This window comes from Parasphingomonas halimpatiens (genome assembly GCF_036663795.1).
Lineage (GTDB): Bacteria > Pseudomonadota > Alphaproteobacteria > Sphingomonadales > Sphingomonadaceae > Sphingomonas.
Window position 1 is genome coordinate 1 of the sequence record NZ_JAXOJP010000031.1, and the last position, 50520, is coordinate 50520.

A 50520-nucleotide genomic window follows, 5' to 3' on the forward strand; every position below is an offset into this window, starting at 1 on the left:
CCAAATCGGCCCAGCGTCTGCTCCATCATGTCCTCCCGCTCTCAAGGACATCGAATCAGACCAAAAACCACATGGCAACCACGATGTGTGAATGCTGTAGCCTTCAGGGGAGGGGTTTGAGAGAATATGCGCGCAATCTTCGCGCTCATCGGACGGAATCAGGTTGTCGGAGTGACGAACGGTGTTGTGACCGATCGAACTATCGGACGTTGGCCTCGTCGCGATCGAAACGGAAAGCGGCCGGCATCAGCCCACGGAACGCGCGCAACCGTGCCAACGCCTGTTCACGGGCGACGGCGCGCGCTGCGCCATCGGCTGTCGGTACCACAATGGCGTCACCCCTTCTGAGACCGAGGCGATCGACCATCGCCCTGGAAAGGCGAAGGGTCAGGCTCTTGCCCCATCCGACAACCCGCATGGTGCGGCTCCCCAAGATATGAGCCGCTGAGCCTATTACCTACGCCCGTCGCCGGCAATCAGGTCAGCCTTCCAGCTCGCGCAGCAACGTCCTGACCGCGCCGTCGATCTCACGATCGGTGTCGCGCAGTTCCTCGATGCGGCGCACGGCGTGGATCACGGTAGAATGGTCGCGGCCGCCGAACTTGCGGCCGATCTCGGGCAGCGAGCGCGTCGTCAGGCGCTTGGCGAGGTACATGGCGATCTGGCGCGGGCGCGCGACGACGACGGCGCGGCGTGCCGATACGAGATCGACCGGCTTGAGCGCGAAATGCGTCGAGACCGCCTTCTGGATCTCGTCGATCGTCACGCGGCGCTCGGCACCGCGCAGTGTGTCGCCCAGCGTCGCGATGGCGAAGTCGAGCGTGATCGTCTCGCCGGTGAGTTGCGCATAGGCGATGACGCGGTTGAGCGCGCCCTCGAGGTCGCGGATGCTGGCGGTGATGCGTGTGGCGAGAATGTCGAGCACTTCCTCGGGCACGCTGACATCGGGCAGGTCGGCGAGCTTGCGGTTCAGCACGGCGCGGCGCAGCGCCAGATCGGGCGCCTTGATGTCGGCGACGAGGCCGACCGACAGCCGTGAGAGAATGCGCGCCTCGACGCCGTCGAGCCCCTGCGGGCAGCGGTCGGCGCTGATCACCAGTCGCTTGCCCGAGGCCATCACTTCGCTGACGGTGTGGAAGAATTCTTCCTGGGTCGAATCCTTGCCGGCGATGAACTGCAGATCGTCGATCATCAGCAAATCGGCACTACGCAAACGGGTCTTGAAGGCGTGGGTGTCCTGATCGGCCTGACGCTGTGCACGGGCGCGCACCGCCTGGACGAACTCGAACATGAAGCGCTCGGCCGACATCATGATGACATTGGCATCCGGGCAGGCGTCGAGGAACGCCGCGCCGATGGCGTGCATCAGGTGGGTCTTGCCCTGCCCCGTGCCGCTGTGGAGAAACAGGGGGCTGAAGCGCGGCACGCCGGGCTCGGCCAGCGCGCGGGCGGCATTGAACGCGACACGGTTGGACTGGTCGACGACGAAGCGATCGAAGGTGAAGCGCGGATCGAGCGTCGGTCGGATCGCCGGCGTGGTTGCGACGGGCGCGGCAGCGACGGCGGTCGCAGGCACCACGGTCAGAACCTTGGGCGCGGCCGTCGCGCTGCGCGTCTCGATCGACACGTTACGCACCTCGGGCAGGATCGCGCGGAACTCCTGCAGCAGCCGCTCGGCATAATGATTGCGGACCCAGTTGGTCATGAAGGCGGAAGGCAGTGCGAGGCGCACCGACTCACCATCACTACCGGCGACGAGCTCCATCGGCTTCAACCACTGGTCGAACAGGCGCACGCCCGCCGACTCGCGCAGATGCGCGCGCACGGTCATCCACGCCCTGGCCACGGCGCCCTGCGACATCATCTCTTCGGCCACCAAACCCGCCACGCCTCATCCCTCTTCCGCGCGGGGCGCCTACACGCACACCCGCCGCCACATTTCATCAGACAAAAAACCCCCACGGGCGGAATCACCACCCGTCTACGTCGACGATCAATTGCTAGTCGCGAGACCGAAACGTCTGCGCGGCGAAGGTCGTTTATGGAGAGGTCGGAGCGAGTCGAGCAAGTCCACAATCGGTCATAAAACCGAAATAAACCGGTTGACTCGGATTCCGCCTCGGTTTTCCGTTGAAAAAATGACAACCCGCTGAAATTGCTTGGTGAAAATGGACGCCAATGAAATCATCCGGCGCACAGGCCCTGCGAATCGCCGAAAACCCTGCCTTTTCGGGAGTCGCCATTTGGCGTTTCAAAAACCCGGTATGCGAACGATTTAAGAACATTCGACGATCGCGGAAAACGCACAGCAAAAGCCCGCCGGAACAAGGTCCCGGCGGGCAATCGTTTCTGGTCCGGAACGGACGAATCAGGCCAGGGCGGTGAGCCGCTTGGTCAGGCGCGAGAACTTCCGCGATGCGGTGTTCTTGTGCAGCACGCCCTTGGCGACGCCGCGCATCAGCTCAGGCTGAACCTGCGCCATCGCCTCGGAAGCGGCGCTCTTGTCGCCGGCGGCGAGCGCAGCCTCAGCCTTCTTCACGAAGGTCCGAATCCGACCGACGCGGTTGCCGTTGATTTCGGCCCGGCGCGTGTTGCGGCGGATGCGCTTCTTCGCTTGCGGCGTGTTCGCCATCGAAAAACCTCGAATATATCGTCAATGAAAAAGGGCTGCGGAATCGAATCCGCTGCCCCGGAAGGCGACGCCCTTAGCGAGTCCCCCCCCGGCGGTCAACTCAACGCTGGCATTTCGGACACCAAAAGGTCGATCTGCCGCCTTCGGCATAGCGCTGGACGGTGCCACCACAGGCGCAGGGCTCACCCTCGCGGCCATAGACGGCGAACTGTTTGGAGAAATAACCCAACTCGCCGTCGGGGCGGGCGTAATCGCGCAGCGACGAGCCGCCGGCCTCGATCGCGGCGAGCAGGACCTCGCGAATCGCCGCGACGAGTCGTTCGAGCCGCGGCAGCGAAATCCGCCCCGCAGCCCGCTTCGGCGAGATGCGCGCCAGGAACAGCGCCTCGCAGACATAGATGTTGCCGAGCCCCGCGACGATGCGCTGGTCGAGCAGCATCAGCTTGATCGACGCCTTGCGGCCGGCAAGCGCGGCGAGAAGATATTCCGCGGACAGCGCGTCGCCCAGCGGCTCAGGCCCCAGCGCGCGGAACGCCGGCCAGTCCGCCAACCCGGCGGTGGGCAGCAGATCGACCGAGCCGAAGCGACGCGGATCATTGAGCGCGAGTCGGCGGCCGCTCGCGGTCTCGATCAGCAAATGGTCGTGCGGCAGCAGTTCGGCCGGGTCGACGCGCCAGCGCCCCGACATGCCGAGATGGAAGATCATCGTATCGCCGCGATCGGTATCGATCAGGCCATATTTGGCGCGGCGATGCAGGATGGTGACGGTCGCGCCGGTCAGCCGCTGGCGCAGATCCTCGGGGAAGGGCCGGCGCAGATCGGCGCGTCGCGGCTCGACCAGCGTCAGGCGTTGACCGGCAAGGACGGGCTCGAGCCCGCGGACGGTGGTTTCGACTTCGGGAAGCTCCGGCATGCACCCGGAGCTAGGTTGCGTTTGCCGATGCCACAAGCCTTGGCTAGAGCCGCTCACATGACCGACACCGTTTCCTTCGGCTACGAAGACATCGCCCGCGACGAAAAGACGCGTCGCGTCGGCGGCGTGTTCACCAGTGTGGCCTCGAGCTACGACCTGATGAACGACGCCATGTCCGGCGGGATGCACCGACTGTGGAAGGATCGCTTCGTCCGGCGCGTCCAGCCGCGCGCGGGCGAGACGATTCTCGACATGGCCGGCGGCACCGGTGACATCGCCTTTCGCCTCGCCAAATCGGGCGCGAGCGTCACCGTCGCCGACATCAACCCGGCGATGCTCGACGTCGGCATCGAGCGCGCCGCCAAGCGCGGCATCGACGGGCTGGTCTGGTCGGAGGCCAATGCCGAGACGCTGCAATTCCCCGATCGCTTCTTCGATGCCTATACCATCGCCTTCGGCATCAGGAACGTGACCGACATCCCCAAGGCGCTGCGCGAGGCGCACCGCGTTCTGAGACGCGGCGGGCGGTTCTTCTGCCTCGAATTTTCGACCACCTTGTGGCCGGGCTTCGCCGAAATCTACGACAGCTATTCGCACAAGATCGTGCCCAAGGTCGGCAAGCTGCTCGCGCATGACGAGGACAGCTATCGCTACCTGATCGAATCGATTCGCCGTTTCCCCGACATGCCGACCTTCGAGCGCATGATCGGCGAGGCCGGTTTCATCCGCACGCGGGTCGAGCCGATGCTCGGCGGGCTGGTCGCGATCCATAGCGGCTGGAAGATTTGAAGATGCGGCAGCATGTTCAAACCCCGGCGCAGGCCGGGGTCCAGAAAGAGCGCTCGTGACCGCCCCCATCGTCCATCTCGCCCGGCTCCTCAAATGGGGCCGGATCCTCGCGCGGCACGGCGCGCTGCGCGGGATCGAGCGCGACCCCAACACGCCGACACCGATTCGCCGGCTGGCGCGCATCGCCCGGTTCGGTGCGCGCGTCCCCGCGGTGCCGCGCTATGCCGATGCCTTCCAGGCGATCGGCCCGGCGGCGATCAAGCTTGGCCAGACGCTCGCGACGCGCCCCGATCTGGTCGGCGACGAGGCGGCACACGACCTGCTGCGTTTGCAGGACACCCTGCCCCCGGTACCCTGGGAACAGATCCACGCCGCAATGACCCGTGCCTTCGGGCGCCCGACCGAGGACCTCTTCACCTCGATCGATCCGGTGCCGATCGGCGCCGCCTCGATCGCGCAGGTCCACCGTGCCGTCACCACCGATGGGCGCATCGTCGCGGTCAAGGTGCTGCGCCCCGGCGTCGAGGAAGAGTTCGCGCGCGCGATCGACACCTATCAATGGGCGGCGGCGCAGGTCGAGGCGATGGGCGGCGAGCTGTCGCGGTTGCGCCCGCGGCTCGTCATCGAAACCTTCAAGCGCTGGACCGCGCGCGAGCTCGACCTGCGGCGCGAGGCGGCCTCGGCGTCCGAACTCGCCGATTCGATGACCGCCGAGCCCGATTATGTCGTGCCGGCAATCGACTGGCAGCGCACCACCGGCCGGGTGCTGACCATCGCCTGGGTCGACGGCATCAAGCTTTCCGACCGACCCGCATTGGTCGCCGCCGGCTATGACCTCAAAAAACTGTCCGACACTTTGGTCCACGCCTTTCTGCGCCAGGCGATCTCGGACGGCTTCTTCCATGCCGACATGCACCAGGGCAATCTGTTCGCGTTGCCGGGCAACCGCATCGCCGCGATCGATTTCGGCATCATGGGGCGGATCGACCGGCGCGCGCGGGTGTGGCTGGCGGAGATTCTCTACGGATTGATCACCGGCAACTACAAGCGCGTCGCCGAAATCCATTTCGAGGCCGGCTATGTCCCGCCGCATCATAGTGTCGCGGAGTTCGCCACCGCGCTGCGCGCGGTGGGCGAGCCGATGCGCGGCATGCCGGTCAAGGATATGTCGATCGGCATGATGCTCGACGGGCTGTTCTCGATCACGCGCGATTTCGACATGCAGACCCAGCCGCATCTGCTGCTGCTGCAAAAGACGATGGTGATGGTCGAGGGCGTGGCGACGAGCCTCGACCCCGACATCAATTTGTGGGAATCGGCCGCGCCGTTCGTGCGCGAGTGGATCCGTACCGAGCTCGGGCCGGAAGCGGCGCTCGCCGACCGGCTGATCACCGACTTCAGGACGCTGGCGCGGCTGCCTGAACTGATCCGCAATATCGAGGCGCGCTTTCCCGCGCCGGGCGGCGCGCCGCCGGCACCGCCGCTCAAGGAGATCGAGGTGGTGCGGATCGGTGGCGGCTGGCGTTATGTCGTGATCGCGATCCTGTCGGCTGCGGCGAGCGTCGCCGCGACGCTGGCGGTTCTGCGCTAGCCGCGCATGGCGAGCCGCGCGCCTGTTCCCTTGTGGCTGACCGCGCCGTCGCGTTTTTCGGGCATGAAGCGTTTGCCGGCGCGGATCGTGCTGGCCTGTTGCGCCTTGCTGCTCGCCGCGACCCTGCTCGCGCTCACCGCGCCGAGCCCGCCGCCGGTGAGCCACGATCCGGCGGCACGCGCCAACGACCAGGCCGACGTCGTCCTATACGAATCGATCGTTGCCGGGGTGCGCGGCGGGGGCAATTATTATGACGTGGCGGCACAGGCGCTGCGCGTCGGCAACTATCCGATGCGGCCCTTCGTCACCTTCCGGCTGCCGACGCTGGCGCTGTTCGAGGCGCGCCTGCCGATTTGGGCGCCGGTCATCCTGCTCTATCTGCTCGCCGCGAGCGTGATGCTCTCCTGGTTCGTGCGGCTGCGACCGGCCTTTGTGCGCGCACCGCCGCTGGCGATCGCGCTGGTATTGCTGACGGGCGGCATGACCGCCTTCGTGCAGAGCGAACTGGTGGCGTTTCACGAAATCTGGGCCGGTCTGCTGATCGCGCTGTCGCTGGCGCTGCGGCGTGAGGATCGCTGGGTCGAGGCGGTCGCGTTCGGGATGATCGCGATGCTCGTCCGTGAGACCGCCGGCCTCTATGTCGGGATCATGGCGGTGCTTGCCTGGTATGAAGGGCATCGGCGCGAGAGCCTTGGCTGGCTCGCTTCGATCGGCGTTTTCGCGCTGGTCGTCGCCCTCCACGCCCATGCCGTGGCGCAGGTGGTCAACCCGACCGACCCCGCTTCGCCGGGCTGGGCCGGCCTGCTCGGCTTCGGCTTTTTCGTGAAGACGATGAGCATCTCGACCGCGCTTGCCCTGGCGCCGCCATGGCTCGCCGCACCGCTGGTCGGGCTGGCGCTGATCGGCTGGTCGGCATGGCGCGAGCCGCTGGCGCTGCGCGCGACGACGATTTTTGCCGGCTACGCCGTGCTGCTGTCGCTGTTCGGGCGCACCGATACCTTCTATTGGGGGCTGATGATCGCCCCTGCCCTTCTCGTCGGCCTGGCCTTTGCGCCCGATGCGCTGCGCGACCTCTATGCCGCGGCGACCGACAAGCGCCGCATCATCGTCACGCGGGTGGTGCGGTGAAACGCATCCTGCTGATCGTCGGCGGCGGGATCGCCGCGTACAAGGCCTGCGAGCTGATCCGGCTGGCGCGCAAGGCCGGGATCGGCGTGCGCTGCGTCCTGACCGAAGGCGGCGCGCATTTCATCACGCCGATGACGCTCGCCGCGCTGAGCGAGAACCCGGTGTTCACCTCGCTATGGGACCTCAAGGATGAGGCCGAAATGGGCCATATCCAGCTCAGCCGCGAAGCCGACCTCGTCGTCGTGGCACCTGCCACCGCCGATCTGATGGCCAAGATGGCGGCGGGCATCGCCGATGATCTCGCCACCACCCTGCTGCTCGCGACGGACAAGCGCGTCCTCGCCGCGCCGGCGATGAATGTGCGCATGTGGCAGCACGCCGCGACCCGCCGCAACGTCGCGACGCTGCGCGGCGATGGCGTCACCGTGATGGAACCCGATGAGGGCGAGATGGCGTGCGGCGAATTCGGCCCCGGCCGACTGCCGACGCCCGAGGCGATCCTCGGTGCGATCCAGGGTCTGCTCGCGGCCTGATGCTCGCCGGCCAGCATGTCATCGTCACCGCCGGCCCGACGCATGAGCCGATCGACCCGGTGCGTTATATCGCCAACCGCTCATCGGGGCGGCAGGGTTTCGCCCTTGCCGGGGCATTGGCCGCGCTCGGCGCGCGGGTGACGCTGGTCGCCGGTCCGGTAACGCTGCCGACCCCGGCGGGGGTGACGCGGATCGATATCGAAACGGCAGTGCAGATGCACGACGCGGTGTTCGCCGCGCTGCCCGCCGATGCCGCGGTGATGGTCGCCGCCGTCGCCGACTGGCGCGTCGCGGCGGCGGGACAGAAGATCAAGAAGGGTGCCGGCGCGCCGGTGCTGACTTTGGTCGAGAATCCCGACATTCTTGCAACGCTGGCCAGCGACGCACGCCGCCCGGGGTTGCTGATCGGCTTTGCCGCAGAGACCGAAAAGGTCGTCGAGCACGCGATCGCCAAGCGCGCGCGGAAGAATGTCGACTGGATCGTCGCCAATGACGTGTCGGGCGATGTGATGGGCGGCACGGACAACAGCATCCACATCGTCACCGCCGACGGTGTCGAGAGCTGGGAACGCCTGCCCAAGGACGAGGTCGCCGCCCGGCTGGCGCAGCGCATTGCGGAGAAAATGACATGAGCCCGATCACCATCCAGCTGAAGCGCCTGGCACATGGCGATGGGTTGCCGCTGCCGGCCTATGCGACTGCGGGCGCCGCCGGCATGGATGTCGTCGCCGCCGAGGAAATGGTGCTTGCCCCCGGCGCGCGCGCGGCGGTCGCCACCGGCTTCGCCATCGCCATTCCCGAGGGTTATGAGGTGCAGGTGCGGCCGCGCTCGGGCCTCGCGCTGAAGCATGGCGTGACCTGCCTCAACACGCCCGGCACGATCGACAGCGACTATCGCGGCGAAGTGAAGGTCATCCTCGCCAATCTCGGGACCGAACCCTTCGCCATCGCGCGCGGCGACCGCATCGCTCAACTCGTTCCGGCCCCGGTCCAGCGTGCCACGCTGGACGAGGTCGATGCGTTGGAGGATACTGCGCGCGGGGCTGGAGGGTTCGGATCCACAGGACGCTGATGCTATTGCCGCTCATCTTGCAGGTCGCCGCGCAAGCGGTGGCACCGCCGCCCGTGCCGGCGGACTGGGCGACGCTCGCCCCCTTGCCCTATGTCGCGCCGCCACAGATCACACCGGCGATGGAGCAGTTCGTCGCCGGCGAGATCGCCGCAAAGCGCTGTGCCACGGCCAAGCCGGTCGACGGCCATTATATCGTTCGCGTCGACATCGCCGCATTGGTCGGCGGCGACGGGACGATCCGCAAGGCCGTGCCGCGCGCGATCGATTGCCCGACTGTCGAGCAATATAGCGCGGGGCTGGTGATCGGCTTTGCACGCGGCAACCTTCCGGCGCGCGGCGCGGGTGCGGGCGAGCAATGGTATCGCACGACGCTCGTCTACGACTGGGGCAAATGAGCCTCAGCGACGAAGACCTGGCGCGCTATGCCCGTCACATCGTGCTCAAGGAAATCGGCGGTGCGGGGCAACGCCGGCTGCGCGGCGCGACGGTCGCGATCGTCGGCGCGGGCGGGATCGGTTCGCCGGCGATCCAGTATCTCGCGGCGGCCGGGGTCGGCACGCTGGTGGTGATCGATGACGACCGCGTCGAATTGTCGAATCTCCAGCGCCAGACGCTGTTCGGCGGGAGCGATGTGGGCCGTAGTAAGGTTGCCGCTACCGCAGCTGCGGTGGCACGGCTCAACCCCGGCGTCGATGTGCGGATCGTCGAGACGCGCGTTGCCGCCGACAATGCCACCAGCCTGATCGAGAGCGCCGATGTTGTCCTTGATGGCTGCGACAATTTCCCCACCCGTCTCGCCGTCGCAAAAGCCGCTTACGCGCTGCACATCCCGCTCGTTTCCGCCGCGGTCGCGCAGTTCGAGGGCCAACTCGCGGTCTATCGCGGCTGGGAAAGCGACAAGCCCTGCTATCATTGTCTGGTCGGTGCCGACCCCGATCGCGCCGAGGCCAATTGCGCCGAGGCGGGTGTGCTCGGCGCGATGACCGGGGTGATGGGCAGTCTTGCCGCGCTCGAGACGATCCGCGCGATCGTGCCGTTCGGCGACGACCCGGCGGGCAGGCTGCTGCTTGCCGACGCGCTCGCCTTTCGTTTTCGCACCATCACCCTGCTCAAGGATCCCGGCTGCCCGGTCTGCGGTTAGCGCGGTTTTAAGGCTCACCGGCCTAGCAGGGGCGCATGGCAGCGCTGCGCAAGATTCTCGTCATTTTCGGCACACGGCCCGAAGCGATCAAGCTTTTCCCGGTCGTGGCGGCACTCCGCGCCGCGCCCGGCCTCGATGTGCGGACGTGCGTGACGGCGCAGCATCGCGGGCTGCTCGACCAGGTGCTGGCGATCGCCGGGCTGACACCCGATATCGACCTCGACCTGATGGAACCCGGCCAGTCGCTCGACCGGCTGACCGCGCGGCTGCTCACCGGGCTGGGCGAGGTGATGGACGCCGAGCGGCCCGATCGCGTGATCGTGCAGGGCGATACCGCGACCGCGATGGTCGGCGCGCTCGCCGCTTATTACCGCAAGGTGCCGGTCAGCCATGTCGAGGCGGGCTTGCGCTCGGGCGACATCTGGCAGCCCTGGCCCGAGGAAGTGAACCGCCGCATCGTCGCGCCGATCGCCGACCAGCATTTCGCCCCGACCGAGACCGCGGCGGAGGCGCTGCGCCGCGAGAACATCGCGCCGGCCATGATCCATGTCACCGGCAACACGGTGATCGATGCCCTGCTAGCGACCCAGGCGCGGCTCGATGCCGATCCCGGCATGGCAGCCGGCCTCGACGAGATCGCCGCGCGCTTCGCCGGCAAGCGCGTGATTCTCGTCACCACGCACCGCCGCGAGAATTTCGGCGACGGCATGGAGAATATCGCGCGTGCGATCGGCCGCATTGCCGACCGCGACGATGTCGCGATCCTGTTTCCGGTGCATCCCAACCCCAATGTCGTGTCGGTGATGGACCGCCTGCTCGGCAACCGGGACAATGTCGCGCGGATCGACCCGCTCGACTATCCCCATTTCGTCCGCGCGCTCGGCCTGTGCGACATCGCGCTGACCGATTCGGGCGGCGTGCAGGAAGAGGCCCCGGCACTCGGCAAACCCGTGCTGGTGATGCGCGAGACGACCGAGCGTCCCGAGGGCGTCGTTGCCGGCACGGCGAAGCTGATCGGCACCGACGCCGATCGTATCGTTTCCGAAATCTTCACCCTCCTCGACGATAGCGCTGCCTATTCGGCCATGGCCCGCGCCCACAATCCGTTCGGCGATGGCCATGCGTCGGCAAGGATTGCGAGGATCGTCGCCGATGGTTTCTGAACTGAAGGTCGCCGTGCTCGGCCTTGGCTATATCGGTCTGCCGACCGCCGCGATCATTGCCCGCACCGGCGCCTCGGTGCTCGGCATCGACGTGACGCAATCGGTCGTCGACACGGTCAATTCGGGCAAGGTGCATATCGAGGAAGTCGATCTCGACGGGCTGGTCTCGGGCGTGGTCGCGCGCGGCAATTTGCGCGCCGCGATGCAGATCGAGCCGTCGGACGTGTTCGTCATCGCCGTGCCGACACCGTTCGGCGAGGACCATGCCCCCAATATCGGTTATGTGCTGCGCGCCGCGACCACCGTCGCGACCGTGCTCAAGGCCGGCGACGTGGTGATCCTCGAATCGACCTCACCGGTCGGCACCACCGAGAAGGTGCGCGACCTGCTCGCCGAACTGCGCCCCGACCTCAAGGTGCCGGGGCGCTGCACCGACAGCCCCGACATCGCCATCGCCTATTGCCCGGAGCGCGTGCTGCCGGGCCGTATCCTGGTCGAGCTGATCGACAATGACCGCGTCATCGGCGGCATCACGCCGCGCTGCGCACGCAAGGCTTTGGCCTTTTACCGGCGCTTCGTGCGCGGGGCGTGCGTCACCACGACGAGCCGCGCGGCGGAAATGACCAAGCTGACCGAAAATGCGTTTCGCGACGTCAACATCGCCTTTGCCAACGAATTGTCGCGTATCGCCGACACGATGGAGGTCGATGTGTGGGAGGTGATCCGCCTCGCCAACCGCCATCCGCGCGTCAACATTCTCTCGCCCGGCCCCGGCGTCGGCGGGCATTGCATCGCGGTCGACCCATGGTTCCTGGTCAATGCCGACCGCGCCAACACGCCGCTGATCCGCACCGCGCGCGAAGTGAACGATGCCAAGGTCGATTATGTCATCGAGCGTGCCGCAACGATGATCGCTGCCAACCCTGCGATGCAGGTCGCCTGCCTTGGCCTCGCCTTCAAGGCGAATATCGACGATTTCCGCGAGAGCCCGGCGCTCAAGGTTGCTGCCGCGCTCGCCGCGCGCTTCGGCGAGCGCATCCATGTCGTCGAGCCCTATGCCGATACGTTGCCGTGCGATTTCGACGGGACCGGCGCGCGGATGACCGATATCGACAGCGCGATCGAACGCTGCGGCGCGATGATCGTGCTGGTCGACCATGACGTGTTCAAATCGGTGCCGCTCGACGAACGCGCCGACAAGCTGGTTTATGACACGCGCGGCATCTGGCCCGACCAGCCGCGCGCCCGGCCCGCCACCGCGCCCTTGCGCATCGCGGTCTAGAAGCGGCAGGCGCCCCGCGCTAAGGCGCGCTTGTCGGCGGTGTGAGGATGGAAATGGGCGAAGCTGTTCTCGTCACCGGAGTCGCCGGCTTTATCGGCATGCACGTTGCCAGGCTGCTGCTGGCGCGCGGCGAGCGCGTGATCGGCATCGACAATCTCAACGACTATTATGACGTCCGGCTGAAGGAAGACCGGCTCGCCGAGATCGCGCGCGATGCCGATGGTCGCTTCACGATGCTGCGGATCGACTTTGCCGACAATGCCGCGCTGGTCGCGGCGCTGGCGCCCCATGATATCGACCGCATCGTCCATCTCGGGGCGCAGGCCGGGGTGCGCTATTCGCTCGAAAATCCGCACGCCTATGTCCAGTCGAACCTGGTCGGCCACGTCAACATCCTCGAGCTGGCACGGGCGCGCAAGGTCGCCCACCTCGTCTACGCCTCGTCGTCGTCGGTCTATGGCGGCGGTACGAGCCTGCCGTTCGAGCTCACCGCGCGCGTCGACCGACCCCTGTCCTTATATGCCGCGACCAAACGCGCCGACGAGTTGATGAGCGAGACATACGCGCATCTCTTCCGGCTGCCGCAGACCGGGCTGCGCTTCTTCACCGTCTATGGCCCATGGGGCCGCCCGGACATGGCGATGTGGCTGTTCACCGACGCGATCCTCGCCGGGCGGCCGATCCAGGTGTTCAACGGCGGCGACATGAAGCGCGATTTCACCTATGTCGATGATATCGTCGCCGGCGTGATCGGCTGTCTCGACCGCCCGCCGCCCGACGATGGCGCGCCCAAACCCGGCGGCAGCGTCAGCCCGCACCGGCTGTACAATATCGGCAACCATCGCTCCGAACGGCTCGACCGGCTGATCGACCTGATCGAGCAGGCCTGCGGCCGGGCGGCGATTCGCATCGACCAGCCGATCCAGCCCGGCGATGTGAAGGATACGTTCGCCGATATTACGGACATCGCCCGCGACATCGGCTTCGTGCCGACGACCGCGATCGAGCAAGGTGTGCCACGCTTCGTGACATGGTTTCGCGGCTACCGGGTTTAACCTGAGATAACGTCATTTCTTACACGTCGCATTCGGTGGGTTTTCCATCCCCCGCCGGATGTGTTACCGCACCGCAGCAAGGGAGACCGGATTCTGTGATGTCGCAAGGCGACACATCGGACGGTCCGCCCATCGGCGACAAAGGGGCTTGAACGGGACGATGAATGTCCATCGGATCTCGGCCATTCAAAAGGCGTCGGTCAATCACCGGGCGATCGCCAATAACGGCCTCGCCCAGCTGATCGGCGGGCTGGTCGTGGCGGTCGGGCTGCCGTTTCTCGTCTTTGGCGGTACCGATTTCGCCGCGGCGGAAATCGTCCAGCGCAATGTGCTCTATGCGACGCTGTCCGCGGTCCTGGTCGGCCATTACTTCTTCCGCCGCTTCGTGTTTTTCCCCGGTGCGCGCAGTTCCTCCTATGTCGTACCGACCTTCACCGCGACCTATGCGATCGCGCTGACGGTCTTCTTCTTCTTCCGCATCGACTATAGCCGCCTGGCCTTCGCGACGAGCTTCGTGCTGTGCGAATCCTGGTACTTCGCCTGCCATGTGATGGGCGCCCGCGCGCGGCCGCGCCGACTGGCGGTGGTCCCGGTGGGCAAGGCGCGCAAGGTCAACCGCATCCCGAGGATCGATTGGATCTGGCTGCGCGAAAGCGGCGCGCCGTTGCCCGAATGCGACGGCATCGTGGTCGATCTGCGCGCCGATCTGTCGGACGACTGGGAGCGCTTCATCGCAGAGCGCGCGATCAGCGGCGTGCCCGTCTATCACGTCAAGCAGATCGAGGAATCGGTCACCGGCCGCGTCGATATCGAGCATCTGTCGGAGAACAGCTTCGGCTCGCTGGTCCCGGGGCTGGGCTATATCAAGATCAAGCAGCTGATCGATTTTGTCGGCGCGGTGTTGATCGGGCTGCTGCTGTTGCCGGCGCTGCTGCTGGTCGCGCTGGCGGTGAAGCTCGATTCGCGCGGGCCGGCGCTCTTCAAGCAGAAGCGCGTCGGCTATCGCGGCGTGCCGATCACGGTCTACAAGTTCCGCACGATGCGCGACGACCCCGTCACTCAGGGCGAACGCGACAGCGCCATCACTCAGGACGGCGACGCGCGGATCACCCGGCTCGGCCGCTATCTGCGCCACAGCCGGATCGACGAGCTGCCGCAGATGATCAACATCCTGCGCGGCGAGATGAGCTGGATCGGCCCGCGGCCCGAGGCCTGCGCGCTGTCGGAATGGTATGAGAGCGAGATCCCCTTTTATCGCTATCGCCACATCGTCCATCCCGGCATCACCGGCTGGGCGCAGGTCAATCAGGGACATGTCGCCGGCGTCGCCGACGTGCTCGACAAGCTGCAGTTCGATTTTTACTACATCAAATATTTCTCGCCGTGGCTCGACATGCTGATCGTGCTGCGGACGATCCGCACGATGCTGACCGGCTTCGGTTCGAAATAGCGTCGCCTGTTCCGATTGGCCGCGATGAGAGTTCATCAGCGCTTGCAATGGCACGCTGACAACCTATCCGTGCCGCGGCTGCACGACGGGATTCCGCCGCTCGCTGGCAAAGATGGGGTATCACATGCAGGTTGTTATCTTGTGCGGCGGCAAGGGATCGCGGCTCGGGGAGGTCACCGAGAACCGCATTCCCAAGCCGATGGTCACGATCGGCGAGCAGCCGATCCTGTGGCACATCATGCATTCCTATGCCCGCGCCGGGCACAACCGCTTCATCCTCTGCGCCGGGCATCTCAGCTGGGCGATCAAGGAATATTTCCTCAACTTCCACGCCCGCAACGCCGACCTCCGGCTGCGCACCTCATGCCCCGATGTCGAATATCTCAATGAGCCGACCGGCATGGACTGGGACGTGACGATCGTCGAAACCGGTGCCGAAACGCAGACCGCCGGGCGGCTGGCGCGCGTGATGCGGTACATCGAGGGCGACAATTTCATGCTGACCTATGGCGACGGCGTGTCCGACGTCGATATCGGCGCGCTTACCGCCTTTCACGAGGCGCATGGCCGCGCCATCACCATCACCGGCGTCGTGCCGCCGGGTCGCTTCGGCGAACTGGCGCTCGATGGCGACGTCGTCACCGCCATGGTGGAAAAGCCGATGGTCAGCGACCGTTACATCAATGGCGGATTCATGGTGCTGCGCCGTGACTTCGTCGCGCGTTTCATCCCCCCGCAGTCGGACGAGGTGATGCTCGAAACCGCGCCGATGGCCGACGCCGCCGCCGCCGGCGAGATGCGCGTCTTCCGGCATCAGGGCTTTTGGCAACCGATGGACACGCAACGCGACTGGGCGCTGCTCAACGACCTGTGGCGACAGGGCAAGGCGACATGGTGAACCGATCGACGCTGGCGCAGGGCTATGCCGGCAAGCGCGTGCTGTTGACCGGCCATACCGGCTTCAAGGGCAGCTGGATGGCGCTGTGGCTGGCCGAACTCGGCGCCGAGGTGTTCGGCCTGGCGCTCGACCCGCCGACGACGCCGTCGCTGTTCGACCTGGCCGGGCTGGCGGAAACCGTCGATCACCACATCGCCGATATTCGCGACGCACAGGCAGTGCATGATCGCATCGCTGCGGTGCGCCCCGACATCATCTTTCACCTGGCGGCGCAGTCGCTGGTGCGCGAATCCTATCGCAGCCCGGTGGATACGCTCGCCGTCAACGTGATGGGCACCGCGCATGTCCTCGAGGCGGCGCGGCAGCTCGGCAATCCCTGTGCGGTCGTCATCGTCACCTCGGACAAATGTTACGACAATCGCGAATGGGTGTGGGGCTATCGCGAAAGCGATCCGCTCGGCGGCCATGATCCCTACAGCATGAGCAAGGGCGCGGCCGAGCTGGTCACCGATAGCTGGCGCTCCAGCTTCTTCCACGCCCCCGACAGCATGATCCGTGTCGCCAGCGCGCGCGCCGGCAATGTGATCGGCGGCGGCGACTGGGCGGTCGACCGCATCGTCACCGACAGCATCGCCGCGCTGGCACGCGGCGAGCCGATCCGCCTGCGCAACCCGCAGGCGACGCGGCCATGGCAGCATGTGCTCGAACCGCTGAGCGGTTACCTGCTGCTCGGTCAGCGCCTCGCCGAGGCGAACGGGACGGCCTTTGCCGAGGCGTGGAATTTCGGTCCGCTCACCGACAGCATTCGCCCGGTCAGCGATCTCGCCGGGCTGCTGGTCGAAGCATGGGGATCAGGCCGATGGGAATCGGCCGCCGCGCCCGACCAACCGCGCGAAGCGCACAGCCTCGCGCTCAATTGCGACAAGGCGCATCACCTGCTCGACTGGCGTCCGCGCTGGACCATCGAACAGGCGGTCGATGCGACCGTAACATGGTTCAAGGCGTGGCAGGCGGGCGAAGACCTGCGCAGCGTCACGCGCGACCAGATCGCGCGCTACGAGGCGGACGCCGCCGCGTCGGACCTCGCAGCGTCGCCTACCCGGTCCGCGCGCTAGCGCCATGCGCATCGTGCAACTCGTCCGCGACGTGCATCCGCGTGCCGGCGGCCCGCCGCGCGTCGTGATCGGCTCATCGATCGCCCTCGCGGCGCTGGGGCACGAGGTATCGATCGCGGCGATCGGCACGGCGGATGACGCGCGCGCGGTCCACGCCGCCTGGCCCGAACTGCACCACGGCGGCGTTACCCTGCGGCTGTTCGCGCCAAGTCGCCCGGCGTTTCTCGGCACGAGCGCCGCGCTGGCGCGGGCGATGCGCGCCGATGGCGGCGATGTCGACCTGATGCACATGCACGGTGTGTGGGACGGCTGCCTGATCGCTGCCGCGCGCGCCGCGCGGGGTGCGCGGCAGCCCTATTTCATCTCGCCGCACGGCATGCTCGATCGCTGGTCGATGGCGCGATCGGCCGCCAAGAAGAAGGCGCTGCTCGCGCTGGGCGGGGGCAATCGCTTCCTTGCCGGGGCGGCAGGCATGATCTTCGGGACAGCGGACGAAGCCGAAGAAGCCGACCGCATCGCGCCCGATGTCGCGCGCATCACGGTGCCGAACGGTGTCGATGCGCGCATGGTCGCGCCGCGCGATGCGTCGGCCGCCGATCGCCTGCACGCGGCGATTCCGGCGACACGCAACTGGTCGCGGACCATCCTGTTCTACAGCCGGCTCCATCCCAAGAAGAATGTCGATGGGCTGATTGCGGCCTTTGCGCGCGTTGCCGACGCCTTCCCCGGCACCGGGCTGCTGATCGCCGGCATTGCCGACGATGCCGCCTATGAAGCGCAGATCCGCGCGGCGGCGGCGGCGCCGGGACTGGCTGACCGCATCGTCGTGACGACCGCGCTGACGGGCCCCGACAGCCGTTTCGTGCTCGATGCGGTGGATGTGTTTGCGCTGCCGTCGCATCAGGAAGGCTTTTCGATCGCGATCATCGAGGCGATGGCGCGCGGCATCCCGGTACTGATCAGCGATCGTTGCCATATGCCCGAGGTTGCCGAAACGGGTGCCGGCGAAGTCGTGCCGCCGACGCCGGACGGTCTGGTTGCCGGGCTGACGGCGCTGCTGTCGCGCGACGGCGATGCATTGCGCGCGGCGGGCGCATGCGGCGCGCGGCTTGTCGCCGGGCATTTCACCTGGCCGTCGGTCGCCGCCCGGCTCGAAGCCATTTATACCGCGGCGCTGCGGCCATGAGCGGAAGCGGCGCTGTCGTCGTGACCGGCGCCGGCGGCTTCATCGGACGGCGCCTGGTCGAGGCGCTGCTGCTGCGGGGACATGACGTCCATGGCTGGCGGCGCGCGGACGTCGAGCTTGGCGATGCGGGCGCGGTCTCAAGCGCGATGGCGGCGGTCGGGCCGAGCACCGTGTTTCATCTCGCCTCCTCGGGGGTATTGCCGCAGCGCCAGACCGAGGATTGCATCGCGCGCGACGAAGCGATGACCGCCAATGTCATCGCGGCGATGCCGGCGGGCGCGGTGCTCGTCCAGGCCGGCAGCATGGCGGAATATGGCCATGCCGGACGGCTCGCCGAAAGCGACGTCGCCCTGCCCTCCAGCCTGTACGGCCGCGCGAAGCTGGCCAGCACGCACTGCGCGATGCACGCGGGTGCGGCACGCGGGCTGCGCGTGCGTGTGGCACGGATCTTCGGCGCCTGGGGGCCGGGCGAGCAAGCCGGCCGCCTGATCCCCACCTTGATCGACAAGCTCGGGCGCGGCGAAGCGGTGGCGCTGAGCGATGGTACGCAACGCCGCGACTTCATCCATGTCGACGACATATGCCGGCTGCTGCTCCGCCTCGCCGAGATCGACGCCGAGGAACCCGTGATCGTGAATATCGGCACCGGTGTCGCGGTTTCGGTCAGGCAAGCCTGCGAACGGATCGCTCGGGCGCTGGGCGCCCCGGCCGAGTTGTTGCATTTCAACGCGACACCGCGCCGCGCGACCGACGAGGCGCTGCTCGAGGCGGATACCACACGCCTCATCGCGCTGCTTGGCGAAGCGCCGCCGCAGCGCCTGCTCGACGAAGACGATGCGCGCCTTCGCGCGGCGTTGACCGGCGGCGTTACAGGCTGAGAAACAGCCGGTCCCAGCGTTCGAAGCTGTCGCTGCGGCCATAATCGCGTTCGAGCGCAACGCGCGCGGCGCGGCCCATCGCCGCGACGCGCGCCGCATCCGACGCCAGCGCTGCGATCGCGGCGGCAAGCCCCGCCGCGTCGCCCGGTGCGACCGCGACGCCGCAATCCTCGCGCCGCACGATCCGCGCGATCTCGCCATCGAGGTCGGTGACGGCGATCACCGGGCGGCCGGCAGCGGCAATGCCATAGAATTTGCTCGGGACGATCAGCCCCTCCATTTCCGATCGCAGCGAAAGCCAGTGCACGTCGGCCGCGCCGAGCGACTCGCTCAGCCGCGCGCGCGGCTGATAGGGACGGAACTGGAAGCGCGCGGCAAGCCCTTCCTCCGCCACGCGCGCCGTCAGCCGCGCACTCTCATGGCCGCCGCCGATCATCAGGAAGATGATATCGTCGCGTTGCGCCAGCAGCGCCGCGGCACCCAGCAGCGTTTCGAACTCATGCGCGCGACCGAGATTGCCCGAATAGCCGACGACGAAGGCATCGCCGAAGCCCCATTCCTCGCGCAGCGCGACGGCATCGCGCGCCAGCGGGCGAATGGCCGTTTCGTCGCTCCAATTCGGCATTATAGCGATCTGGCCGGCCGGCACCCCTTCCGCGGCGATCCGCTCGGCCATGCGCTCGCCGATCGCGATATTGAGCCGTGCACGGCGCAGCGATGCGTTGCGCCATCGCCGCAACAGGCGGCCGAGCGGACCGCGCATTGCACCCACGCCGAGCTCGGCGGCGACCTCGGGATAAAGATCCTGCAGCCAGTTGATCAACACTGCCCCGCGCAGCCGCGTGGCGATGCTCGCCACCACCGAGAGCAGCGGTGGATCGGTCTTGGCGATGACGATATCACCGCGCCGGGCGGTGCGCAGGATCGCGAAGAACGCGGTCAGGTAAAAGGACAGATAGTCGACCGCGCGCCCGGCAAGGCCGGCGCGCCCGAAACGCGAACTCCACACGCGCCGGATCGCGACGCCGGCATGAACGTCGCGCGCCGGCAGCAGCGCCATCGGATCGTCATATCGCAGCCGGCTGGCGATGACGCCGACCTCCCAGCCCCGCGCCGCCAGCGCCTCGGCCAGATCGGTGAGGATCTGGGCGGTGGCGCTGTGATCGGGGTAATAGAAGCGGTTGACGAACAGCAGGCGGCCGCGCGGCATCAGTCGTCCCGTCGCTGGCGCTTGCGCAGCGGTTTCGCCGGGTTGCCGCCGACCACCGTCCAGGCCGGCACGTCGCGAATCGCGACCGCGCGCGCCGCAACGACCGCACCTTCGCCGACCGTCACACCCGGGCCGACATAGGCCTCACCCGCGACCCAGCCACGCGGGCCGATCGTGATCGGCGCGGTCATCAGATGATGCGCGGGATCGTCGATGTCGCGGCTCGCCGTGCACAGATAGGCGCGCTGGCTGACGCTCGCATCGTCGGCGAGCGTGATGGTCGCCACCGAATAGCAATCGACACCGTCACCGATCACGGCGCGATCCCCCATGACCAGATTCCACGGCGCCCACACGACCATCCCGGGATAGGGCAAGGCACCGCGCCCGATCCTGGCGCCGAAGCAGCGCAGCAGGAAACGGCGCCAGCCCGGCAGGATGCGCGGCGACGGCCGGAACAGGAAAAGCCAGACGAGACCCCATAGCCCGCGCCCGATCTTGCTCCGCAGCGACGGCGGCGGCTGACGCGTCAACGGGGTGCGTGCCGGCGGCGCCGGGTCGGTCCGAAGGCGGGCAATGGGCTGAGGCGTTGCGCGCGTCACAATCGTTCAATCTCCGCTCGCTGATCCCGCTGACTGGCGTCACCCTAGCGCGGCGTGAACCAAATGGCGATTGCCCGAAATCAACCTCTCACCGCGGCGCGCCGCCGCCGCCGATGCCGGGGACACGCAGTTGCGCGAAGGTTGGGCGCTTGCGGCGGGACCGCGCCAGAAGCCGGCCAAGCACATAGAAGGCGACCACCGGCACGATGGCGATGGTGACGAACTGGATGCTGCGCATGGCCAGCGCGGCGGCGAAGAAGCCGCTGGCATAATAGACCAGGTCGAGATTGGTTCGCGCGGCGAAACCGACACGATTCCACCACGACGTCAGCGCACCGATCAGCAACGACACCAGGATCAGGGTGGGATAGCCGGCAATCAGATACGCCTCGCCGACATAGGTGATGGCAAGCGTATAACCACCGCCGGTCGCCAGCGCGTCCTCCACGCTCGTCGACCAGCCGATGGGCTTGTCCGGCCACAGCGCGCGCGGCACCCATTTGGTGAAGATCTGGATCACCACGTCGCTGCCCGGAAACGGATAGGGATCGGGGAACACGCCGACCACGCGCGCGATCGACACCATGTTGTTGTCGATCATGAAGCCGTCGCTCTGCTGCTGCCCGGCGCCGTTCGACAGATAGCTGCCCAGCCCCTGGTTGCGGAAGTCGAGCATATAACCCGACACCATCCACAACAGCGCGGCGCAGGCGACGGTCGTCAGCAACAGCCGAAAGGTGTGGGTGCGACGGCTGGCCATGAAGAAGGTGACGAGAAACAATCCGGCCTTGATCAGCAGGACGTTGCGCGCGCCTTCGCAGAAATCGAAAAAGGCCATGAACAGCAGCAGCGACCCGACGGCGATCCGCGCGCTGAGACCATAGGCCCTGGCATAGGCGAAGACGAAGCCACCAAGCGCGGCAACGATATACAGCAGCAGGTTGAGCTCGGTCAGGAACGAAAGCCAGCCGCCCTGCTGGCCACGCTGCCACGGCCGGTCGAAGCGCTGCTGCAGCAGCCAGTGGATGATCTCGAACGGATTGAACGATGTCGTGAGCAGAACGTAGAAATAACCGAGCAAGGCCAGCACGAAGAACAGCCGCAGCAGCGCAAGCGGCGAGAGCTCCGGCAGGCGGACCTGTTCCGGCGTGGCGCGGACCGGTACCGCGATGTGCCGGCCCACCGCGATGCCGGCGAATCCGATCAGCACCAGACCGCACGCCATGACCGCGTTGCCGGTGGCCGCCTCATAAAGCAGACGCACGTGCGGATGGAGAAATTCGGCAAAGGTAAGAAAGTACAGCGTCCACAGCGCGATGATATCGACCCGGGCCAGCGATCGAACGCCCCCCAGCCCCTCGATCGCCAGCGCGATACCCAGCACGACGAGCAAGGCGTAAGCACAGTAACGATAGGTTTCCAGCTCGGTGCCCGACGACGGAATGGTCAGCCAGACGAGCAGCGTGCCGACACAGATCGAGATCGTCGAAAAGAGCTTCAGGCGCAGGTCCGCCGGCTTCACCCAAGCCTGATCGTCCGCCACCGTCGCCATCAACACATCTCCGTCGCGATTGCCCGCGGAAAACATTCCCGGCACGCCCGATAGCGCGATGTAGAGCGAAACGGGCGGTGTCGCGACCCCAAATTCATCCACCGTCTCGCGTGTTGCGCGCGGCGAGGCGCGACAACAGCCAGCGCGACAACCGCCCGGCACGGCGAACCGGGCCGCAGCGCGCACGCTCGACCGCCGCCGCGACACCGGCGCCGAAGCGCGCAGGCCCGAAATCGGCGACGATGCGCGAGCCCGCGGCGCCCATCGCGGCGCGGTCGGTCGAGGGGGCAGCAAGATCGATCAGGCGCTGGGCGATATCCGCATCGTCGAGCGGATCGACCGTCCAGCCGTTGACGCCCTGCTCGACCAGATCCTCCGCGCAACCGCAGGCCCGCGACACGATGACCGGCAGACCCGCCGCCATCGCCTCGTTGACCACCAGCCCCCATTGCTCGACCGTGCTGATATGGACGAAGCCGCCCGCCAGGCCGTAAAATGCCGGCAGATCGTCATATTGACGAAAGCCCATGAAGCGAACCGCAGCGCCGAGCCCGCGCGCGGCGGCCTGCGCTTCCAGCTCGGCGCGCAGCGCGCCGTCGCCGATCAGCACGAGATCCCAGGCGTCTTGCGTGACGGTGGCGCGATAGCTGGCAAAGGCGTCGATCAGCCGGGTGAGGTTCTTCTTGGCGATGAAGCGGCACGACGCGAGGAAATAGCGCTCCGGCAGCCCGAGCGTCGCGCGCGTCGCGGCGGCGTTGTCGCGCGCGGCCGCCGCGCCGCGCGCGAAAAAGTCGTTGTCGACGGCATCATAGCCGATAAACACCCGGTCAGGCGCCATGCCGAGCGCCTCGACATAGCGGCGTTGCGGCGCCCCGCCGACCAGGGCGGCATCGCACAGGCCGACGATATGTCGCTTGATCGCCTCGCGCAAAAAGCTCCGCGTCGCATCGTGCGCGGTCGATTCGGACAGCATCACCGCCGGCCGGTCGCGCTCGCGCGCCCATAGCAACGTCGCCAGCGCTTCGCTGTGCGACCAGCCCGTAACGCACACCACCGCGGGGTCGGCCGTGTCGAGCGCCGCGCGCACCGCGCGCACCATCTCGGCGGCCGGCTTGTCCTCGATCGGCGCGTCGCTGAACAATGTCCTGCGCGCGAAGCGCTCCTCGCCGAGACGCGGCTCCCAGGCATAGACGGTACTGCGGCGCGATCCCTCGATCCCGACCACCGAAAGGCGTGCCGCCGCGCCGTTGATGCGCGCGAGGATATAGGGGCTGAACATGCGAAAATAGATCGCAACGTCGGGGCGCTGGTCGGTCATCGGCGTGCGTCAGATCAGGCGCGGGCGCGCCAGCGCCCAGGCCGCAACATGATGAATCACGGCGAATTGACCTTCAGCCAGCGCACGATCGACCGCGTCGGGCCGCATCAGGCGGATTTCGGCGACCTCACGCTCATCGACGATCGGCTCGGCGACGCGCACGCAATCGCGCGCGAGGAAATAATGGCCGAGCGAGCCGCGCTGATTGCCATTGTCGACATAGCTGCCCAGCGCCTCGAGCGCACCGGCGCGAAAGCCCGTTTCCTCGGTCAGTTCGCGCGCGCCCGCGGCATCGGCGGCCTCGCCCGCCTCGACGAATCCGGCGGGAAACCCCAGCCCGAAGCGCCGCGCCCCGTGCTTATATTCCCACAAGGTCACGATCTCGCCGCTCGGCAATTGCGGCACGCACAGCGCGAAGGTCGCCAGCTCGACCTGGTAGAAATCCTCGATCACCGCGCCCGAAGCGATCCGCACGCGCTCGCGCGCCACCGTGACATAGGGTGCGGCGGTCAGAATCTCGGTACGGTCGAGAACCGTCCAGGCGCCGCTCATGCCGGCCGCGCCGCGGCCGCGACGCCTGGCGCATATCGCGCGTGATCGATCAGGACGGTCCGGTACATGTCGCTGGTCCCTGCAGATGGTGCTGGCGATGCCATTCCCCGGTCACGCGGCTCTATCCGCGAACTCACGCTGCGATGCAACAACATCGACCGGTCAGCCCAGCCAGGGGCGATAGGCCAGCCGATATTCGAGTTGGTCGGTGCGCAGCCCGATCTCGCGCGCCGGATTGCCGCCGACGATGGTGTAGGGCGGCACGTCCCTGGTCACGACCGCACCGGCCGCGACGACCGCGCCCTCGCCGATCGTGACACCGGGCATGACGAGCGCGCGAAAACCGATCCAGGCGCGGTCGCCGATCGTCACCGCGCCGCCGCGATCGGCGAAATCGGGCGATTGCGGATCATGCCCGAGCGTCAGGATCGACGCTTCGGGGCCGATCGACACGTCGTCGCCGATCGCGATCGGGTGGACGCGGCCATCGAGAACGCAACCAAAGTTGATGACGTTGCGCTGCCCCAGCAACACCTTGCGCCCGTTGAGGAAACGACAGCCGAGTTGCACGCCCGATCCCGCGCCGAAGCGGCCCAGCCAGAGGCGCAAATAGGCATGACGGATCGATCGGGACGGGACGTGCGCCAGGACGGCATTATACTTCCAGGCCAGGATCGTGCCCGCGAGCGACCGAATCGACATCGTCTCGACCTACGTGCGCTTGGGCCCGGCGGCAATGGCAGCGACGTCATGACCGCAAACTGTCCCGTTTTCAGCCGGCGCCCGCTTTTTACGTCGCCGCGCGCGCGACTCCGCCTATATGGGGATCGGGGGACATTTTGGGGGAATCGCGGCTTGACCAAGCGTGCATTGATTTGCGGTATTTCCGGCCAGGACGGCGCTTACCTCGCGCGCCTGCTGGTCGATAAGGGTTATCAGGTATTCGGCACGTCGCGCAACATCGCGTCGGCGGATCTGTCGCGCCTCGCCGCGGTCGGCGTTGGCGACCAGGTGACCTTGTGCTCGGCGACGCTGTCCGACTTTCGCAGCATCCTGACGACGCTGGCCGAGATCAGGCCGAGCGAGGTGTATAATCTGTCGGGGCAGAGCTCGGTCGGCCTGTCGTTCGGCCAGCCCGTCGAAACGATCGAGAGCATCACGGTATCGACGATCAACCTGATCGAGGCGATCCGCTTTCTCGATCCGACGATCCGCTTCTACAATGCGGGCTCGAGCGAATGCTTCGGCGACACCGTGCGCACGGCGGCGACCGAGGAGACCCCGTTCCAGCCACGCAGCCCCTATGGCGTCGCCAAGTCCGCAGCGCACTGGATCGTGCGCAATTACCGCGAGGCCTATGGCGTGTTCGGCTGCACCGGCATCCTGTTCAACCACGAATCGCCGTTGCGGCCGCGCCAGTTCGTCACCCGCAAGATCGTCGACGGCGCCTGCGCGATCAAGCAGGGCAGGCTCGACCGGCTGACGCTGGGCAATCTCGACATCACGCGCGACTGGGGCTGGGCGCCGGAATATGTCGTGGCGATGTGGTCGATGCTGCAGGCCGAGATCGCCGACGACTATGTCGTTGCGACCGGCAAGGCCTGTAGCCTGGCGGCATTCGTCGCCCGCGCCTTTGCCGTGCTCGACCTCGACTGGCGCGACCATGTCGATATCGACAAGGCGACCTTCCGCCCGCTCGACATCAGCTATAATTGCGGCGACGCGTCCAAGGCGGCGGCGCGGCTCGGCTGGCGTGCCGAGACGCTGATGCCCGACGTCGTCGACCGGATGGTCGCGGAATCGCTGGCGCGATTGCCGCACGGCTAGCGGATCCGGCGTCGGCGCCCCCGGCTATTGGTCGAGCGGACGCGGCGCCAGCGCTTCTTGCACCGGCTTGACGCGGCGGCCGAGCCAGCGCGCCTCGCCCCGCTCCATCGGCCGGCGCAGCCGGAGCGCGGGCTTTTCGATATAGGTCCAGGACAGGCCGGCGAACGCCGCGGCCGCCGCGGTGCTGGCGATGGTGTTGATCACCGGCGCCTGCGCCCATGGCCCGATCGCCGCGGCGACCGCCTGCTGCATCGGAAAGCCGTAGAGGAAAATGCCATAGGAATAGTCGGCGCCGCGAATGAACCATAAGCGCCGGCCGTTGGTGAGCCCCAGCCAGATCGCGACATAGGCGGTGGTGAACGGCGCGAACAGATCGCCCGACGGCACCACCGTCAGCAACAGCGCCGATGCGACCACCGCACCGATGAACCATGCCGGGGTGCACGGGATGCGCTCGCGGTAGAGATAGATGGCGACGCCGCACAAAAAGGCGACGACCAGCAGCAGGCCCGGCAGCGGGCCGACCACATAGAGGATCGCGCCGGTCTTCCACAGCTTGATCGCGCCATAGCCCAGCGCGATTCCCAGCGCGGCGAGCGGCAGCAGGATCGGCCGGCGCTTGACCCCGATCACCGCCAACGCGGCGAGCGTGACGTAGCACAGCAGTTCGAACGGCACGGTCCACAACTGGCGGTTCATGTAATCGGGCAGCGGATTGTGCGCGAACACCCCCGGCAACATCGATTGTGGATCGCCGATCAGATTCCAGAAATAATGCGCGAACAGCGGATCGTGGACATAGCCGGCGAGCGTATATTTGGTGAAGATCGGCCCGAGGATCAGCGCCGAGAGCAGCGCCTCGACCGCCAGCGCCGGGTAGATGCGGATCGCGCGCAAGCCGAGGAACATGCCGAGCGTGCGCGACCGCTCCAGGCTGCCCGCCACGAGAAAGCCGCTGAGCGCGAAGAACATCGGCAGGATCGCCCGCACCACGGGCCGCGCCGGCGACAGCCACAAGGCGATCTCGCCGGGGAAATTATAGCTGACGATCGCGCTGTGCACCGCGATGACGCCGATCGCCAGCGCGAGGCGCAGATAATCGAATCCCGACGGACGCCCCCCGCTCGCCGCCAGCTTTTCCGCCATCGTCGCCATGCTGTCCCCCGAAGCCCGCCCAAAACGGTTTCAGCGCCGCTATCGAGACGCGGTGCGACCGACGCAAGGGCAAAGGCATGGGCAGGGCGCGATCGTCGGCTACCGCCGCGCTCTTTTTTTGCCGACGCGCCCGCCCGCGTGACGCACAAAGATTGCAGCGACAGCGCTGGCGTGCTTAGCCGAAGTCCGATGACGGCATCGCAACGACCCGAGAGCAGCCCACCCCTGGTGACGCTCGATATCATGCGGGCCATGGCGGCGATTCTGGTGGTGCTGGAGCATTCGCGCGGGCTGGCGTTCCTGACCTTCACCAAGCTGCCGATCGAGCAACAGACCGTGCTGGTCAAGATTGCCTATCTCGTCGCGCGCCTGGGCCAGGAGGCGGTGACGATGTTCTTCGTGCTCAGCGGCTATCTCGTTGGCGGACAAGTGATTCGCCGCGTCAGGCAGGGCAATTTCGCGCCGCGCGACTTCACCATCGACCGCATGACGCGCATCCTGCTGCCGCTCGTCCCCGCGGCTTTGTTCGCCGGGCTGGTCGGTACGCTTGCCAAGGGTGCGCCGCTCGATCCGCTTCAGATTATCGGCAATGCGATCGGGCTCAACGGCATTCTCGTCGCCACCCTGCCCTATGATTCGCCGTTGTGGAGCCTGCCCTACGAAATCTGGTTCTACGTCATCGCCGGCGCCGGTGCCGCGCTATGCGCCGGGCGCGGCGGAGCGATCGCGCTGATTGCGATCATGGCGGCGATGGTCGTCTTTTGCCGGCTCGACGCAGCGCTGATCATGATCTGGATGCTCGGGGCGCTGGTCAGCGCGGTCGAGCTGCCGCGCGGTCGCGCGATGCTCGCCGCGCTCGGGCTGGTCGTGATCGTCCTGGGCAGTGCCGCGATCCAGTCGACGCGTCCATCGCATGCCGGGATTCATGCCGGCGCGCTGACCGTCGATCTGGCACGCAGCATCTTCGCCGCCGGCATCGCCCTGACGCTGCCCTGGCTGACCGAGGCGCGGATCAACCGGGCGCTGGCGCGGCACGCCATGGTGGCGCGCGTCGCCGCCTTTCTCGCCGGCATGTCCTATTCGCTCTATCTGTTCCATTATCCGGCGCTCAACATTCTCGATCGCTGGTTCACGCCGGGTCCGGTGTCGGCGGCCGCGTTCATCCACTCGCTCACCGCGCTGGCGATCCTGTTCGCCTTCGCCGCCGCGATGTACTGGCTGTTCGAGCGCAACACCGACCGTGTGCGCCGACGGCTCAAGGCGTGGCTCGCGCCTGCCGGCCGCGGTGGCGCCGATCCCCGCGCCGACGACGCGTCGGGCGCGGCGCACCCCGGCGCCGAGCGTCACGATGCGCCGGCGCTACGTGGCGAGCGCGAACAGGTGATAATGGGTCGGGCAGAAGCCTAGTTCCTGCACCTCGGCGCGGCGATATTTCGGCTCCCTGACCAGCAGGCGGTAGCCGTGGAGCGCGAGGATGTCGGAAAAATCCGCGCCGTCATTGGTCAGCAGCTCGCGACCACCGCCGCCCAGCACCGCGTTCGGCGCGATCAACAGATGCGGCACGCGGCGCCGCGCCAGTTCGGCGACCCACCATGAGATCGCTTCGCGGCGACATTCGGAAAAGCTGTGAATGTTGATCGCCAGATCGATGCCGTCGAGCGCAGCGCTGGTCTCGACCTCGTCGAGCGGCACGATGCACGCCTTGTCGGCGACGTCGCGCGCGCGCAGGTAGAATTCGCACAGGAACGACGAGACGGCGACGCCATCGGTGCAAAGATAGGCGCCGAGATCTGGCAAGGCGCGCACCGCGCGGTGCGCGAGGCGCCCATAGCCGGCGCCGATGTCGAGAATGCGCAGGCCCCGGCGTTGCGAAATCTGCAAATGGCGCTCGAGGAAATTGAGCTCGCAGATCGAATCGAGCAGGTCGTTCGACATGGTCCGGCCGTCGAGCTCATAGGTGAGATTGCCGAACGCATCGTCTTCCTCGAGCGTGTCGAACAGGCCGAGCGTGTCGATCGTTTCGAGATAGTAATTCGACACGACATAGCTGACATAGCTGTAGTTGCGGCCGCGCAACGCCCAGCGATAGGCATTGTCGCCGCGAAAATATTTGAGATCCTCGGCGGTGACATAGCCATGCTGCCAGATCAGCGGCGTGGTGACGCGCGGATCGGCAGCGGCATAGCGCCGTTCGAGCTCGACCAGGCGTGGATTGTCGGGGCGCAGATAATCCAGCGCCGCCGCGCCGAGCGGGCTGTCGCCATGGGTCGGCTCGGTCACCGGCGCGATTTGCCACGGATAGGCCAGCGCCTTGGGGATCAGGACCAGGCCACGCCGGTCCGCCGCCTGGGTGATCATCGCCTTGATGTTGCGCTTCAAAGACATGCCTTGCCCCCTTCGGGCGACGCGAGGTGGCTCGCGACGCGGTTCGCCCTCCATCCCCCCAGGGGACGACCGACCGCGCGAACGATCTCGATGTCATATCGGATCGCAAACCACAGCAATGGCGTTCGAAAACGCCCAGCACGCGCCGAGGTTCCACGCGCTTCACCGCGGCCGTATCGCGCGCCTCGCAGCGCGCAATGATCGCCAGCGCATCGGCCGTGCGGCCATTGGCCTTGTCGAGCTGCGCGGTCTGTGCGTCGCCGAACGCGATCCAGTCGCCGACCGTCCGCCCGGCCGGCAAGGGCGCGCCCGGCACGGGATCGCGCCAGCTAGCGGGGATCAGCGTGCTGCATGCACTGGGGATCGCGGCGATAGGCGGCGCGCCGACACAGGCCGCGCAACCCAGCAGCGGCAACATCAGGATCGACCGGCGCCAACGCGCCATGGGCATTGCGGATCGCATCGTCATTCTCCCGGGTAATGGCATCGCCGGCGGCGTCGTCGTCCATGCGGTTGCCGATGGTGTTGGCGGCATCCTGCCCGCTGGCGATGGCGGCGCCGGCCTGGCCGGTCGCGAGCTTCGCCGTGACGCGGGCGGAGCGCGCCGCGCTGCACGATCGCTGCGCGACAATCGCCGCGAGCAGGGTGAGCAACAGCACCGCGACGAGGACCCGCGCGCCGTTCCTGGCGACCCAGCCGGTCATTGCCCGCCCCCGAGCGCGCGCGCGACGGCGGTGTCCTTCAGCGCCGTCGCGGTGCCGCCGCCGGCCAGCAGCAGGCCCATGCCGGTGCCGAACTCGATGATCGAAAAGACGTGATTGATGACGAGATGCGCCCCGGCATAGCCGATCCCGGCCAGCACCGAGAGGCCCCACAGCATCCGCGAGACGTCGAGATGGCCGCTGCTCGGCCCACGCAGGAAGTTGAAGCTCATTGCCCGCCCCCCGCCAGCCACGCCGCCACGTCGAAGCTCGGGCAGGCCTTGGCGACGCCGGGCCAGTCGCGATGCCCGCGGATCACCGCGTGCGGATGGTCGGCGCGCAGCCGCGCGACGAGATCGGCCATCGCGGCCGTCTGCGCCGGCGTGCGCGTATCGGCCGGCCGGCCGTCGGGCTCGACCCCGCCGACATAGCAGATGCCGAGATTGCCGCTGTTGTGCCCGCCGACATGCGCGCCCTTCTGGTCATGGCGCAAAGTCGGCACGACATGGCCGTCGAGCTCGATGACATAGTGATAGCTGATCTGGCCGAACTTCGCGCTGTCCCAGGCGCCGATCGTCGCCGCCTTGACGTCGCGGCCGCGCGGCGTGGCGGCGCAGTGGATCGTGATGAAGTCGATCGCGTTCGGGTCCATCCAGGCCGGTGGCCTTGTGCTCGTCATGTCCAGTCCTTTCGTTGCAGGCGCCGTGCCCGTGCGGAGATCAGCCGTGCGCGGCATCGCGGATGGCGCGGATTTCCCGTTCCTTGTCGGACAGCGCCGCCTTCATCTGCTGGCGCAGCGCGGCCGGGCCGTGGAGCAGCAGCATCGTCTCGAGCTGCTTCACCCGGTCGCGCAGCGCGGCAACCTCTTCGTCGCAGCGCCTGCGCTCCGCATCGAGCTGCGCCTTCATGTCCTTCAGTCGCGGCTCGAAAAACAGCCGCCAGATGGTCGCGCCCAGCCCCATCCAGAACACCGTCGCCGCCGCCCACGACGCCATGATGACGCCGGCGAGCGCGCCACCGGTCACGGGCGGGATCGCGGGGGCGGTCATGCCGTTACCTCGGAAACGGACGCAACTTCCTCTTGCGACGATACAATCCGGTCAATAGGTCCGCGCTGATGCGTCTGCGCCCCCATTATGCGATTATCGCCCTGCTGTGTGCCCTGCTCGCGCCCGTCGCGCTCAATACGAGCCTTCGCTGGGCTTATGAGCAGACGGTCGCAAACTGGCTGGCCAAGGCCGTCCCGCCCGACCGCGTGTTCATCGGCGACAGCCTGACGGCCGGCGGCGGCGATTTCGGGCGCTTCGGCAACATCAATCTCGGCATTACCGGCGCATCCACCCGCCAAGTTTCGCAGATGCTGCGCCGCGCGCAGCCATACAACCCGCGCCAGATCGTCGTCATGGCTGGCTCCAACGACGTCGATGCCGGGACGGACCTCGCCACCCTCGCCGCGTCGTGGCGCACGATCCTGGCCGACAAACGCGTGCTCGTCGTTCTCACGCCGCACAGCCGCTACCCCGCCGCCAGCGCGCGCATCGATCAGGTGAATGCGATGGTCCAGGCCATGGCCAAGGCGGCCGGGCGACCAACGGTCGAAATCCGCGGTTTGACCGGCCCCGACGGGCTGTTGCTGCCCGAGATGACGACAGACGGCGTGCATCTCACCCGCGCCGCCTATGCGAAGTGGCGCGAGGCTCTGGATCATGCCGCCACCGCCCGCTGATACGCTTCCACGATCAGCACCAGATTGTAGCGCGACGGGCCCCTCATCTTGTCCCACGTCAGGCCGATGCCGCCGGGGATGACCGCACTGATGGGCGCGATGATCGCCGCCGCAGCTGCCTCGACATCGTCGATCGGCGCCAGCGCGGCCAGCGCGTCACCGAGCGCGGCATAGCCGGCCTTGGTCTCGTCGCTCTGATCTTCCCATGTCGCGACGGGATAGGCGCGATAGGAATAGGCGGTCTGTGCCGCGTAGAAGAGGTCTTCGGAAACGCTCATCACAGCACCTTCGTAAAGACGGTTGCCCATTGGCGGAGGTCGTTGAGTGCGCCGAGCGCGAAGGCCGGCTCATTCGCCGTGAACGAGACGGTCCAGTCCTGATCCTGGTAGATCCCGTCGACTTTGGCGCCGTCCGCGACATTGCCGGTGCGCAGCGTCGTGCCCGTATAGCGGATCGTGTCGCCGGCCCCGATCGCGCCCGACAGCGTGATGCGCAGCCGCGTTGCCGAGGTCGCCGTGACGCTGGAAATCGTCACCCCGCCCGCGCTGGCATCGACGAATTCGAACCCCTGATTAATGACGACGCTCGGGATATTGTTGCTGTTGGTGCAACTGAGCGTCAGCGCCCGCCCCGCGCGCACGCGATAGTCGATATCGATCGTCGTTCCGCCGACGCTGTAGGTGTAAGCATAGGGCCGCAAGCAGCCATAGCTCTCGCCGTCGAACAGCATCCGCGTCACCGCCTTGCCGAACAGCTCGCCGATCCAGCGATGCCCGAGCCGGTAGGGGTGGATGAAGTTCGTAATCGGATACATCGGCCCGATGCAGAACATTGGCCGCGTGCCGCGATTATCCTCCATGTCGAGGAATTTCTGGTCGATCTTCTGGTTCAGCTGGCAGCTGTTGACGGTGCCATCACCCGAATAGTTGATCTGCGGCGCCAGCAGGATCGGGTTGTGCGATTGTCCGGTGATCGCCTTGATGTCGGTGCAGAAGCGATCGTACAGCGCCTGCAGGTCGGCCACATAGTTCGCGTTGAGCTGGTCGCTATGCCCCTGCTGCCACAGGATCAGGTCGACCGAATAGCTCTGCCCGCGCGTCGTCGCGAAGTCACGGCCATAGACGATCTGGCGCAGCGTCTTGTTGTAATAGTCGCCGGTGACGAGCGTGGCTGTCTTGAGCTGCTGCACCAGCGGAACGACGGACTGATAGGCCAACGTCGCGAGCGTGGCGCCGCCAGCGCCATAGCCGGCGACGTGCCAATCGGTCTCACGGCCCTTGGGGTGGCTGTTGATCGTCTTCCAGCAGCCTTGAAGGAAGTTTTCGCCGGTCCCGCCGAGATTGTGCTGGTCGGTGCCGGATGGGTTGCCGTAGCTGTTGAGAGATACGCAATAAGGGCCGATGTCACCCGGCCAATCGATATCCCTGCAAACGAACAGGTTTGGAAAGGCCTCGCGTGTGACGCTGTTGCCCTCGCCGCTGTGCGAGCTGTTGTTGAGCGCGACCATGCCGTCCCAGGTATTCGCGCCGTGCCGCCAGGCATCGGTGCAGGTGATCGCGCCCTGAAACCACGATTGCCCCATGCCGACGACACCGCGCATGCGCGGCCGGCGATGCAGCGGCGCCGTGCCGTGGCGATGCGCAACCATGTCGTGGAGGTCAGCGAACGCTTGTTCGGTCAGATCGTCGGCAATCGCCGCGCCCTTCCAGTAATGGCGAAGGCCCTCCTGGATCGGCTGCACCGTGTTGGCGGCACGGTCGTTGCCGTTGAAATACCAAGTGTTGAGATCGGTCAGGTTCGGCAGAATGACGGTCCCGCCAAGCTGCTGGCCGATGCTGTAGACGCACTGCCCGTTGACATAGAGATAGACGACATCGCCGCTGCGCCGGATGGCGAACGTCGCGACCGTGCCAAAGACAATCGAGCCCTTGGAGACCAGCGAAACATTGGTGCCGGTCGCCGGGTCGTACATAAAAAAGGTAAGCTGCCCGAGATGCGAAATGCCGCATTCGAACCGACTCCCCGATGGGCCGACCGCTTTGAACAGATAATAATTGCCGCGTAACCACGAACCCGGGGGCGCGCTGTCATAGCGGAAATATCCGTTGACCATTTCCCACGCTGCGAATGCCTGATCGAGCACGATCTTTACATCGGGGGTGTAGGTCGTGTTCTTGTCGGCGTTGACGAGGATCATATCGCCTTCGAGCGGCGAACCGGGAAGGGTCGCTTCGGTGCTCACCGTCGAGGTGAGCGTGTTCAGATCGACCGAATAGACGACCGCGAAATTTCCGTTCGTCTTCGACAGCAACGTGCCGCTGTACTGAAACCCTGCCTGTGACGAGAGGTAAATGCCGCGCGCATTATAGACCGGGCGCGGGTCGGCGCCGGCGAACAGCGTGCCGTTGATGGCGAGCGACGTCGCGCTGTCGTCGATCGAGGTCAATGCCGTCATGATCGTCGACGAACCGCTATGGGCGGTGCGCGGGCCATCCATGTCGATCAGCAGCTTCAGCGAGCCGGTGCCAACCGCTGCCCTTGCGGCTTTGGCATAGGGGCCAATGATCGGCAGGGCCGGGAAGGTGAGCGGCACCGGCCCCACACCGGAAACCGCCGTCGCCGTCCCCGAGACATTGGCATAGCGCAACAATTGCGTGTTGTCCGAAGACTGCACCCAATAGCCCGCCCCGCTGACGACGAGGAACTGCGCGCTTAGCGCCACTACTGCGCCCGTGAGGCCGGCTGATGCGGTGAAGGAGGGCGTCGGAACCGTCGCCGTCGCGCCGATATACAGGCCAGGGCCGGTAATCGTCACCGCCGTCAACGCGCCGCCGGACACGGTGAACGTGCCGGTCGGGTTGATCGCGAAATTGCCGCCGCTCCACGCGAGCGCGAACGTCCCGTTGGTGCCGCCGCCGCCGCCGGTGATCGCGCCGACACCAGCCTGGGTCAGCCCGCGCGGCACGTTGCTCGCCGCGCTGTTGGGGTAGGCGCCGGCGGTGGCCGCTGCCTGCGCTGCGCTGGTGACTGCGTTCGCGGCCGCCACCGCGCTGCCGCCTGCGCTGGCGGCACTGGCCCCCGCCGCACTGGCGGCACCGGCCGCCGCGCTGGCCGCGCCGGATGCCGCGCTGGCAGAGGCCGCCGCCGCATCCGCGCTGGCATCCGCCGCCGCCACGCTGGTCGTGTCGAGCCGCTTCCTGGTTACCAGCGCGCGCACCGCCTGGCGGCGGTTGATCGTGTTGATCGTGGCGAGATTGTACGCGCCTTCGTTTTCGAACACGCTGTCCTGCAGATAGTCGGGGCTGGAACGCAGCACGATTTGCGCGCCGGCGGCCGGCGGCGCGGCGAAGGTGACGGTGCCGCCATTTTCCGCCAGCGCCACGGTGTAACCGGTCGATTGCGCGACCCCGTCGAGCAGGACGGTCACTTCCGCAGCGGTGATCGCGGTAAAGCTGAAGGCGAACGCCGCCTGGCTGCCATTGCCGACGAACGGGCCATTTTCGATATCCGGACTGATTGCCACGCGCACTGCCTCCTTCGCGAAGGGCAGTGAATTAGGCGGGCCGTCGGAAGAGTTGAATCACGCTGAACGACAATGGGCGATTCAGCTGCCGGTCGATGACACGAAAATCCGTTTGGCAAAGAACCGGGACAACACCCCGCCTGCAGCGGGGGATTCCCTTTTTTAGATTCTTATATTCTTCCCTTTATTGTTCTGTGTCTTGCCCCTGTCCTGCCCCTGTCGTGCGCGCTGTCGCGGTTCGGTGTTTGCGCCGGTCCTGCTCGACGCCTGAGAACGACACCAAGCCATTGCAAACAGATGCCTTTCCGGGACCTGCCTTGTCTCGTTCGGCGTCTCGTCGCTGTCATGTTTTTTGGCACGCGTCGCACGCGATTTTTACAACGTCTGGAAAAGCCGGCGAAAAAGCCGGCCAATCCCCGCGGTCAGACGGTCGCTTCGACGACCGCCGGCGGCACCTGCCGCCGGCGCCGCAGCCGTTCTTTCAGCCCCAGCGCGGGCTTCTCGATCAGGTGCCACGACACTATAGCGAAGGGCATCGTCAGGCCCCAGGCGAGCAGGAAATGCGGCAAAACGGGCATCGGGCCGAATCGCCAGATCAGGGTCTGCTGCACGGCATAGGCATAGATGTAGATGCCGTAGGAATAGTCCGGTCCGTCGCACCAGCGCTCGATCACCAGCGGGGGGTAATAGCTGACGAACAACACCGCATAGGCCAGCCAGACCGGCAGCAGCAGCGCCGATTGGGTGGCGACATTGACGACGAGCATCGCCAGCGTCAGCACCGCCAGCAAGGGCCATGACAGGGTGATCCGGCCGCGATAGCGCCACGCCGCAACGCCGGCATGGAAAATCGCAAGAAAGCGCACCGCGATCGCCGTGTTCGCTCCGGGGTGCCACAGCCCCAGCGCCATCGCACCATAGGCGAGCCCCAGCGCGACGAGCACCGCCGGATAGGCACGGCCGAGCGCGCGCACCATGAACAGCGCGAGGAGAATGGCGTACATCCACAATTCCCACGACAACGTCCACAGCGAGCCGTTGACGACGCCGGGATAGGGCAGACCCGGAAAACTGCCGGGCAGGCCGGGAACGAAGCGCATCGGGATGAACATCGTCAGGTCGAAACCGAGGAACCGATACAGCCACTGATCGTGGAAATAATCCCGCAGGCTCAACGTCGTCACCGCTGGCCCGAGCACCAGCGCCATCGCCAGCACCGCGCAGGCCAGGCCGGGATAAATGCGCAGCGCGCGCGACAGGAGAAAGTCGATCGGGTCGCGCCCGCGCAGCAGGCTGCGTCCGACCAGAAAGCCGCTCGCGACAAAGAAAATATCGACCGCCAGCGATCCGCTGTCGATGCCCGTCAGCGCCGCGAGCGGCTCATGCCGCTCGGCGGCAAGTCCGAAATTGAGGCCATAGCTGTGCGCGAAGATCACCGCCGTCGCCGCGACCAGCCGCACGACACGCAGATTGTTGCGCCGGCTGTCCGCCAGCCCCGCCAGAGCATATCTCATCGCCGCCGGCTAACACATCGGACGGCGAATGATAAACTACCATATCGGATGAAATCCCTATCAGGCTATCGCCCTTGGGTCAGATACGCTTTCGAACTACTTTTGGGGTCGGAAACGACGCTGGTCTTCTTGCCGAACACCCCGCGATCGCTCAGCTGCTTCGCGCCGCCGAGCGCGCTCGACAAGCCGCCCATGATGCCCTCCAGCATCGCCCCCTTGGCCTGGGCGCGATCGGCCGCGGCCTGGCTGCCATAGTTCCAGGCGCTGATGTCGTGCCCGCGCGTCTGCTGAAAGCCGCCCTTGTAGATCTGGCCGACATCCTCCGCGCCGATCATCGCGGTGTCCTTTTGCACGTTGACCGGCGAGCCGAAATTCACGTCGATGCCGTTCGCCGCCATCGCCGCCTGTTGCTGCCCCTGCGTCTGGGCGAGCTGTCGGTAGCGGCGCTGCGCCTCGATATTGGTGTTCTCGATCGAATCCTTCGCCTGCTCATTGGCGAGCTTCGCATTCTGGTCGTTGACCTGCGCCTGGTAATTGGCCTGTTGCGACTTGCCGATACCGCTCATCACCGAACTTGCGGTCGATACCACCGTAGCGGCGATGGTCAGGGTGACTGGATCACACATCTGCAGATTCCTTTTCAAATGATATGAACAAGACGCCGCCCCGCACCGATGGGACATCGCCCAGCGCAAAGCCCCAGGCCCGCAACAGGCGGATCGCGCGAACATTGGCGGCGGCGACCTGGCCCGAAAGGCACGGCGCCATCGCCGCCATCGTCCGCAGCCAGCCCGGCCCCAAGCTGATCATCGCGCGCGGATGCCGGTAGATCGCCTCCGTCCCCAGCATCCACGGGCTGCCGGTGCCGCACAGCGCATTGGTCACGACCAGCCCGAACATCGCCTCGGCGCGTCCGTCAGCGAAGGCGGTGAAGGCGATCGTCGAGGCAGAGAGCGCGCCGCGCAGCGCCTGTTTGGGCGTGTGACCACAGGCCACGCATTCCGCGACATCCCAATCCCGCATCCGCCGCGCGATCGTGCCGATATGCGCAGGGCTCGCCGGCCGCAGCTCAACCCGCGATCGACGGGTCAAGATACACCCCGGTGACCGTCATCGGCAGCGGATCATCGGAGCGCACCACCACACGCGCGCCGTCGTTGATCTTCGGCCGCAACCATGTCTCGAACAGCCCGGTCTTGAGCGCGTTCGGTTCGCCCGGCGCCGCGCCGACGCGCGCGCGCAGCGGCTCGAGGTTCGCCGCGTCCGGCCCGGCCTTCACGCCGCGACTGTCGATCAGCCTTAGCACCGCTTTCGCCTGGGTCTGGGGCTTGGCCACCGTCCAGCCCGCCTGCCCCTGCACCGCCAGCGGCAATGTCTCGATCGTCGCGCTGTACGGCAGGCCGCACGTCGCCCTGGAGACGGCATAGGGCAGCGTCACGATCCCGCCACTCACCACCAGCCCCGACACGACATTGCCATCCGCCAGCGCGGAAACGGCCTTGCCTTCGAGATGGTCGAGGTTGCGCAGCACGATGGCCGGCGTGTCGAACGCATAGGTCACGGCGCTGTCGAGGAAGCAGCTATCCTCTACCGCCGCCCAGCGCGCCGATGCCATGCGCTCGATCAGCAGCTTTTCGCCGCGCCGCACCGTCAGATAGAGCCGGTCCTCGCTCCCTTCGGAGATGACGCACACGCTCTCCACCGCGCCGTCCGTCTCGCAGATCGTCCAGCCCCATACCTGCTGTTCCTGTTCCCAGGTGAAGCACAGCAGTTTGCCGTCGCTGCGCACCGCCCAAATCAGCGAGCGCGGCTCCTGCGCATAGGCCCATGAGACGATGTTGAAGCCGCGAAACAAATGCGGCGAAAAGATCGTCACGTCGTTGCTGTCGATGCTGTCGGTCTGGAACTGATAGCCCAGCGTACGCACGCCATTGCCGATGCCGGTCTGGTAGAAGCACACGCTGTCCACCACCAGCGGCGAAAGGCGCGAGGCACCGCGCCCGTTCTGCCGCCTGACGACGAAATCGGTGGCGGAGATTTAGCCGTTCTGCCCGCCCTCGACCTTGAAGATATTGTCCGAGGTCAGCGCCAGCAGATTGTTGACCGAGACGAGCTGGTTGACCGCATTGACCCGCCCCGCGACCAGCGCGAAGGTCAGCGCGTCCGACGCCTTGATCGGCCGCGACACGTCCATATTCTCGAACATGCCCGAGCGTGATCCCCATATCGCATTGGGATGGTTGATGGTGCGGCCCCACAACAGGCGTTGTTCGAAGAAGGTGACAGTGGAGGGATAGTTGCGCAGATCCCTCGCGCCGATCGTCGTGCTGACGACGGTCTGTGACGGGGTAACGGTATAGGTGCCTGTGCTGCCGGCCGTGCCAGTCAACTGCGCGACGATGGTCGTGCCATCGCTAACCCCCGCCCCGGTGAGGGTCTTGGCCACGGCCAACACGCCGCTCGTCACCGCCGTTACCGTCAGCACGGTGCCCGCGATGCTGCCCGTTACCACCGCCGGGAAGTCGTCGAACGGATTGTCGCCGACCGGCGGCCCATCGGCATAGTCCGGGCCGATATTGTCATCGGTAAAACTCAGCGCGGCCGTGTTACCGATATAGCCATATTCCTGCGTGTTATCGGCCTTGTAGACGCGGTAGCGCGTAGCCCCGGTGACGGCCGGCCAGGTCATAATGTTGGCGTTGCGTTTCAGGGTAAGGTCGTTTGAAAGCGTGCAGGACGACGAAGCACGACTTTCCTGCCCGCTGACATCATCGACCGCGGTCACGACATAGGAAGCGGGTTGCGCGAAAAAGCCGTCGTGGTGGTTTCCTTCGTCGATGTTCTGCGGCGTGGCGATCGATCCACTCAGCCCGGTCGGCGCCGCCAACGTCGGGCCGAACGTCACGCTGGCAAAGGTCCAGTCGGTGTGGTCGGCGCGCGTCAGCTTGGTCGGCGCATGGTTGAGATGCGCCAGATACATGACGTTCGCCGATTGCTCATAATCGACCTCGGCCAGCTCGGCGCCGTTGAACGGCGAGCCGACGCTGTAAAGACGGGCGACGCTCACATATAGCTCCCGTCGTCATAGCGCGGATTGTAGCGACCATCGTCCCCGACACCGCCACCGCTGCCCCCGGTATCGGGCGGTGGCGGAGGCGGTGGGGGCGGCGGGACCGGCGGCGCGGTCGGTGGCGACGGCGGTGGCCCGCTACGCGTGATGCCGCCTGTGTCGCCGGTGAATGGTGAGAAGCCGCGCGAATCGATGTCGACGACGAAGTGATCGCCGGCCGACGACAGCACGCGCCCGATCTTGCCGTTGAGCTCGATCGTTCCTTCCACCCCCTCGAAGAAGACCTGATCCCCCACCGCATAGGCATGGTAGGCCGCCGCGATCGTGGTGGTCGCGCCCAGCGTCACATCGGTGATGCTGAGCTTTTCCTCGGTGACCATCCCACCGCTGGCCGCCGGGCGCATATAACCCTGGCCCATTTCCAGCGCATAGGTCTGCTCGATCGAGAACTGGAACGGCATCAATCGCACGCTTCTGGCACCGCGATCGTCATGAACCTCGGCCACCAGCCGCGTTCCCGGCCGCTTGGTCACGCCGCCATATTTGAGCACGATGACATTGTCGGCGCGCTTCAGGCCGCTCGCATAGGAAGCGACGTCGATACGCGCGACGAGTTCTTCCGCAATGACGCCCTTGCTGAAATTGGGCTGGCCGGTGCGCAACATCAGCGCACCTGCCCGGTCAGCGCCGCGCCCAACCGCGCGCGCGTCACGGCTTCGTCGTTCGGCCCGTCACGTTCGGGCTGGCGGTTGCGATCGGCGGCGACTGCACGCTGAAAGGCGATCTCGGCCTGTTGCAGCAACTGCCCCTTGATCTCGCGACTGTCGCGGATCGGCACCGCCAGCCGCGCGGCGAGCGCATAAACCAGCGCATCGACGAACAGCGCGCTGGCCTCGCCCTCGTCCATGTCGCGCGCGGCATATTCGAGCACGACATCGGGCAGGCGCGCGTAGAGCGTGCGGTGCTCGACGATGAAGTCGGTCACCCCGGCCTTACACGGCGCGATGAGGCGCAGCGGCGTCGCGCAATCGACCGGCAGGGCAAAGGCGTGCGGCCATTCGTCGCGGCGTTCGTCGGTCGCCAGCTCGGCGAGCGAGGCCTGCCGGTTGGTGAACGACCAGTCATGCCGCTCGAGCAGCAACCGAAGGCAATGCGGATAGAAGCGCGCGCACTCGCGCGCCTCGAGGCTGTCCTCGGCAATGTCGGCGATCGGCGGTGCGCGAAGTTCGCCCAGCGCCAGGTTGCAGGTGGTGATGTTGATGCTCATGGCGGTTGACTAACCGCGACCGCCGCGACGTTGAATCACGCCGTGCCGGATCGCCAGATTGCAGATCGAGTGTCACGAATCTGCAATACGGCATTGACTCACATGCAACGAAAATTAAGCTTGGAGGTTTACGCCTCTCTGTTTTCGAGGAATCGACCGAGTGCCGACAATCAGGGCCAATGGCCTCGACATTTATTATGAGGAAGCCGGCAAGCCGACCGATCCGGTCGTGCTGCTCGTCATGGGCCTCGGCACCCAGTTGATCGCGTGGCCCAACGCGTTCGTCGATGGGCTCGTCGCCGCCGGGTTGCGCGTCATCGCCTTCGACAATCGCGACATCGGTCTGTCGAGCCATCTGCACGGCGCGCGGGCACCGCATCCGCTGTTCGCGCTCGCCGCGCAGCGATTCGGCCTGCCCTTTCGCACCGCGTACACGCTGCGCGACATGGCGGCGGACGCGGTCGGCCTGCTCGATGCGCTGGGGATTGCCCAGGCGCATGTCGTCGGCGCCTCGATGGGCGGCATGATTGCGCAGCACGTTGCCGCCGGCTGGCCCGATCGTACGCTCAGTCTCACCTCGATCATGTCGTCGAGCGGCGCGCGCGGCCTGCCCGGCCCGACGCCGGAACTGCGCAAGTTGCTGATGGGCCGCCCGGCCGATACGTCGCGCGACGCCGCGATTGCCGCGACGATGAAGGTGCTCGAGGCGATCTCCTACCCCGATGCGGCGCGCGAGCCGGATGCCTATCAAACCATGGCGGCGCGCGCCTATGACCGCAGCTTCGATCCGCTGGGAACGCGTCGGCAACTGCTGGCCATCATCACCGATCGCCAGCGCACCGCTTTGCTCGCGACGATCGCCGTACCGACCCTCGTCATTCACGGCGCGGCCGATCCGCTCGTCCCGCTCGCCAATGGCGAAGATACCGCGCGCCGGATCCCCAACGCGCGGCTCGAAGTGATCGACGGCATGGCGCATGATCTGCCGCCGAGCCAGGTCGATCGGCTGGTCGTGCTATTGGCGGAGCATGCCACCGGCGTGAACGAAATGCGCGCCGCCGCCTGAGTCCATGCCCTTCGACCGTCACGTTGCCCTTTCGGGCTGCTCGGGTGGCGGCAAGAGCAGCCTGATCGCCGAGCTCGCGCGACGCGGTCATTGCGCGGTCGAGGAACCGGGACGTCGCATCGTCGCGCAGGAACTGGCGAAGGGCGGCAGCGCGCTGCCGTGGATCGACCCGGACGCCTTCGCACGCCGCGCCTTCGCGCTGGCGTCGGAAGACCGCGACGCCACCCGGGCGAATCCCGGCTTCACCTTTTTCGATCGCGGGCTCGTCGATGCGGCGGTCGCGCTGGAGCACGGCGCCGGCATCGCGATGGCAGCGACGCTGACTGGCACCCCGCGTTATCACGGCACCGTGTTTCTCGCGCCGCCCTGGCGCGAGATCTACGCCGTAGAGGCGGCACGACGTCACGATTTCGCCGCCGCGGAGGCGGAATATCATCGCCTGTCTGCCGCCTGGCCGGCGCTGGGCTATCATGTCGTCATGCTGCCACTGACCAGTATCGCGGCACGTGCCGATTTCGTGTTGGCAACGCTGGGCGACGGTACGACTGACATCGCCCACGCACGCGCCTAGGCCGCGCCGATCGCGGTCAGATAGGTGTTGAGCCGGGCGTAGAGCGCGGCATGATTCGTGGCATTGAGCGACCCGCCAATGATAACGGCCGCGGCACGCACGGTTGAATATATCGTCGCAGTGCGGTTCATCAGCAGCGGCTCGCCACTCAGCGCGGAACTTGCCGAGGCGGCACTCGTCGCGAGCGAGGCGCCGTTGAAATACAGCGCCGTGTTGTTACCGTCGGCGCGGTTCGCCATGGCAAGGCCGGTCCCCACGGCATTGGTGCCGAGGAGGCTGGTCGTGTTGCCGATCCGCGCCGTCATACTCGTCCCGTTGGTGGGGACCAGCCGCAACGTCGCGCCCGTCACCTGGCCCATCACGAGCGCCACGGTCGCGTTGACGTTGAGCCAGCAGCCAAAGGCCATGCTGTTCTGCGAGAATTTCGACCAGCCATTGTCGTTGGTGACCGTCGAGATATATCCGCTCGATCCGTCACCGGCATAGCCGCGATCGGTGGTAAAGGTCATCGTACCGCTTATCGTCAGCACCAACGCAGGGTTGATGGTATTGATCAGCCCGGCCTGCGCATCATGCGCGGCCGGCAGCGCCAGCAGATCGAGCAGCGCCCATACCCCATCGCTCTTGAGGCCCGTGATCAGCGCGTCGATCAGGCCCTTGCGCGTCGCGTCGGGCTGCACCGACATTGCCGCCAGGTAGGCGAGTGTTGCCGCGTCATAGCTCGCGCCCGTCGCGACACCCTGTGCCGCGACGTTCGACATGATCGCCGGATGGGCGCCCGCCATGATGTTCAACATCAGCTGAAGCTTCCGATCGCCACAACGGAGATATTGGCGCCGGTCGTGACCTTCCATGCGCCCGATACGCTCCTCGCGCCGATCGGCACGAAGAACGGCACAAGGTTCGAGACGCTGCTCGCGCCCCCGGTGAACACGGTGATGGCGGTCGCATTGTCGAGCACGGCAATCGCGCCCGGCGATGTGGTTGCGGGGATCACCAGCAGGCCGTTGAGCAGGTCGCCGGTCGCGCCGGTCGCGCCCAGGACGGTGGCGGTCGATGACGCTGCCACCGCCTTGTAGGTCGTGCCGAGCGACGCGACGGGCAGCGCATTGGCTTCGGTGATCGGGATGCCGGGATTATAGGTCATTCAAGCCTCCATGCGAAGCGATGCGCGCCCGGGCGCCTCCCGGGCGCGCATTGCTGTGGGTCACGCGTTGATGTCGGCGGGGCGTGAGTTCGATGCACCCGGTGCGAGTGCCGTCCAAGCCAGGCCCGGTTTCGCATCGGTCGAAAACGGCGTACCCGGCTCGACGTAATCGCCACCGACATAAGCCGGCGCGGTCGAGACATAGGTCACCGCGCCAGCGGCCTTGGCCGGTGCCCGCTCAGCCATTGGTCTGCACCGCGGCGACGATGCCCGCCGTGATCTTGCCCGTCGTCGGCGCGGTGCCGGCGACGGTGTATTTCAGGCGGACATAGCGCTCGTTGACGCCCACCGGCACCTCGTCGGGCAGCAGATGCCGCGCACCGGGGGCGAGATCCGCCAGCGGAAAGCCGATCGACGTCCACACCGTGGTCGGCGAGGAAAAGCCGGCATTGTCGTCCGTCTCGACCGTGACAGTCAGCGAGGTGAGGTTGTTGAACGCCTCGACCACGCGGATGCCGATCGGCACCTCGGCGCCCTTTCCGATGTCGCGCGTGATCGCGCTGGCGGCGCCAAAGACGGTGCCGGTCGCGCCGAGATCGATGATGTTGGTCGAAGCCGCCGTGGCGGTGACCGCCTGGGCGTTCGAGAACAGGGTCGTGCTGTCGAAAATCATGATGAAATCTCCCGTGCCGCGATGTCAGCTGACAACCGCTTCGGCGTTGATGAGCGCGTCGGTCTCGCGGATCGGGATGCCGCGGTACGACATCACTTCCTTGCCCTCGAGTTCCATCGGCGTGAGGCGGACGAAATTGTCCGAGCCGCCCTTGTTGGTGGCGAGCGCGTCGAGCGCCTCGAGCATGTCGCGGTTCATATAGATGACCGTGCGGCCGACCGCCGGCACGTCGCTCATCTTCACCGCGCGGCGTGCCTGCAGCTTGTAATAGGCCTTGCGCAGGAACTTGTAGAGATCGACCGTCCCCGCCTGTACGTCGCTGACATCGATGTTCGCGATGCGCGCGTTGAAGCGCCAGTCACGCACCGCGACGCCGACATGCTGCCGGAACAGCTCCTCCTTGACGTAATAGACCGCGCCATTGCCGTCGGCGGTGCGCTGCTCGCCCTTGTCCTCGCGCGTCACGCCGGCCTTGGTGCCCTTGGGGTGCAGCAAGGTGGTGTAGGCATCGCCATGCGTGACGAACCAGATCGAGCTATTGTCCGATCCCGAACCGCCGGCATTGACGATCTGGTTGCCGGCCCCGCCGCCACCGATCTTGCTGTAGCGCGCCGCCAGGCCCTTGAACTTCTCCGGCGTCGTTGTCGTGTCGTGGTAGAAGAAGCCCTTCTGGACCTCCTGCGCCATCGCCTCGAGATAACCGCGCGCCTCGTTCAGCCGCACCGCCGCCGGGTTGGGCGAAATATCGAGCAGGCGCGTGTCGACGGTCGACAGGCCCTCGACGAAACCGGTCGTGTCATCGACCTGCTGCGTCGTCGATTTCGACTGCGGGATGCCCTGGTACAGCATGCCCCAGGTGACGGTGGGCAGGCCGGTGCGGATCATGTGGCGGTGGAACGTGCCCATGTTGCATTCCGCCGTCACCGCGTCTTCCATCAGCGGATTGAGCTGCCGCAGCACCTCCACCACCTCGCCGAGCTGGGCCTCGCGCCCGCCCGCCGACTTGTACATGTCGATGAGATTCAGAAATGTGTTGCCGATCGTGGCCATGATTTACTGCCCTTCCTTGGCGTGGTCGTGGGGATAAAGCGTTTCCGCCGTGTCGCGCCGATTGCGCGGGATCCCGCCGCCGAGGACGAAGTCATTGTCCTCGGATACCGCCCTGCCGACCTTGACGAAGGCGCGGATCATGTCGGGATGGTTTCCCAGCCCGCTCTCGTCGAGCAGGTTGCGAAATGCTGAGCCTTTGCCGAAGCCCAGGCGATCGAGCGCCGAAGCGGCGGTGGCGATGGTCTCGCCCCACTTCGCCCCGCCGATCTCCGGATCGGCGCGCGCGGCATCGAGCCACGCCTTGCGCTCGGCCTGGACATGGCTGAGCAACTGGCGGTTGGCCTGGTCCTGCACGCGCTGCGCGAACTGCGCGGCGGCCGGCATCAACTTGTTGGCGGCGGCGTTCGACAGGCCGAGTTCGCGAAACACCGGCGTCGCCGCGGCGACCGCCTCGGCATCCAGCGTCAGCCCCTCGGGCGGGGTCAGCGCATAGGCTTCGGGAACGCCGTCATCGTCGAACGACCCGCCGGGCTCCCCGCCCTCCTCGCCCAGCGCCGTGGGCGCGATGGCGTCGAACTCGTCATGGAACCCGCCGCCGCTGTCAGGGGCCAGACCGGCATCACCCGGCGGCGCGTCCGTCATCGTCGTCGAGTTCGGCATAGGCATCAAATCGTCGGTCACTCATTTTCTCCTTGCTCACCGATTGCGCCGCTTCGCCGAGAGTTTGAATCAACGTGAGCACCGGCACCCCGCCCGGCACCTGCGCCGGCTGCACCGCCTCAAAGGCGCGCAGCAGTTCGAGCGCGAGGCTGCGCCGGCCGGCACAGAACAGGTGCCGCCCATCGGCATGGTTGGCGGCGGGATCGAACACGCCGCCCGCCCGGATCACCGCGAACAGCAAGCGCCGGAAGGCCGGCGTCTCGATCAGGATGGTGGCATCGGCACGATCAATCATCGCGCCGGCGTAGCGGGTCGGTCGGTTTGTTGAATCAGCCTGTGACCTTGCGCGTCATACCGGACTTGTTCCGGCATCCACGAAGCGGCCATCGCGTCACCCGCATCGCGCCGCACCGTCACCCCCGGGAGCAACTCGGGGGTGACGGTAAGCTGCGCTGTCGGCAAAGACGTTATCCGGTCAGGAAGGCGGCATCCCGCCGCCAACCATCCCCGCCTTCTGCGCCGCCTCGCTCAGCAACCGCGCGGCATCTGCGCCGCGTTGCATCGGCTGGGCCAGCGAGGCCAACTTCTCCATCTGCTGTTCCTGCGCGCGCTTGTCGCGCAACGCCTGCGCGTCCTTGACCGAGCGGATGATGCGCGGCGGCGCCCCGGCGCGGTCGGCATAGTCGTCGATCACCGCATCGATATCGAGCCGGTCGCTCGCTTCGGGGAATTGCGCGGCAAGGCTGCCGACGAACGATACCGTGCGCTCGATCTGGCCGAGCCCGACCATGCGCTGCATCTGCGCCAGGATGCTGACGAAATCGACCTTGATCGACTCGCCCTGCAAATGCTCGGGCGCCGGCGGCAGCATCTGCTTGCGTTCCATGATCGCAAAAGTGCGGTCGATCGCGACCTGCAGCTTCTCGCCATTCACCCGCTCGATCACGGGCCCGAGCTGAGTCAGCTTCTCCTCGTTGCGGCTGGCGATTTCCTCGATATTGCGCGGCTGGATGCCCTGCATGTTGGTGATCGCCATGAACAGGTCGGCATAGGTCAGCCGGTCGACCGCCTCCGCGCAACGCTGCACATCGTCCATGATCGCGCCGATCGCGGCGGGGTTGATCTGGTACGGCACCACCACCTGCTGCGCATCGACCTGGCTGGCCGTCACGACATTGCCCGCCTCGCCGGTCAGCTTGACGGTCGCCGGCACGATCTTCTCGGGCTTGACCAGAAACGCCGTCGCCTGGGTCTTGCGCTTGGTCTGCAACTGCAGCTCGCGCATGTCGGGCAGCGCGTCGAAACCCGGCGCGGTGCCATAGGTGTCGCCACCGATCGTGTCCCAGCGCGGCGCCCAAAAGGGTTGCTCGTCATAGCCCTCGACGCGCAGCACGCGCCCAGCATCGCCGTCATTCTCGTCCCAATAGACCGATCGCCACGGCTTGCCGCGCGCGGTCAACGCGTCGGGCACGACATCGTCATTGGGCTCGATCGCGTGCAGCACCGGCACCTGGTCGTCATAGCGCCCGCTGTCATAGGCAGTGCGCACGAAGTTCGAGACATTCTCCAGCCCGAACGAGCTGACCGCCTGCACCACCGTCATCGGCGCGCGGCGATAGAGCGTGTCGGCGACCGCCGCGTTCGACAGCGCGATCCAATATTCGCCCGCCGTCAGCGCATGGCACACCGCGCCGGCCTTGGGATGGTCGACCATCACGCACGCCTCGGTGCCGAACATGCCCATTTCGGCATAGCCCGATTTCACCGCGCCGTAGAAATTGGTGCCCGCGAGGAAGGCGTACATCCGCCGCTCCACCTCGGCGAGCCAGGTGCGCACCGCGCTGTCACCCGCCAGTTCGGCATCATAGGGCGCGAGCCGGAACCAGGGTCGCGACGGCGAGGACAGGCCGCTGGTCATGCCGCCGGTCAGGGTACGGAAACTGAGGATCGCGTGGCTGTTGAAGATCGCCTTGTTGGCGCGACGGAAATTGCGATTTTGTTCGCTGTTGAGGAAACGCGAGCGCGACGGCTGGGCGAATTGCGCGATCTCGCGCCATTCCGCCTCATAGGGCTGGCGCAGCGTCTTGAGCGCCGACAGGCGCCGGTCGCACCGCTGCTTGATCGTTCCCTGGGACATCGCGCTCACCCTCCCAGCCGGGTGGTGGTCGGCGCACTGCCGAGGCCGAGCGCACCGGTGTAAGCGGTCGCCATCAGCGCGCGTCGTCGGCGGATATCGTCGTCGACCCGCGGCGCGGTGGCGCCGCCGTCAGGGAGTTTCAGGGACTGCCGCTCGGGCAGCGTCTTGGCTTCGGGGGGGGATGGCATGCACATGGGTGCAGGGAATAAGGGGGATTGGCGGACGGTTGAATCACGCTGGCCAGCAATGCGTGGCTGAGCCGCATAGTGGCTGTTCATCCCGTGCGATCGGCGCGTCGATCACTTCCTCGCTACCGACCGCGCGCCTTTCCATGGCAGCCCCGCAGACAAGGCGTCCGCATGTGCGTTGACATCATCCATCTCCTCCTCGCCTGCGATACATTCGAGATGATCGCGCACGACCGATGGGCGATGAGGCCCGATTTCCAGATCGATCACATAAGTGTTCTGGATTCCGAAATCGGCGCCGACCCAGACCCGCGCGTTGCCGACGCGCGTTTGCATCCCACATTTGCGCCGGGCATTGCGCAACGCGAAGGTCAACCACGCATCCGCCTGGTGCCAGCCGGGCAGAAAATGATGAACCACGCGAAAGGGCGCGCGCGGAAGTGGAGCCATTGGTGGTGTTCCATAGACCTCCGACGCCACCGTCACCCATATTTTCAGCGCATAGCGTTGCGGCCCATCTTCCTTGGCTGACGAGCTTGCGTACGCGCCTTCGTGAAAGGTGAGGTTGCACTTGCTGCGGGATTCTTGCGGCAGACCACAGCGAAGAAGATGCGTGGCCTCTGCCTCGAGCACCATCGGCGGCAGCTTCATCCAGGGATCGAGCGCCGGTGGCGACTCCAGGGGAGTGGGTTCCGCGGTAGGCGATGAGGCGGGCGGCGCATCACCCGGGCCAGCCATGGTGAGGTTGGGCGTCTCTGCGTCGTCGTTCAGCGGTGCCGAACTTCCCGAGCAGCCGGACGCGATCGCCGCCAGGCCGAATAGAGCCGACAATAGAATCGAGCGTGACATCACAAAGCCTCCGCCACGCGGTAAGAAATGAGTCACCAGGCTATCGCAACCGCTCCGACAGATAAATTCAAAAAGTGATCAAATATAGATCATTTTAAAAACACTAACCTCGTTTGCGTTGGAGACCGCCAGTTTGCTCAGCAAAATGGCCGTATTCCAATCGGCGGCCAACCCAGATCGGCGTATATCATGCCCGAGCGACGCGCGTTACGGCATGAATTGCCGCGACGGCACTATTTCAATGCCTTCCCATAGATATCGATAAATTTAAGGCGAGTACGATCTATGAAATCTCGCTTGATTTTAATTTCTGCACCATTAACATTATCTATAAATAACTTGGGTTTAGCAAAGCGGTACACGTGGATATACAATATTTTATGTCGAAATTCCATAGGAACTGCTTCGCCGCGCGACGACTCAAATTGAATAACTAATATTTTTTTGTGATGACCGCGCTTTCCGTTCAGGATATAAATTTGGTTATCCAGCGTGACGATATTCGACCCTGCGTCGCATATTCTAATGGTTTGTTGCGCCCTTATCCCAGTATCGGAACGCACCGTGCGGACGATCTTGTACGAGCACTGCGGTTGGTCGGGTGTGGCCGCCATCCCGAATAGCGCAAGTGCGAAGACCGTCAGCAAGATTGTCATTTTTTTACTACCCTAATATCATGTCGCCCGCGCTTTGCGAATATTGCCGGCAAGCTCATATCCAATGATGGTATTCCGCACATTGCGAGCCGGTAAATAGATATACGTCTTATCCATCAATGTTCCAGCTTTATAGTGGGACTTGAAACGCGCATAATTATTTTGTTCTGTCAATGTTAGAGCCCGAGCGGAAAGTGGTTGAGCGATATCAGTAGGTTGTGATTCACCGTCGTTGTCGAGACGATAGGAGAAGCAGATGGCCTGGACTGATACCGCCCGCCGGCAACATAGGCGG

Annotated in this window: 56 protein-coding genes and 1 pseudogene; 20 read left to right on the plus strand and 37 right to left on the minus strand. The window is 66.2% G+C overall.

Annotation, left to right across the window (positions count from 1 at the left end; translation table 11 throughout):
- Positions 1–199: 199 nt before the first annotated feature.
- The 4 genes from U1839_RS21510 to mutM form a co-directional block, all read right to left on the minus strand.
- Positions 200–418, minus strand: coding sequence for an AbrB/MazE/SpoVT family DNA-binding domain-containing protein (locus U1839_RS21510; RefSeq protein WP_332805626.1), 219 nt, complete (start codon positions 416–418; stop codon positions 200–202).
- Between the two features lie 63 nt (positions 419–481).
- Positions 482–1864, minus strand: a complete 1383-nt coding sequence (dnaA, locus tag U1839_RS21515; protein WP_332805679.1) for a chromosomal replication initiator protein DnaA — start codon at positions 1862–1864, stop codon at positions 482–484.
- A 504-nt stretch (positions 1865–2368) separates the two neighbouring features.
- Entirely contained in the window at positions 2369–2632 is a 264-nt protein-coding gene (gene rpsT, locus U1839_RS21520; protein WP_281128671.1) for a 30S ribosomal protein S20, read from the minus strand.
- Between the two features lie 100 nt (positions 2633–2732).
- On the minus strand, positions 2733–3545 hold the full coding sequence (gene mutM / locus U1839_RS21525) for a bifunctional DNA-formamidopyrimidine glycosylase/DNA-(apurinic or apyrimidinic site) lyase (RefSeq protein WP_332805627.1): 813 nt from the start codon (positions 3543–3545) through the stop codon (positions 2733–2735).
- A gap of 57 nt (positions 3546–3602) precedes the next feature.
- On the opposite strand from mutM, the gene U1839_RS21530 reads away from it, so the two are divergent.
- The 15 genes and pseudogenes from U1839_RS21530 (at position 3603) to U1839_RS21600 (ending at position 18826) form a co-directional block, all read left to right on the plus strand.
- Positions 3603–4334 carry a class I SAM-dependent methyltransferase gene (locus tag U1839_RS21530; protein WP_332805628.1) on the plus strand — a complete coding sequence of 244 codons (732 nt, stop codon included), beginning with the start codon at positions 3603–3605 and terminating at the stop codon, positions 4332–4334.
- Positions 4335–4389: 55 nt separating this feature from the next.
- The gene (ubiB, locus tag U1839_RS21535) at positions 4390–5925 is read left to right on the plus strand and encodes a 2-polyprenylphenol 6-hydroxylase (protein WP_332805629.1); all 1536 of its coding nucleotides are present in this window, start codon (positions 4390–4392) and stop codon (positions 5923–5925) included.
- A gap of 6 nt (positions 5926–5931) precedes the next feature.
- A complete protein-coding gene (locus U1839_RS21540; RefSeq protein WP_332805630.1) occupies positions 5932–7053 on the plus strand; it encodes a hypothetical protein in 1122 nt (373 codons plus the stop codon).
- Positions 7050–8218: pseudogene (gene coaBC / locus U1839_RS21545) on the plus strand (bifunctional phosphopantothenoylcysteine decarboxylase/phosphopantothenate--cysteine ligase CoaBC). The gene U1839_RS21540 and the pseudogene coaBC overlap by 4 nt, the downstream one beginning before the upstream one ends.
- Entirely contained in the window at positions 8215–8658 is a 444-nt protein-coding gene (gene dut, locus U1839_RS21550; RefSeq protein ID WP_332805631.1) for a dUTP diphosphatase, read from the plus strand. The pseudogene coaBC and the gene dut overlap by 4 nt, the downstream one beginning before the upstream one ends.
- The gene (locus U1839_RS21555; RefSeq protein WP_332805632.1) at positions 8658–9053 is read left to right on the plus strand and encodes a hypothetical protein; all 396 of its coding nucleotides are present in this window, start codon (positions 8658–8660) and stop codon (positions 9051–9053) included. Before dut ends, U1839_RS21555 begins: the two co-directional genes overlap by 1 nt.
- Positions 9050–9799 (plus strand): HesA/MoeB/ThiF family protein, encoded by a 750-nt coding sequence (locus tag U1839_RS21560; RefSeq protein WP_332805633.1) that lies wholly within the window; start codon positions 9050–9052, stop codon positions 9797–9799. Before U1839_RS21555 ends, U1839_RS21560 begins: the two co-directional genes overlap by 4 nt.
- 35 nt (positions 9800–9834) lie before the next feature.
- Positions 9835–10962 carry a non-hydrolyzing UDP-N-acetylglucosamine 2-epimerase gene (wecB, locus tag U1839_RS21565; RefSeq protein ID WP_332805634.1) on the plus strand — a complete coding sequence of 376 codons (1128 nt, stop codon included), beginning with the start codon at positions 9835–9837 and terminating at the stop codon, positions 10960–10962.
- On the plus strand, positions 10952–12244 hold the full coding sequence (wecC, locus tag U1839_RS21570; protein ID WP_332805635.1) for a UDP-N-acetyl-D-mannosamine dehydrogenase: 1293 nt from the start codon (positions 10952–10954) through the stop codon (positions 12242–12244). The genes wecB and wecC overlap by 11 nt, the downstream gene beginning before the upstream one ends.
- Before the next feature lie 53 nt (positions 12245–12297).
- Entirely contained in the window at positions 12298–13299 is a 1002-nt protein-coding gene (locus U1839_RS21575; RefSeq protein WP_332805636.1) for an NAD-dependent epimerase/dehydratase family protein, read from the plus strand.
- A 160-nt stretch (positions 13300–13459) separates the two neighbouring features.
- Positions 13460–14749, plus strand: a complete 1290-nt coding sequence (locus tag U1839_RS21580; protein WP_332805637.1) for a sugar transferase — start codon at positions 13460–13462, stop codon at positions 14747–14749.
- Positions 14750–14873: 124 nt separating this feature from the next.
- The gene (locus tag U1839_RS21585; RefSeq protein WP_332805638.1) at positions 14874–15647 is read left to right on the plus strand and encodes a sugar phosphate nucleotidyltransferase; all 774 of its coding nucleotides are present in this window, start codon (positions 14874–14876) and stop codon (positions 15645–15647) included.
- On the plus strand, positions 15644–16762 hold the full coding sequence (gene rfbG / locus U1839_RS21590) for a CDP-glucose 4,6-dehydratase (protein WP_332805639.1): 1119 nt from the start codon (positions 15644–15646) through the stop codon (positions 16760–16762). Before U1839_RS21585 ends, rfbG begins: the two co-directional genes overlap by 4 nt.
- 4 nt (positions 16763–16766) lie before the next feature.
- Positions 16767–17948 carry a glycosyltransferase gene (locus U1839_RS21595; protein WP_332805640.1) on the plus strand — a complete coding sequence of 394 codons (1182 nt, stop codon included), beginning with the start codon at positions 16767–16769 and terminating at the stop codon, positions 17946–17948.
- The gene (locus U1839_RS21600) at positions 17945–18826 is read left to right on the plus strand and encodes an NAD-dependent epimerase/dehydratase family protein (RefSeq protein ID WP_332805641.1); all 882 of its coding nucleotides are present in this window, start codon (positions 17945–17947) and stop codon (positions 18824–18826) included. The genes U1839_RS21595 and U1839_RS21600 overlap by 4 nt, the downstream gene beginning before the upstream one ends.
- On the opposite strand, the gene U1839_RS21605 is transcribed toward U1839_RS21600, so the two are convergent.
- The 6 genes from U1839_RS21605 to U1839_RS21630 all read right to left on the minus strand — a co-directional run bounded on the left by U1839_RS21605 (position 18816) and on the right by U1839_RS21630 (position 24762).
- Entirely contained in the window at positions 18816–20036 is a 1221-nt protein-coding gene (locus U1839_RS21605) for a glycosyltransferase family 4 protein (RefSeq protein WP_332805642.1), read from the minus strand. The genes U1839_RS21600 and U1839_RS21605 overlap by 11 nt on opposite strands.
- On the minus strand, positions 20036–20569 hold the full coding sequence (locus U1839_RS21610) for an LbetaH domain-containing protein (RefSeq protein WP_332805643.1): 534 nt from the start codon (positions 20567–20569) through the stop codon (positions 20036–20038). The genes U1839_RS21605 and U1839_RS21610 overlap by 1 nt, the downstream gene beginning before the upstream one ends.
- 157 nt (positions 20570–20726) lie before the next feature.
- Complete coding sequence (locus U1839_RS21615; RefSeq protein WP_332805644.1) at positions 20727–22292, minus strand: hypothetical protein; 1566 nt, start codon at positions 22290–22292, stop codon at positions 20727–20729.
- Positions 22285–23508, minus strand: coding sequence for a glycosyltransferase (locus U1839_RS21620; protein WP_332805645.1), 1224 nt, complete (start codon positions 23506–23508; stop codon positions 22285–22287). The genes U1839_RS21615 and U1839_RS21620 overlap by 8 nt, the downstream gene beginning before the upstream one ends.
- A gap of 9 nt (positions 23509–23517) precedes the next feature.
- On the minus strand, positions 23518–24060 hold the full coding sequence (locus U1839_RS21625) for an NUDIX hydrolase (RefSeq protein ID WP_332805646.1): 543 nt from the start codon (positions 24058–24060) through the stop codon (positions 23518–23520).
- A gap of 162 nt (positions 24061–24222) precedes the next feature.
- Positions 24223–24762, minus strand: a complete 540-nt coding sequence (locus U1839_RS21630) for an acyltransferase (RefSeq protein ID WP_332805647.1) — start codon at positions 24760–24762, stop codon at positions 24223–24225.
- Positions 24763–24915: 153 nt separating this feature from the next.
- Here U1839_RS21630 and U1839_RS21635 point away from each other — a divergent pair, with 153 nt between their 5' ends.
- Positions 24916–25887: a GDP-mannose 4,6-dehydratase gene (locus tag U1839_RS21635; protein ID WP_332805648.1), complete on the plus strand. Its 972-nt coding sequence runs from the start codon at positions 24916–24918 to the stop codon at positions 25885–25887.
- Positions 25888–25911: 24 nt separating this feature from the next.
- Here the strand turns inward: U1839_RS21635 and U1839_RS21640 are convergent, their stop codons facing one another.
- Complete coding sequence (locus U1839_RS21640; RefSeq protein WP_332805649.1) at positions 25912–27042, minus strand: acyltransferase family protein; 1131 nt, start codon at positions 27040–27042, stop codon at positions 25912–25914.
- Positions 27043–27231: 189 nt separating this feature from the next.
- Between U1839_RS21640 and U1839_RS21645 the strand changes: the two genes are divergently transcribed.
- Positions 27232–28449: an acyltransferase family protein gene (locus U1839_RS21645; RefSeq protein WP_332805650.1), complete on the plus strand. Its 1218-nt coding sequence runs from the start codon at positions 27232–27234 to the stop codon at positions 28447–28449.
- Here U1839_RS21645 and U1839_RS21650 read toward each other — a convergent pair.
- The 5 genes from U1839_RS21650 to U1839_RS21670 all read right to left on the minus strand — a co-directional run bounded on the left by U1839_RS21650 (position 28402) and on the right by U1839_RS21670 (position 31177).
- The gene (locus U1839_RS21650; protein WP_332805651.1) at positions 28402–29427 is read right to left on the minus strand and encodes a putative sugar O-methyltransferase; all 1026 of its coding nucleotides are present in this window, start codon (positions 29425–29427) and stop codon (positions 28402–28404) included. The two genes, U1839_RS21645 and U1839_RS21650, sit on opposite strands and share 48 nt — an antisense overlap.
- Positions 29428–29756: 329 nt before the next feature.
- Entirely contained in the window at positions 29757–30131 is a 375-nt protein-coding gene (locus U1839_RS21655) for a hypothetical protein (protein WP_332805652.1), read from the minus strand.
- Positions 30128–30361, minus strand: a complete 234-nt coding sequence (locus tag U1839_RS21660; protein ID WP_332805653.1) for a hypothetical protein — start codon at positions 30359–30361, stop codon at positions 30128–30130. Before U1839_RS21660 ends, U1839_RS21655 begins: the two co-directional genes overlap by 4 nt.
- Positions 30358–30807, minus strand: a complete 450-nt coding sequence (locus tag U1839_RS21665) for an N-acetylmuramoyl-L-alanine amidase (RefSeq protein WP_332805654.1) — start codon at positions 30805–30807, stop codon at positions 30358–30360. Before U1839_RS21665 ends, U1839_RS21660 begins: the two co-directional genes overlap by 4 nt.
- 40 nt (positions 30808–30847) lie before the next feature.
- A complete protein-coding gene (locus tag U1839_RS21670) occupies positions 30848–31177 on the minus strand; it encodes a hypothetical protein (protein ID WP_332805655.1) in 330 nt (109 codons plus the stop codon).
- Between the two features lie 68 nt (positions 31178–31245).
- Between U1839_RS21670 and U1839_RS21675 the strand changes: the two genes are divergently transcribed.
- Positions 31246–31854, plus strand: a complete 609-nt coding sequence (locus U1839_RS21675; protein WP_332805656.1) for a GDSL-type esterase/lipase family protein — start codon at positions 31246–31248, stop codon at positions 31852–31854.
- Here the strand turns inward: U1839_RS21675 and U1839_RS21680 are convergent.
- The 9 genes from U1839_RS21680 to U1839_RS21720 all read right to left on the minus strand — a co-directional run bounded on the left by U1839_RS21680 (position 31833) and on the right by U1839_RS21720 (position 41228).
- Entirely contained in the window at positions 31833–32132 is a 300-nt protein-coding gene (locus U1839_RS21680; protein WP_332805657.1) for a hypothetical protein, read from the minus strand. The two genes, U1839_RS21675 and U1839_RS21680, sit on opposite strands and share 22 nt — an antisense overlap.
- Positions 32132–35377 carry a hypothetical protein gene (locus U1839_RS21685; RefSeq protein ID WP_332805658.1) on the minus strand — a complete coding sequence of 1082 codons (3246 nt, stop codon included), beginning with the start codon at positions 35375–35377 and terminating at the stop codon, positions 32132–32134. Before U1839_RS21685 ends, U1839_RS21680 begins: the two co-directional genes overlap by 1 nt.
- Before the next feature lie 422 nt (positions 35378–35799).
- A complete protein-coding gene (locus tag U1839_RS21690) occupies positions 35800–36891 on the minus strand; it encodes an acyltransferase family protein (RefSeq protein WP_332805659.1) in 1092 nt (363 codons plus the stop codon).
- Positions 36892–36956: 65 nt separating this feature from the next.
- The gene (locus tag U1839_RS21695; protein ID WP_332805660.1) at positions 36957–37517 is read right to left on the minus strand and encodes a virion core protein, T7 gp14 family; all 561 of its coding nucleotides are present in this window, start codon (positions 37515–37517) and stop codon (positions 36957–36959) included.
- Entirely contained in the window at positions 37510–37983 is a 474-nt protein-coding gene (locus U1839_RS21700) for a hypothetical protein (protein ID WP_332805661.1), read from the minus strand. Before U1839_RS21700 ends, U1839_RS21695 begins: the two co-directional genes overlap by 8 nt.
- Positions 37961–38863, minus strand: a complete 903-nt coding sequence (locus U1839_RS21705; protein WP_332805662.1) for a phage tail protein — start codon at positions 38861–38863, stop codon at positions 37961–37963. Before U1839_RS21705 ends, U1839_RS21700 begins: the two co-directional genes overlap by 23 nt.
- A gap of 66 nt (positions 38864–38929) precedes the next feature.
- Positions 38930–39958: a phage tail protein gene (locus tag U1839_RS21710; protein ID WP_332805663.1), complete on the minus strand. Its 1029-nt coding sequence runs from the start codon at positions 39956–39958 to the stop codon at positions 38930–38932.
- Complete coding sequence (locus U1839_RS21715) at positions 39955–40626, minus strand: ubiquitin-activating E1 family protein (RefSeq protein ID WP_332805664.1); 672 nt, start codon at positions 40624–40626, stop codon at positions 39955–39957. The genes U1839_RS21710 and U1839_RS21715 overlap by 4 nt, the downstream gene beginning before the upstream one ends.
- Complete coding sequence (locus tag U1839_RS21720; RefSeq protein WP_332805665.1) at positions 40626–41228, minus strand: phage connector family protein; 603 nt, start codon at positions 41226–41228, stop codon at positions 40626–40628. Before U1839_RS21720 ends, U1839_RS21715 begins: the two co-directional genes overlap by 1 nt.
- Positions 41229–41388: 160 nt before the next feature.
- Here U1839_RS21720 and U1839_RS21725 point away from each other — a divergent pair, with 160 nt between their 5' ends.
- Together U1839_RS21725 and U1839_RS21730 are read left to right on the plus strand one after the other, a co-directional pair.
- Complete coding sequence (locus tag U1839_RS21725; RefSeq protein ID WP_332805666.1) at positions 41389–42294, plus strand: alpha/beta fold hydrolase; 906 nt, start codon at positions 41389–41391, stop codon at positions 42292–42294.
- Positions 42295–42298: 4 nt separating this feature from the next.
- Positions 42299–42865 carry an AAA family ATPase gene (locus tag U1839_RS21730; protein ID WP_332805667.1) on the plus strand — a complete coding sequence of 189 codons (567 nt, stop codon included), beginning with the start codon at positions 42299–42301 and terminating at the stop codon, positions 42863–42865.
- On the opposite strand, the gene U1839_RS21735 is transcribed toward U1839_RS21730, so the two are convergent.
- From U1839_RS21735 to U1839_RS21790, 12 genes are all read right to left on the minus strand, one after another.
- Entirely contained in the window at positions 42862–43662 is an 801-nt protein-coding gene (locus U1839_RS21735; protein ID WP_332805668.1) for a hypothetical protein, read from the minus strand. The two genes, U1839_RS21730 and U1839_RS21735, sit on opposite strands and share 4 nt — an antisense overlap.
- Entirely contained in the window at positions 43662–44012 is a 351-nt protein-coding gene (locus U1839_RS21740) for a hypothetical protein (protein ID WP_332805669.1), read from the minus strand. Before U1839_RS21740 ends, U1839_RS21735 begins: the two co-directional genes overlap by 1 nt.
- 60 nt (positions 44013–44072) lie before the next feature.
- Entirely contained in the window at positions 44073–44258 is a 186-nt protein-coding gene (locus U1839_RS21745) for a hypothetical protein (protein ID WP_332805670.1), read from the minus strand.
- Positions 44251–44685, minus strand: coding sequence for a Bbp16 family capsid cement protein (locus tag U1839_RS21750; protein ID WP_332805671.1), 435 nt, complete (start codon positions 44683–44685; stop codon positions 44251–44253). The genes U1839_RS21745 and U1839_RS21750 overlap by 8 nt, the downstream gene beginning before the upstream one ends.
- A 24-nt stretch (positions 44686–44709) precedes the next feature.
- On the minus strand, positions 44710–45735 hold the full coding sequence (locus U1839_RS21755) for a major capsid protein (protein ID WP_332805672.1): 1026 nt from the start codon (positions 45733–45735) through the stop codon (positions 44710–44712).
- A gap of 3 nt (positions 45736–45738) precedes the next feature.
- Positions 45739–46416, minus strand: a complete 678-nt coding sequence (locus U1839_RS21760) for a hypothetical protein (protein ID WP_332805673.1) — start codon at positions 46414–46416, stop codon at positions 45739–45741.
- Complete coding sequence (locus U1839_RS21765) at positions 46355–46690, minus strand: hypothetical protein (protein ID WP_332805674.1); 336 nt, start codon at positions 46688–46690, stop codon at positions 46355–46357. The genes U1839_RS21760 and U1839_RS21765 overlap by 62 nt, the downstream gene beginning before the upstream one ends.
- A 180-nt stretch (positions 46691–46870) precedes the next feature.
- Positions 46871–48532, minus strand: coding sequence for a portal protein (locus U1839_RS21770; RefSeq protein ID WP_332805675.1), 1662 nt, complete (start codon positions 48530–48532; stop codon positions 46871–46873).
- A gap of 5 nt (positions 48533–48537) precedes the next feature.
- The gene (locus tag U1839_RS21775; protein ID WP_281128471.1) at positions 48538–48720 is read right to left on the minus strand and encodes a hypothetical protein; all 183 of its coding nucleotides are present in this window, start codon (positions 48718–48720) and stop codon (positions 48538–48540) included.
- A 111-nt stretch (positions 48721–48831) separates the two neighbouring features.
- Entirely contained in the window at positions 48832–49569 is a 738-nt protein-coding gene (locus U1839_RS21780) for a hypothetical protein (RefSeq protein WP_332805676.1), read from the minus strand.
- A 233-nt stretch (positions 49570–49802) separates the two neighbouring features.
- Positions 49803–50225, minus strand: a complete 423-nt coding sequence (locus U1839_RS21785) for a hypothetical protein (protein ID WP_332805677.1) — start codon at positions 50223–50225, stop codon at positions 49803–49805.
- Positions 50226–50243: 18 nt separating this feature from the next.
- Positions 50244–50520 (minus strand): hypothetical protein (locus U1839_RS21790; protein WP_332805678.1); only part of this gene is annotated, 277 nt, incomplete at its 5' end.

What these genes read in the sequence shown, in the direction of transcription:
- U1839_RS21735 (WP_332805668.1), bottom strand. Translation starts at nt 43,662, where the DNA reads ATGTTGAACATCATGGCGGGCGCCCATCCGGCGATCATGTCGAACGTC.
- U1839_RS21775 (WP_281128471.1), bottom strand. Translation starts at nt 48,720, where the DNA reads ATGCCATCCCCCCCCGAAGCCAAGACGCTGCCCGAGCGGCAGTCCCTG.
- U1839_RS21755 (WP_332805672.1), bottom strand. Translation starts at nt 45,735, where the DNA reads ATGGCCACGATCGGCAACACATTTCTGAATCTCATCGACATGTACAAG.
- U1839_RS21585 (WP_332805638.1), top strand. Translation starts at nt 14,874, where the DNA reads ATGCAGGTTGTTATCTTGTGCGGCGGCAAGGGATCGCGGCTCGGGGAG.
- U1839_RS21575 (WP_332805636.1), top strand. Translation starts at nt 12,298, where the DNA reads ATGGGCGAAGCTGTTCTCGTCACCGGAGTCGCCGGCTTTATCGGCATG.
- U1839_RS21675 (WP_332805656.1), top strand. Translation starts at nt 31,246, where the DNA reads ATGCGTCTGCGCCCCCATTATGCGATTATCGCCCTGCTGTGTGCCCTG.
- U1839_RS21660 (WP_332805653.1), bottom strand. Translation starts at nt 30,361, where the DNA reads ATGAGCTTCAACTTCCTGCGTGGGCCGAGCAGCGGCCATCTCGACGTC.
- U1839_RS21665 (WP_332805654.1), bottom strand. Translation starts at nt 30,807, where the DNA reads ATGACGAGCACAAGGCCACCGGCCTGGATGGACCCGAACGCGATCGAC.
- U1839_RS21770 (WP_332805675.1), bottom strand. Translation starts at nt 48,532, where the DNA reads ATGTCCCAGGGAACGATCAAGCAGCGGTGCGACCGGCGCCTGTCGGCG.
- U1839_RS21730 (WP_332805667.1), top strand. Translation starts at nt 42,299, where the DNA reads ATGCCCTTCGACCGTCACGTTGCCCTTTCGGGCTGCTCGGGTGGCGGC.
- U1839_RS21780 (WP_332805676.1), bottom strand. Translation starts at nt 49,569, where the DNA reads ATGTCACGCTCGATTCTATTGTCGGCTCTATTCGGCCTGGCGGCGATC.
- U1839_RS21670 (WP_332805655.1), bottom strand. Translation starts at nt 31,177, where the DNA reads ATGACCGCCCCCGCGATCCCGCCCGTGACCGGTGGCGCGCTCGCCGGC.
- U1839_RS21720 (WP_332805665.1), bottom strand. Translation starts at nt 41,228, where the DNA reads ATGAGCATCAACATCACCACCTGCAACCTGGCGCTGGGCGAACTTCGC.
- dnaA (WP_332805679.1), bottom strand. Translation starts at nt 1,864, where the DNA reads ATGATGTCGCAGGGCGCCGTGGCCAGGGCGTGGATGACCGTGCGCGCG.
- U1839_RS21540 (WP_332805630.1), top strand. Translation starts at nt 5,932, where the DNA reads ATGGCGAGCCGCGCGCCTGTTCCCTTGTGGCTGACCGCGCCGTCGCGT.
- U1839_RS21555 (WP_332805632.1), top strand. Translation starts at nt 8,658, where the DNA reads ATGCTATTGCCGCTCATCTTGCAGGTCGCCGCGCAAGCGGTGGCACCG.
- U1839_RS21750 (WP_332805671.1), bottom strand. Translation starts at nt 44,685, where the DNA reads ATGATTTTCGACAGCACGACCCTGTTCTCGAACGCCCAGGCGGTCACC.
- U1839_RS21595 (WP_332805640.1), top strand. Translation starts at nt 16,767, where the DNA reads ATGCGCATCGTGCAACTCGTCCGCGACGTGCATCCGCGTGCCGGCGGC.
- U1839_RS21560 (WP_332805633.1), top strand. Translation starts at nt 9,050, where the DNA reads ATGAGCCTCAGCGACGAAGACCTGGCGCGCTATGCCCGTCACATCGTG.
- U1839_RS21680 (WP_332805657.1), bottom strand. Translation starts at nt 32,132, where the DNA reads ATGAGCGTTTCCGAAGACCTCTTCTACGCGGCACAGACCGCCTATTCC.
- U1839_RS21600 (WP_332805641.1), top strand. Translation starts at nt 17,945, where the DNA reads ATGAGCGGAAGCGGCGCTGTCGTCGTGACCGGCGCCGGCGGCTTCATC.
- U1839_RS21510 (WP_332805626.1), bottom strand. Translation starts at nt 418, where the DNA reads ATGCGGGTTGTCGGATGGGGCAAGAGCCTGACCCTTCGCCTTTCCAGG.
- U1839_RS21745 (WP_332805670.1), bottom strand. Translation starts at nt 44,258, where the DNA reads ATGGCTGAGCGGGCACCGGCCAAGGCCGCTGGCGCGGTGACCTATGTC.
- wecC (WP_332805635.1), top strand. Translation starts at nt 10,952, where the DNA reads ATGGTTTCTGAACTGAAGGTCGCCGTGCTCGGCCTTGGCTATATCGGT.
- U1839_RS21765 (WP_332805674.1), bottom strand. Translation starts at nt 46,690, where the DNA reads ATGATTGATCGTGCCGATGCCACCATCCTGATCGAGACGCCGGCCTTC.
- rpsT (WP_281128671.1), bottom strand. Translation starts at nt 2,632, where the DNA reads ATGGCGAACACGCCGCAAGCGAAGAAGCGCATCCGCCGCAACACGCGC.
- U1839_RS21640 (WP_332805649.1), bottom strand. Translation starts at nt 27,042, where the DNA reads ATGGCGACGATGGCGGAAAAGCTGGCGGCGAGCGGGGGGCGTCCGTCG.
- U1839_RS21740 (WP_332805669.1), bottom strand. Translation starts at nt 44,012, where the DNA reads ATGACCTATAATCCCGGCATCCCGATCACCGAAGCCAATGCGCTGCCC.
- mutM (WP_332805627.1), bottom strand. Translation starts at nt 3,545, where the DNA reads ATGCCGGAGCTTCCCGAAGTCGAAACCACCGTCCGCGGGCTCGAGCCC.
- U1839_RS21785 (WP_332805677.1), bottom strand. Translation starts at nt 50,225, where the DNA reads ATGACAATCTTGCTGACGGTCTTCGCACTTGCGCTATTCGGGATGGCG.
- U1839_RS21650 (WP_332805651.1), bottom strand. Translation starts at nt 29,427, where the DNA reads ATGTCTTTGAAGCGCAACATCAAGGCGATGATCACCCAGGCGGCGGAC.
- U1839_RS21625 (WP_332805646.1), bottom strand. Translation starts at nt 24,060, where the DNA reads ATGAGCGGCGCCTGGACGGTTCTCGACCGTACCGAGATTCTGACCGCC.
- U1839_RS21620 (WP_332805645.1), bottom strand. Translation starts at nt 23,508, where the DNA reads ATGACCGACCAGCGCCCCGACGTTGCGATCTATTTTCGCATGTTCAGC.
- dut (WP_332805631.1), top strand. Translation starts at nt 8,215, where the DNA reads ATGAGCCCGATCACCATCCAGCTGAAGCGCCTGGCACATGGCGATGGG.
- U1839_RS21655 (WP_332805652.1), bottom strand. Translation starts at nt 30,131, where the DNA reads ATGACCGGCTGGGTCGCCAGGAACGGCGCGCGGGTCCTCGTCGCGGTG.
- U1839_RS21630 (WP_332805647.1), bottom strand. Translation starts at nt 24,762, where the DNA reads ATGTCGATTCGGTCGCTCGCGGGCACGATCCTGGCCTGGAAGTATAAT.
- U1839_RS21645 (WP_332805650.1), top strand. Translation starts at nt 27,232, where the DNA reads ATGACGGCATCGCAACGACCCGAGAGCAGCCCACCCCTGGTGACGCTC.
- U1839_RS21690 (WP_332805659.1), bottom strand. Translation starts at nt 36,891, where the DNA reads ATGAGATATGCTCTGGCGGGGCTGGCGGACAGCCGGCGCAACAATCTG.
- U1839_RS21715 (WP_332805664.1), bottom strand. Translation starts at nt 40,626, where the DNA reads ATGTTGCGCACCGGCCAGCCCAATTTCAGCAAGGGCGTCATTGCGGAA.
- wecB (WP_332805634.1), top strand. Translation starts at nt 9,835, where the DNA reads ATGGCAGCGCTGCGCAAGATTCTCGTCATTTTCGGCACACGGCCCGAA.
- U1839_RS21580 (WP_332805637.1), top strand. Translation starts at nt 13,460, where the DNA reads ATGAATGTCCATCGGATCTCGGCCATTCAAAAGGCGTCGGTCAATCAC.
- U1839_RS21695 (WP_332805660.1), bottom strand. Translation starts at nt 37,517, where the DNA reads ATGTGTGATCCAGTCACCCTGACCATCGCCGCTACGGTGGTATCGACC.
- U1839_RS21530 (WP_332805628.1), top strand. Translation starts at nt 3,603, where the DNA reads ATGACCGACACCGTTTCCTTCGGCTACGAAGACATCGCCCGCGACGAA.
- U1839_RS21605 (WP_332805642.1), bottom strand. Translation starts at nt 20,036, where the DNA reads ATGCCGCGCGGCCGCCTGCTGTTCGTCAACCGCTTCTATTACCCCGAT.